Here is a 57,671-nt window from a genome sequence, read left to right as displayed (position 1 = left end):
TCTTCGGTGAGTGACAGACTCATATTAAGAATGTCGATTTTATTGACGATTGCCCAATCAATGGCCTCCAGTAAATCCTGGAGATTTCCATTTCCCTTAGAATCCATCGCCTTGACAGCATATATCTCTGTATTTGGAGCAACACCGACCAAACCTGCCCCATTTTTCTTAGATGCTATGATGCCAGCCACATGTGTTCCATGGCCATTATCATCAAAATAGGAGTTGGTATAATTTACGGTGGAGATTCCTCCAGCAATCTTTAATTCAGCGTGAGGGGCAATACCGGAATCTATTACGGCAACCTTCACACCTCTGCCTGTATAGCCGCGGCTCCAGGCGGAAGAAGCTTTAACAGCCTGCAAATTCCATTGAGACTCTTCCCTTGGAACCCCATAAGAGGCTGCTTTTGACTTCACCTGCTCTTCAGATAATAGACGGATTGAATCCTCCAGAGCTGAAAACGTAATATTTTCTTCAACATATGCAATATCCGGATTATCCTCCAGTTGATCTATATCCTTATTTTCTATCGTTACAGCAAGCGCTGGGACGGATTTAAATTGATGGTCAACCTGATTGCTGAGATCAAGCGCATCTCCTTTTCCCTCCTGATTCTTGTATACAACAATAACTTCTGTTTCCTTTTGGCTTTCAGCATTCACAGGCGGAGTAACATTAAACATTCCTAGACTAAGGGATAGAGCGGCAACAAGGAACTTACTTCCTTTAGTTGTAAAATGCATCTTGACGCAATCCTTCTTTCTAAAAGTTTTCATATCTCCTGACAAACTAATTTTCTCTTCTATTCTATTAGTATCGTATTAATAATAATAAATTTGATAGATTAGAGTTAGGTAATATATGGAATATTTTGATGTTTTTTCTATTTATTGAAACAAAATATGTCGAATTCAAGAACATGGGGTCATTTCCTTTATCTTGTAACACAACTGTAATCTTACTGTGATGGAATTGTTATGCTTTTCTATTATATTAGGTTTAGCAAAACGCACCTGGGGGGTAAACAACTATGTTAAAGAAAATTATCGCAGCTCTATCAATTGCAGCCATTTTCAGCACTGTTGCACCAACAATGGGTGAGGCAGCTGCGTCACCACAAACAAAAGCAATTTCAGCCGCTAAAACTCAACTTGGAGTTCCGTATAGATGGGGTGGCATGACTTCTAAAGGATTCGATTGTTCAGGTCTTGTAAAATACTCATATAGCAAAGCAGGAAAAACTCTGCCTCGCACAGCAGCAGAAATGTATAAAAAAGGCACACGCGTAAGCAATTTGTCACCTGGAGATTTAATGTTTTTCGCACCAAACAAGGCAGCAAGGCCAACCCACGTTTCTATTTATATGGGAAGCGGAAAAATGATTCATGCAGCTTCTTCTAAAGGTGTTTCTATCGCCAGCACTAGCAATACCTATTGGAAACCAAAATATATCGGTGCAAAGCGTATATAATAAGAAAACTGGAAGCGCCCTGTTAAAAGGAAAAACGGCTTACATCACCACGTCCTGTGTATCGAGGGGCGCTGGAGTTAGACATCTGTAATTTTCAACAAAGTTAAAATTCTTATCTTACCCAAAAATAGAAAGCCGCTGCGGCTTTCTATTTTTTTATGCTATTATAATCAGCTTCCGCAACTTTTTTAACTTGTTCAACAAAAGTAACGACTACTTTATCATTTGCCAGCAATAAAAACACTTTTACAAACCACTTTAAAGCTTTGTTTGTAGCTGTATATGTAAAAAGGGTCCGATCATCACCAATGCGCGCTAATTCATAATAGGCAGTGATCTCAAACATTTTTGCAAGTGTAAAACCAATCTTTAATTTTTTCTGATCTGGTGAATCCAGATATTCCAATGTCTCTACATCGTACTCCTCTATTCGCTTTCCTTCTTTATATTTCTGCCGATAAATGCTGCCAACTTTCTCCTCAGTCACTTTAATTGGTTTATGTTCCACTATGTTCGGCATGATTTTTTGCATATTTTCTTCACTATTAAACAATTTCCACACCTGTTCAATTGGAGCGTTTATTTCAATCTCTTTCCTCCATTGTTTCACGACAGAACCTCCTATTAATTATGTCCCTTGCGTTTTATTTCTCTAACGCAGATGAAAAAACCTTTTTAATAGTTTTAATACATTATTAAGGAATGTATCCATCTGCCCCGGAATATAAATAGATGATAGCTATTACTATTCTTAAAAAATCAGCAAAGAAGGCGATGCTCCATGTATCCTGTATATGAATACTACGGAAAAGAAAAAAAGTGTAAGGCTATACCCGTTGCTTTTCCGCCACAGCATCAAGACCGGCATCCAGGACTTGAATATTTAATGGTACCGCGGCCCATTTCTGAAAATCCAGATTATAGGGGAAGCGGCAAACTTATAGATAAGACTGCCATCGTAACGGGGGGTGACAGTGGAATCGGACGTGCAGTCGCTTATGCATTCGCGAAGGAGGGCGCTGATGTTGCCATTGTCTATCTTAATGAACACGAAGATGCTAACGAAACAAAGCATAGGGTTGAACAATTAGGACGGCGATGCCTGCTGATTCCCGGCGATCTTCAAAATGAAGCAATGTCATACGAGGCTATAAAACAAACAATCCAGCACTTTGGCAAAATCGATATCCTTGTCAATAACCATGCCGTGCAGTACGTTCAAAAAAGCATCCTTGATATTACCGCTGAACAGCTGGATATAACATTCCGCACCAATATCTATGCATTCTTCTATATGACAAAAGCTGCCCTACCCTATTTAAAAAGAGGCAGTTCGATCATTAATACAACATCCGTTACTGCATATGAAGGAAATAAAGAACTGATCGACTATTCAGCAACGAAGGGTGCCATCTTAACCTTCACCCGTTCACTCTCCCTTTCACTCATCACTAAAGGAATCAGGGTAAACGGTGTAGCTCCAGGACCTATTTGGACCCCTTTAATTCCTTCCTCCTTCTCGGCTAGCAACATAAAAACGTTTGGAACGTTCACTCCTGCTGTTCCGATGAATCGTGCCGGTCAGCCGTTTGAAGTTGCCACCAGCTATGTTTTCCTGGCTTCAGATGACTCCAGCTACATATCCGGTCAGATCTTGCATCCCAATGGCGGGGTTATGTCAGGCAGCTGAATAGGATTATGCCCAGAAACACTTATTAAGACCACCCATAAAAAAGCGGGTGGTCTTTCTTTGCGGGGGCACGGAAATGTTTACCTTCATTTTTGGCACTATATTCAATTCTAGGGATAAATGCAGAAATTATGGGTATAGTTCAAGTGATTCTACATTTAGGAGGCTGATTATGAAGGCTGTAACATTTCAAGGCTCAAAGGATATACAGGTAAAACAGGTGGAAGATCCAACAATCAAACATAATGAAGATATTATTGTACGCATCACTTCAACAGCCATTTGCGGTTCCGACCTTCACATTTATCAGGGCGCTCTCCCTACCCACAAAGATTACGTTATAGGGCACGAACCAATGGGAATCGTAGAGGAAGTTGGACCTGAAGTTACAAAGGTTAAAAAAGGAGACAGAGTAGTTCTGCCATTCAATATTTCTTGCGGCCAATGTTTTTACTGTCAGCATGAAATGGAAAGCCAATGTGATAATTCCAATCCTAATAAAGAAATTGCAGATACTGGCGGATATTTTGGATTTACCGAACGATACGGGAACCATCCGGGAGGTCAAGCAGAATTCTTGCATGTACCGTACGGTAACTTTATGCCATTTGTGATTCCTGAAACATGTGAACTTGAGGACGAAGCTCTTCTCTTTATGTCGGATGTCTTACCGACCGCCTACTGGAGTGTAGACAACTCAGGCGTAAAAACGGGGGATACTGTAGTAGTTCTTGGCTGCGGCCCTGTAGGTTTAATGACACAAAAGTTTGCCTGGATGAAAGGTGCCAAACGGGTTATTGCCGTTGATAATCTGCCATACAGGCTGAATCATGCAAAGAAAATGAATAATGTGGAAACGGTAAACTTTGAGGACTATGATAATGCGGGCGAATATATTAAACATTTGACACAAGGCGGTGCCGATGTTGTCATTGACTGCGTCGGTATGGACGGAAAAAAATCTGTGGTTGAGGCTGTTGAACAGAAACTGAAGCTTCAAGGCGGAACATTGAGTGCAATCGAAATCGCGTTAAATGCTGTAAGGAAATTCGGGACTATTCAGTTGACCGGAGTATATGGATCAATGTACAACATGTTTCCGCTCGGGAATATCTTTGAACGTAATGTATCCCTGAAAATGGGGCAGGCGCCGGTCATCCACTATATGCCGATGCTATTTGATAAAATTACAAAGGGTGAATTCGACCCGACCGAAATCATTACGCACCGAGTACCATTGGAACAGGCAAGTGAAGCATACAAAACATTTAATGATCATGAAGATGAATGCATTAAGGTTGTATTAAAACCATAACCCGCATTATACAAAAACAGACAGTCCGTACCGCTATGAATAGTGGTACGGTCCGTTTTTTTAGAGACTTAAGCATCTTTTAATAGCATCTTTGTCCTCCATAAGATTCCAAAAGAGTTGTTTTATTTCTCGACAGTTCGCGCAACAATAGCACCGAATACCAAGGCCCATACAGGAGCACTGATATGAAAAAAAGATACATTTGATATGGATACGATAAAGGCCGTAAGCGCACTTAAAGGGTACTGATTTCCCGAAAATCCCTTCTGCAGGCTGGAATGCAGAACGCTAATCAAGGCAAAGCCCCCTAACAGGGAAACGAATGCCTGCGGCAGTGATTGGATGAACGGGACAACCTTCCAGGCAAATACGCCAAATATTAATAATACCACCCCAGACACGAAGGATCCCATATACCGCTTTTCCCTTGGGCCCGAATCCTGTCCAGCACAAATAGCGGTCATCATTCCGGCAATATTGGCGCATTGCCCTCCAAAGAAACTGGTGGTAACTGAAAAAACTCCGCTGATCGAGACAATCTTACGAATGGGAGGATTGAAATCAGAGCTTTCTAATGCGCCTACCCCGGGAGCAACATCGTTACTCAAGACAAGCATAGCAAGCGGGATCCCCAAAGTCAGCATCCCCATCCATGTGAATTCAGGCATTTGCAAGGATGGGAAGATAAAAGGTATTCCCCCAGATGAAATATCTAAGTTCCGCGAAAATAGCAAAGTGAGAAAAGCGACTGTTACAGCTGCCATTACAGCCGGTATCCGTTTACTATATCTTGTCACCAGGAAAAAACTGATCAGGGCCAAGCCCCCAACTAACGGCATTTCCTTAATGGCCGGGACCAGCTTTACCACGTACCCGGTAACCAAACCCGCTAGCATTGAAGCAATAACCTCTTTAGGCACCCATTTAATGATTTTAGTAAATACTCCTGTCAAACCAACCAGTAATATAAATATCCCTGACATTACATACCCGCCAATAAGCTGGGAGTATGAAAACTGGGACGTCATGGTTGCCAAAAATGCTACACCCGAAATAGAATGCCCGCCCGTAATCGGGATCTTAAACCACAGCGCCATTAGAATACCGAAGAGGCCGCCAAAAAAATATACTGCAAACATCCAATTAATCGTTTGCTCTGTTGTAAAATGGCCCGACGCTGCTGCCTCCAAAACGATGAGCGCTGGTCCAGTCAGGATAAGAGTGCTGGCAATCAGCCCGGAGGAAAGATTTTTTCCCGTAATATCTCGTAAAGGATTACTCCTATTGAACTTCCTTTTTGTCATAAATCCAGTTTTATTCTCTTGGTATTTATGCTGATATTCCATTTGACCCATTTCTGCCTTCCTCCCTATAACGAATACTTTAATAATTGGGACAAGAAAGACAATTTGTCAATAATATTCAGTTAATTTTATAGATTTGATATCGATTTAGAGATTGTATACTGGGAAAGTTTTTCTTGAAGAACAGGGGGATTAGCAGAGAAAAGCACTCTCCTTTAGTAAAATAATAAAGCGAGAGTATGCTGGAGAAAGAAATATAAAGATGATAAGGGGAAATTGAAAATACAAAAATGAGTTGAATCGCGACAATAATGATTTTCTACTAAAACCAAGAATTTTTAAAATCAAATTTGTAAATGTATTACCTATTAGCTGGCCATGTTCTGTAAGCCGGCTTTCATATTGAGCAAAGCATCGAGCTCCTGGCTTAATTTGATAGTAATTGGTGCAGATAGACCGTAAGTGACCCCGGCTTCAATCATTTTAATTCTATGCAGTTCAATTATGTCATTCAGCATTTTGATTGACATTTGAAAGACCCCTTTCTGACACTTGTAATAATTATAATTTTACAAGGTCATTTTAGGTAATTATACCCTAATTATCTGCAAATTGTTACAGAAATGTTACAATTTGCATGATTATCATCTCAGTAAACCAATTACTGATAACGCTTTGCTTCCACAATTAAAAGTACTACCATAACACCCTTTTCCGCTGATAAAAGGCATCTAATCATCAATATTGAGCCTTTCTCCGAGCTTCAGCTGAAAGCAGGTTCCCCACATCCGCTGAAACTCCCATCACTATATTTCGCTTCATGATGAACTCTCCCTTTTTACCCATACAATTGCGTTCATTGTGTATATCGCACAATAATTAATCTTTCATTATAAGCAGCCAAATTTTTCAAAAAATGATAAGAAGCATTATATCACTAAAGTCGGGTATAACACTATTAATTATGTATTTATCTGTTAATTAAAGACTTAAATTTTCAACTATATATGTTGAATTTAAAAGGTTCCTCTCTTTCTGTCGAGGGTATAAGTTAGAAAACCCTGCTGGAGAGGATGAGATTTATGACTCAATCTGAAGAAGCCATGAAAGTCCTAGACGCCTTGAAGGCAACTGATGACCGACGCATGTTTGAACGGTATCAGGTAATCCATTTACAATTGATGGGGTACAACCAAAAAGATATTTGCTCAATTGTAGCGCGTTCCAACAAGACTGTATCTTCCTATATTAAGTCCTATCGGGAGAACGGCCTGAAAGGCCTGGATATGGGCAAGTCTCCTGGTGCGCCACGAAAACTTACTGAAAATCAGGAACATGAACTCGTTCAGATTGTCGCTTATAAGACGCCGCATGAGGCTGGTTTTGAAAACCACTATAACTGGACACTTTCTATCATTTCCGATTTCATTCAGCGTGAATGGAAACAAACCTATACTTTGCGCGGTGTTTCAAGGCTCCTTGAGGACCTTGGGTTAAGTTACACAAGACCTACTTATATCCTTAAAAAGGCTGACCTGATAAAGCAAACTGAATTCAAGAATGAAACATTTCCTGCTTTAAAAAAAAGCTTTTGAATGGGGACATTGACCATATCCTCTTCGAGGATGAATCCATGATTAGGGATTATCAGGCAATTCAATGTTCCTGGTTTCTGAAAGGAAAACAGAGGCTCATCCCTACCTACGGCCAACACAGGGGAGCGAAGCTCCTTGGCACGCTCAATTATGAGACTGGTGAGGTCTTTGTTGCCGAAGCCCACCGCTATGATGCAAAAGTCTTCTTGGAATTTCTTAAACTTGTCCTGCTCAAGTATCCGGATGGTAAGATTGTCATGATACTAGATAACGCAAGGATTCATCACGCAAAATTAATACAGCCATTTCTGGAAGAAAACAAGGCACGTCTTCAACTTGTTTTCTTACCACCATACAGTCCGGAGCTTAATCTGGTAGAGGGTTTCTGGAAATGGATGAAGGAAACCGTGATCAATAACGTTTTCTATGCAAAGGTCCAGGACATCCTGCTAAATGTCAGGAAGTTTGTAGTGGATATCGGCAGGAACCCAGATACAGTAATAAACAGGCTTTGTCTTAGAATGTAATTCTTTAATTCAACTTATATAGGAGGAAATTTCATGAAATGGAGAGGAAGAAGAGCAAGCTCAAATGTGGAAGACAGAAGAGGAATGGGAGGTAAAACGATTGTTGGAGGCGGGATTGGCGGAATCGTCATCCTTCTTATCGTAACCTTGCTTGGCGGCGATCCAGGAGACTTGCTCAATAACATGGCGGGTACTGGCTCGGATCCGGCCGCTCCCTATGAAGAAACGGAGCAGGAACAGGAGCTCTCTGAATTTGTCTCTGTAGTCCTTGCCGATACTGAAGAAGTATGGTCCCAGATCTTCAAGGAGGAGGGCATGGTTTATAAAGAACCGACTTTGGTCTTGTACACGGATAGCGTGCAAACCGCCTGTGGAGGAGCGTCATCATCAGTAGGGCCATTTTATTGTCCGGGCGATCAAAAGCTTTACATCGACCTAAGCTTTTATGAAGAGCTTCAGCGTGATTTCAAGGCCCCAGGCGACTTTGCAATGGCATATGTGGTCGCACATGAAGTTGGGCACCATGTCCAAACCCTATTAGGAACGACTGAGAAACTTGGACCTCTCCGCCAAAAGCTGAGTCAGGAGGAATATAATAAATATCAGGTCCGTTTTGAATTGCAGGCTGACTATTTGGCCGGTGTTTGGGCACACCACGCTCAGGGAATGAACTTGCTGGAAGAAGGGGATGTTGATGAAGCCCTGACTGCAGCAAGCGCTGTTGGTGATGATACCATTCAAAAACGGGCTCAAGGGCATGTTGTCCCCGAAAGCTTTACACATGGAACATCCGAGCAGCGGAAGCGCTGGTTTTATAAAGGCCTGCAATCAGGCAGCCTTGATGAGGGAGATACCTTTAAAGCAAAGAATCTGTAGAGGCAGTTACCTTTTTATTAGTCTTTGAATCAAATTTTGTATAAATTTGCAGCCATTTCCTCAAGATAATCAAGAACTATTTTTAACTACAAGGAGGAAATGACAGGTGCAAAACGAAAATAAGGACCATATGATCAACTCTAATGCGGTACGTGAACAGCTTAATCAGCTAGAGCAAGAGACCAATGAGAAAAACAAAAAAGGCAGTACCAATGAGATCCAGCCCATAGCTACCGATGATGGTTTGACACAATAATGGATGAAATTAACCTCACTAGTGAAATACGGTGGGGTTCTTGTTTTTATTTTTATAAGGAATTATCTAGCCAGGCAGATCGGTATAAATTACTGGTTAGGTTCAAACTAAACACAATAGTTTGCTAATGGTATTTTACATGTTAACTATACGATTAAAGAGTAATTCTGCAGTAAAATACAATTGGACAAATGGATGAAGAAACTATGACAAAAAGACAATAGTTTACGGAAATTTCAAGAGAAAAAAAGGTATAAGACAAGAAAGCCATAGGCTTTTGTCTTATACCGTCTCTAGCAGCAATGTCCTGTATTGCCTAATAACACAATCCCTTTTCCGTCTCCACTAAGATCTAACGTAAGGCCTTCCGTAGCTGCTTCAATCATCGGATCAATTGCTACTTCTATTTCATTTATGGTCACAATTTTATCATTATTTTCCGGCTCATCCAGAGCCAGTCCTACTTGTGGCTGCCCTCAGCCATAGCCAGCAAAAAATATACGAATGTTGTTGGCATTCTGTTCTTGAAACATTTGCTTTAATGTATCACGAGCTTGATCTGTGATATTCATTTCCCTGCCCCTTTCATTTGAATATGTTTACTCACTTATACTACTTCTTTTGTCTATGATATGTCGATTATAATCTTTTGACAAATCATTCCGGAGGTTTTTGAAGAAATATAAAGATATCCACTAGCCCGCCTCAACATCCCATCTCCTCGGATCCTGGATAAGCAAAACCCCTAGCTCATGGTGCTCGCCTTCAAACAAGGCCCGTTGCACAAATCTGATTTGACCATTTGTGTCGAGCACCTCCAGCTTGCAGTGGGCAGCGTTTTTTTGAAGGGCTTCATAAAGTTCCTTTTCGTCACGAATATAGACTCCGTTCACTTTTGTGATGATTTCACCAATCTGCAGTGCCATTTTATAGGCTGGAGATTTAGGGATGATCCCTAAAATCATGACCCCATGCTGGCGGCGGGAAAAATAGAACGGCAGTCTATCTTCTGAAAGCTTTTGATAATAATGGAGAACTTCCCGGCCGATTAGGGCAGCTGAAACAGCTGCAATAGAGGCGATTGGATACCAATGGCCAATGATTGCACAGGCAGTGATCAACAAGCCCAGCCATAACACCCTTCGGCCATTTAACTGAATCGATTCCTTTGGAAGCTGTCCATGGACTCGCTGTGAAAAACCGATTAGAAAAGGAACCATAAGCGGGGTTACATGCATTTCCCCCAAGGTAAACACTGGCCACCACTCAGCTGGAGCAGGCAAATGACCGCCTGGAACAAGAATAAAAGCCGGTACCAGCCAAAGCCTTTTTGAAATATGCGCACCAACGGTAAGGCCTCGTTTAGACCTCATCAAAGCAGGTGATGTGCGGACATATCCATTCCGGCTGATTAACAGGCCTTCCGTTATTAAAAGAAGACCGAGGAGGATTGCCACAGAGGGATAGATCGCCTGGTCAAGCTCGTCCAGTGCCCCCTGGAAAAACGGAATACTGATGTCTCTTCCTTCCAGGAACGTCAGCAGAAAAAAGGTTCCTCCAATAACATAAGCAGGCGATAAAAGCCGCACTTTTAGAGTCAGTGATAATAAAACGGTAATTGCTGCACTTGCCAGCAATGCAGCAAAAGGAATAACCAGTCCTGCCCCAAGAATGAGGAGAGACAAAACAAGTCCAATAAATAATCCACCTGGGAGCAGAAATCTCAATTCCTGATATCCATCATAAGTACGGATATGAAAATCCTGTCTTTCGCGTTTTACTCGGAGATACCCCATAACCAGGCAGAGAAATATAGAATAATAAAATATCGGATGGACAAAGAACTTTCCTAATCCAACTAAACCATGAAACAGCCATTGTTGTGCCACTTTTCCACATCCTTTACTACCAAGGCTATCTACTAATATATGTATACTTGCTTCTATTGTATCAAAACCGGACTTTCCTGCCTATGACCGTTCACCGTATAAGCGAAAATAAAAAAGTATGCGCAGATTATTCGCATACTCCTAAATTATTTTACTTTGCTAAATATTTTAATGCTATTTTAAGCTGAATATCATTCTGTTCATCTTTTATTTTTTCAATAAGCGCTGTTTCAATAGCCCCCGCCGTTTTTTGGTCCAGTTTTCCTGTTACTTCTATGCCATTTTGCTGCTGAAAGGCTTTAACTGCTACTTCCGTTCGCTGATCAAAGTAGCCATCGTCCCGGCTGCTTTCAAAGCCAAGACCGCTGAGCATTTCCTGGGCATGCTTGATCTGTTCGCTATTGTCATCCCGTTTTAATGTCTTGTCGATTGCTAATGGCTGAAGATTGAAGTAATCTGGCTGATGCACCTCTATCGTTGGCTCTATTCCTTTTTTATGAATCCAGTTCCCATCAGGGGACAGCCATTTAAAAAGGGTAAGCTTAATATTGCTGCCGTCGCCCATAGGTACCGGCTGCTGGACTGTCCCCTTTCCAAATGATCTATCACCTATCAATGGGTATCCGCCTGCTTCCTGGAGCGCACTTGCCAAAATTTCCGAGGCCGAGGCGCTCCCCTTGTCCATCAAAACGGCAATTGGATATTCCTTCTTCTCTTTTAAATTTGTAAAATAAGCCCTGGTATCGCCATTTCTTTCTTCTATTTGCAAATAAGGTTTCTTATTGGTGACAAGATTTCCTACAATCTCCTCAACACTGGATAAAAGGCCTCCCGGATTTCCCCTCACATCAATAATGAGGCCCTGTATATTCTGCTCCTCCAGCTTCTGCAAATGGTTTTTGAAATCTGCCGCTGTATTGACAGAGAAAGTAGTCAGCTCTATGTAGCCCATCTTTTTTCCTTTTTCCTCTTTCACCGCAGAAAACACAGATTCTAATGGAATTTCCGCTCGAACCATTTTTACTATAATTGGATTTGCGACACCATCCCGCTTAATTTCCAATGTCACTGATGTTCCTTTTTTGCCGCGTATTTTCAGCCGTGTTTCGTACAGATTTTTTCCTTCCACACTTTCACCATTTACTTTAAGAATTTGGTCCTTGGGCTTTAAGCCAGCTTTCTCAGCCGGTGAGTTTTTGTATGGGGAAATGATGATGATCTTACCCTCATCTATTCCAATCTCTGTCCCAATTCCCTCAAAGGAAGAATCCAGTGTTTCTTCAAACTGTTTGGCGGTTTCCTTATCCATATAAACGGAATATGGATCATCCAGCGTGGTAAGCATACCTTGGATAGCCCCTTCCACTAGCTGGTCACTTTCGACTTCTTCTACGTAGCTGCTTAAAATTAGGTCGTAAGCCTGTTCAACCTTCCCCAATTCTTTATCGTTCACTGCCGCTTTTTCTTGCTTGTCCACCTCTCCATCCGTCTCCATTTTTCCTATCCACTTTTTTAATGGTCCATCCTCACTGCTGCCAAGATACATGCCGCCTGTAACCCCTGCTGTCAGCGTCACGGCCGCCACTGCTGGAAGCACCCATTTCCTTCTCATTGGAAATCCCCTCTTAAACTGTGATTTTAAAAAAAGACACCACACAATCTGTGCGATGTCTTTTGTCTACTTTCACTATATGAATAGCTTGTACAGAATATTCCTGCCACATGTTACATGTTTCAAAGAGAGAAGAAAAGGTTAAAAGTATAGTACTGTTAGACTATTAGAAATTGATATAGCTTAATTGAAATAGTTTAATGGATTTACTGCATTGGATTTTGAAGGATTCCAAGCTCCTTTATGCAATTCAAAATGCAAGTGCTGGCCAAACGAACGGCCTGTGTTACCCATGTACCCGATTTGCTGGCCTTTTGCGACTACCTGCCCATTGCCGACACTCTTGGATTCCAGGTGGGCATATACGCTTGTATATAGCTGCCCTCCGATGGAATGGGAAATCATTACACAGTTCCCGTAGCTGGAAGAATAATAGGAGCGCATAACAACACCGTCTGCCACCGATACAACAGGAACAGTTCCCGGTTTTGCTATATCGATCCCGGCATGGAATTTATTCCAGCGTTTGCCCATGCGGGAAGTAACGACACCAGCTGACGGCCTAGTAAAAGTGCCCGAAGAAACCGCAGGAGCCGGGCTGTAATCATCTGATGAGGATGATCCTCCGCCATTATTGGAAGCCGCTCTTCTTTCTCTAGCAGCTCTCGCTTTTGCTGCTTCTTCAGCTGCAAGCTTTCTGGCAGCTTCCAGCTCAGCAAGACGGTTTTTCTCTAATTCGATAGCCTTCTGAATTGCTGCCTGCTGGCCTGCAAGGATTTCTGCTTCTTCCTGCAAGCTGAATTTTAAATGTTCTGTTTCTTCTTCCTTCAATTTCAGCTGTGCCATGAGCTTATCTTTTTCACGCTTCTGGCCAGTCAGCTTCGTTTTCATCTCAGTAAACTCAACAAGCATGCTTTCCAGAGATAGAAGCTTTTGTTCAACAGCAGCCTGCTTTTCTTCAAGGCTCTTTTTATCCTCTTCATGCTGCCTTAAAATATCCTGGTCGGCTTCCACAATGGTTGCTACTGCATTTACCCTGTCGACAAAATTGCTGAAGCTGGATGATCCCAGGATTACCTCAAGATAGTTCACATCCCCGCCGCTTTGCTGGAAAGAACGAGCCCGTTCCTTTAACACTTCATTGCGTTTTGCAATTCGTTCCTTTAATACTGAAATCTCTTGTTCCAGGACATCGATTTCTGCTTCCGTATCCTCGATTTGTGCCTGCTTTTCACGAATCTTTTGATTGGTTTCCCCGATAGCTAAGTCAAGAGCCTTGATTTGCTCATCCAATCTTGCCTGCTGCGCCTGTAGCCTGTTAATTTGCTGGTCAGCTTTATTGATTCCGGATTGAACATTAGAGCGCTTTTCCTGTATGTGTTGTTTCTTTGTTTCCATATCATGTATAGTTGCTGCACTTGCCGCCGGAGCAGAGAATAAACTTCCCACTCCTATCATAATTGTTGCATTTAAAGCTAGTACTTTTCTTTTCAAAACACTTTCCCCTTTCTTTCTCTTCCCGTCAGACGAAATAACCGATGGACAGTAATCATATTTTTCTGCAATCGAAATTAAAAGAATTGGTGCAAAGCCCGCTTGGCTTATATCTTCAAAAATTTTCTGACAGACATTAAGCTTCCCCAGACCCCTATTAGCGCACCCAGCAGAAGCATAATGCTGGATATTTGATAAATGAATGGTGTAAATGGAAGGAGCTCAACAAATTTAATATCAATCTTAGGTGCTGCTAATCTATAGAAATAGTGGTAGGAAACTCCAATCAAGATAATCGGGAGAACAGCACCCAGTACCCCCAGCCACATGCCTTCAAGGAAAAATGGCCAGCGGATAAAGGAATTGGTTGCCCCTACCAGCCTCATAATCTCAATTTCATTACGCCTTGCCATAATCGTTATTTTAATGGTGTTGGAAATCAGGAACATAGCTGTAAAAAGAAGGCCTAATATCAGCACAACACCTATATTTCTTGCTGTTTCAACAACATCAAACAGTTTCTCTACATAGCCTTGGCCATATTTAACCTGCTGGATATAATTGAATGTTTCTATTTTTTTTGCTGTCTTAATAACGTCCTTTGGCGTCTTTGTTTTAATGATATAAACATCGTTCAGCGGATTGTCCTGTTCAAATGGCCTAAACGCCTGTCCATCCTCACCAAGGTCTTTTATTAAATTGGTAAGTTCCTTTTCCTTTGGAGAAAAAACTACCGTATCAACCTCAGGCATCTGCTTAATTTCGGTTTCCATCAACTCTATATCCTGCTGGCTTGCTGCCGGATCAAGATGTGCCCGTATTTCGACATCCTTCTCAATATTACTGGCGAAGTTGTTCAAATTCATCATAATCACGAAGAAAACCCCAACAAGCAAGAGCGTAACGGTTACCGCACTTATGGATGCAAAAGTCATCCAGCCATTTCGGCTCAGGTTTTTTCCGCTTTCACGAAAATGACGGCCGAGCGTTCTAATATTCATAGCCGTAATCACCCCGCTGTTCATCGCGGACAATTTTTCCATTTTCAATGGCAATAACACGATGTGTCAAGTTATTAACAATATCTTTATTATGAGTGGCCATAACCACTGTAGTGCCGCGGTTATGGATTTCTTCGAAAATGTTCATAATTTCCCAAGATGTTTCAGGATCAAGATTTCCTGTCGGTTCATCTGCAATCACAACTTTCGGCGAATTCACAATGGACCTGGCAATCGACACCCGCTGCTGTTCGCCTCCCGACAATTCAGTAGGAAGCATCCTTGCTTTATGCTTAAGTCCTACAAGTTCGAGAACTTCCATCACCCTGCGCTTAATTTCCTTTGGATGTGTTTCAATCACTTCCATTGCAAATGCTACGTTTTCGAACACGGTCAAATTTGGAAGAAGTTTAAAATCCTGAAACACAACTCCCATATTCCTGCGAAAAATCGGTACTTTAGAGTTTCGAAGCTTCGGGAGGCTGATTCCATTAACCAGGATGTTACCCTTAGTTGGCTTCTCTTCCCGGTACATCATTTTTATGAATGTTGACTTACCCGCTCCACTAGGCCCAACAACATATACAAATTCGCCTTGCTTAATCTTGACGTTTATATTACTAACCGCCACTACCCCATTTGGGTAGGTTTTGGATACTTCAGACATTTCAATCATATAAAACCACCTAAATCAGCTTTGTTAAAGAATGTACAATCTATGAGGCTATCAACTTGATGAGCCTGTACCCAAGCTGTTTTTTGACAAAAAGCGCGAAAAAATAACAGGATAGCCCTGTTTTCATCACAGACCCATTATAACATCAAAATTTGTCAAAATCGGATAAATTATATTACAGTTTCATTTCAATTACTATGGAATATTCTGAACCTTCAAGGGACTAAAGTGGGATTTCTTACTAGAATTTCGGGGATTAATAGGAATTAGGGCATAAATATGAGGAGGATGGGTCTATTATATAACAATCCTTATTTATAATTCCATCTAATTATGACAAATTTAAGTATTTTTAGGATTTTGTCGAACTACAGCACGTTACTGAAGAGAAACAAAGCAAGAGGCTGATGAAGCGGTTAGAAGACTACCAATATATTATTGAAATATTTGGCAGTATCCCTTAGTATAATCTAAAAGTTTGTATAAGGGGCGTAATCGAATGATTCGGAAACTTAAGATGGAAGATAATGAAAAGGTTATGGCTTTTCTTGGTGAGGAACCTTCTATTAATCTTTTTATCATCGGAGATATTGAAGCATTTGGCTACGAAGCCGGATTTCAGCAGCTTTGGGCACAATTCGATGATAATGGTGAAATCCTCGCGGTACTGTTAAATTTCTATAACTCTTTTATTCCATATGCAAAAAACGATTTTGATGTAGATGGATTTGCAGATATCATCCGCTCATTCGGGGATTCAGCTGCCCTGTCAGGAAAAGAAGAGCTAGTAGAAAAGTTTGAAGGACTTGAAGGTCTGAACCTTGGGAAAAAGCAGATAACATTCTTTGCAGAGTGCCGGACAGCAGAGCATCTTGGAAACGATGATTTAGAGGTCAAAAAAGCGGACATAAGCGACATCGACAGAATTATTGCCATTCGAGAAACAATTGAAGAATTCCCAGCCCGGCCGGATTCACGTGATATGCTTTTAAAAGCCATGGAAACCAACACGGGCAGGACATATTACATAGAAGAAAATGGAGAAATGATTGCAATCGCTTCGACCACAGCGGAAAATTCAATATCAGCCATGATCGTCGGCGTCTGCTCCCGGGCAGAATACCGTAAAAAAGGGCTTGCAACAGCCGTTACACAAAAGCTTGTCAGTGATGTACTTAAAGAAGGGAAAACCCTTTGCCTGTTTTATGACAACCCCGGAGCGGGACGTATTTATAAGCGGCTTGGCTTTCAGGACATTGGAATGTGGACGATGTACCGATAAAAGCGTAAGCGCCCTTGAAAAAAGGAACGTTAACTAAGGTCTGGCACGTCCTCACAAAGCTAAACGCTTTGTTACGTGCGTTGTATCGCTGCCGTAGCGTTCCTTATCCTGTGTGTCGGGGCTTTATTTTCCTACGGAAAAAAAGTTGCTGGGCGCCGGAGCTAGACATCTGTACGTGTTAAGGAAGTTATATAGTATTCTCTTTTCAAAAAAAGCTGGCAGCAAGATCTTTCTTGCTGCCAGGTGCTTTTGCAGTGTACATTGCTTTTCGCATTTCTTCTGTCGGTTTTGTTACTGTATCACTTCTGAAATCAACTATCATAATACAACCCTCTCATTCTTCTCCATTTCACCGCTATAGCAGCGACAAGATACTAAATGATCATTTACCATGCCTGTTGCCTGCATAAAGGCATAACAAATCGTGGAGCCGACAAACTTAAAGCCGCGTTTTTTCAAATCCTTACTCATCCTGTCACTAATGGCTGTAGTGGCAGGTACTTCGTCAGGTGTCCTAAATTGGTTATGAATTGGTTGGCCATCTACAAATGACCATATATATGTACTAAAACCCCCAAATTCCTCCGCTACTCTGAAATAGGCCTGAGCGTTTGAAATCACCGCATTAATCTTAAGCCTGTTTCTTACAATCCCTGTATTTTGCATCAATTCCTCTATCTTCTTTTGATCGTATGACATTATTTTTTCAGGATCAAATCGATCAAAAGCTTCACGGTAATTCTCCCTTTTTTTCAGAATCGTATACCAGCTGAGCCCGGCTTGTGCACCCTCAAGATTGAGATATTCAAAAAGCAGCCGGTCATCATATACAGGCCTTCCCCACTCCTCGTCATGATAAGAAATGTAAAGCGGATCCTGATTAACCCATCCACAGCGCTCCATTGAAAAGCCCCCTTTCTTCATTCTATCTTTATTCAGCCTAGCATAATAAAAAGGTACAAAAAAGCCCCTTTTCCACCTTGAAGGAAGCCGAGGGGGAATATAACTTTCTAACTCGGGAAAACCAAAAAACCTTGCCTGCAGTTCACAGCGACAAGGTTTTTCCTGTTTTCACCCTAGCCAACCTTAAGTCGGCGTAGTTTATAATATTATTTCTTCGCAGCTAACCATTCAGCTACAGCTGAAGCTTCTTCGCCTTCAATCAATCCAGGAGGCATTGCCCCTTTACCTTCAGCAATGATTTTTTCGATATCTTCCTTAGCAAGACGACTTCCCGCATCCGCTAATTTCGGTCCAACTCCGCCTTCCAGGTTCATACCATGGCAGCTGGCACATTTGTTTTCATAGATTTTTGCCTCATTGCCATCCCCAGCATCGGCAGTTTCAGTAGTTGTTTCACTACCATTGTCTTCTGCAGGCTCTTTATCGGCACTGTCATCCCCGCCGCAAGCTGCAAGCACTAGTGAAGTTCCCATTAATAAAGCTAGTAGCTTCTTTTTCACTTTGTTATCCCCCTATAGCAAAATTAACAAATACATCAATATTATACCATTGTTAAGGCCGTTTAAAACCCTCCCCAAGAACCTCTGATGCATCCATTACAACAACAAAAGCTTTTGGATCAATACTTTTCACTACTTGTTTCAATTTTGTGAATTCAGTCTGGTCTACTACGCACATTAAAATAGGTCTTTCGTCATCAGTATAGCCGCCATGGCCGGACAGCCGTGTTACACCACGATCAATTTCGGTTAAAATAGCCTGTTTGACGTCGAGCACATCATTTGTGATGATCATCGCCATTTTTGAGCGCCCAAACCCAACCTGTACAAGATCAATTGTTTTACTGGTAACGTAAAGCCCGATCAAGGCATACAGTCCACGTTCGATATCAAAAACGATGGCTGCACTTAAGACAATCAGTCCGTCGATTAATACGACACAAGTTCCGAGAGACAGATTGGTATATTTGTGGATAACCTGGGCACCGAGGTCCGTTCCTCCTGTGGAAGCCTTCCCTCTAAACACAATTCCCAGTCCAAGCCCCACGCCGATGCCTCCGCATATCGCTCCTAACAAAGCATCATTTGTCCATGCGTCCCATTCATTTGTCAAAAATACCACAAAGGGGAGAAATATTGTCCCTACAAGCGTCTTGGCCCCGAACTGCATTCCAAGTAAAATTAAGCCCATTATAAATAACGGAATGTTAAAAGCCCACTGTACATACGCTGGCTCGAGGTTAAATACTGCATCGAGAATCGTACTAATTCCGCTTACCCCGCCGGAAGCTATCCTGTTCGGAAGCAGGAACACGTTAAACGCAATAGCCACAATACCAGATCCGACCAGCACAGATCCATACTCTATCACCTTATCCAAAATCGGATGTTTAAGCTCCCGGTATCTCTTTTTCATCTCACAACCTCCACGATTTCTTTAAAACTATCTATCAATTTTTTTATTAGCATTTCACTATTATCAATATCTATCCTGTTTGACCGAAATGTAGTATAGCATCCGGATACAGCGCTGTAAACGCCAGTAAGATAACGCAGTAAAGCGTTATTTCACAACATTTCATACCAAGAATAAATATATAAAGTTAGATGGGTAATGTGTTGGTCCTCATTAAGACATTTCAAGGCATAAAAAAACGCAATGGAGATTTCTTGTGAATCTCCTTGCGTTTTTATGTTATTTTATTGTTTGCACGTCTTGGTGGTTTACCCTTTTTGATAGTAAGCCTCCATTATATCTTTTGGAACCATGCTGCCGCCGGTTGCCCAAACAATATGGTATCCATTTTCCGCCACATGCTGCAGTTTGTTTTTTTGCAGGTAGTCTTGTCCTGCAGGCTGTCTAAATAATTGGACCGGGCCATAGAAACCTGCAACAGCTGATGGTTCAAGAAAAATATTTCCGTTATCTGCTGCATCCCGCAGCAGTGAATAGAGCCGCTCGTCTTCAATGGTATAGCAGCCGCTGAGCATATGCCCGATTGTTTTACCTACAAAGCCTGATGCCCTTCCGACGGCAAGTCCATCGGCATCTGTCCGGTTGTCGAGCCCAAGGTCCTGGACCGAAATCTGATCTTGCAAGCCCGTAGCCTGCCCAATCAGAAAGCACGGTGAATGCGTCGGCTCAGCAAAGAAGCAATGAACATTCTCCCCAAATTCCTTTTTAAGGCCAAAAGTGATGCCGCCCGGTCCTCCGCCAACACCGCAGGGAAGATAGACAAATAGCGGATGCTCCGCATCAACGATTATTCCCATTTCATCCAGCTGCTGTTTCAGTCGTGAGCCTGCCACAGCATAGCCTAAAAAAAGATCCTTTGAGTTTTCATCATCAATAAAATGGCAATTCGGATATTCGCCCGCCTGTTTTCGTCCTTCTTCGACAGCCTTACTGTAATCAGACTCATATTCAATGACCGTGACTCCTTTTTCCCGAAGCAGTTCCTTTTTCCATGTCTTCGCATCAGCAGACATATGAACTGTAGCCTTGAATCCAAGCTGGGCGCTCATGATTCCAATGCTCAAGCCTAAATTTCCGGTCGAACCAACGGCAATAGAATATTGCGAGAAAAACGATTTGAATGTATCACTATCCAGAATGGTATAGTCATCGGTATAAGCTAACATTCCAGCTTGAATAGCCAGTTCCTCTGCATGCTTTAACACCTCGTAAATTCCTCCCCTGGCTTTTATCGAGCCCGAGATCGGAAGGTGACTGTCACATTTCAATAGAAGGCTGCCCTTTATTTCCACCTCATACTTCTTCTCTAAATGTCTCTGCATCGAGGGTATTTTAATCAAGGGAGATTCTATGATACCGTTTGTTTCAGCCGTTTCAGGAAAAACCTCTGCAATATACGGCGCAAAACGAACAAGCCGTTCAGCGGCCTCCGTTATATTCTCAGCTTTCAATAGAATTGGGTTTGCCTTTTCCCCGTAATGCGGATTTGCCCAAAATACCTCATTTATATCAGCGACCTCCTGAAGGACAGGATAATCACTCTTCCATTGTTCTATTGTTTTTTCTTGAATAAGCTTTGTTGCCATTTGCTCTCTCCTTCCCCCAATTTTAATCAGTATCCTCGCCCTAACACTTATCTTTCCACAAATGTATTCTAGATGTTGTTTGTAGATCCCTTTATTAATTGAGGACTTCTACTTTTGGCACTTGAATGCTGATAGGTAGAGTGGCAATGCTTGAAACTTTTTTCCACCACACCTCATAGCCGATTATTTTGTCATATTCAGCAAACGGCACTTACTAGTAGTATTTTTTTCACATAATCTAAACACAGTTTTATAGATCAATGTAACTAAATGATAGATTGTGGTTAAAGACAAATGATAAAATAAGGAAAAAAGCGGTTACTAAAAAAGGAACTCCAAAGACTATGAATAATTTGAAAAAACGAATAAATAACCAATTGGGTTTAACTTTGATTGAACTTTTGGCTGTCATTGTCATTTTGGGCATAATTGCTGGAATTGCAGTACCGAGTATCGGCAGCATTATCCAGAAATCCAAGGAAGATGCTGTTAAAGCCGATGCATTACAAACGCTATTAGCCGCACGTCTTTATAGTGCAGCGACTGAAACCGCTTCAAACACCATATCTTCAGATGACTTGTCTTCTTATATAGAAAATGTCAAATTGGGCGTTTACACTGTTTTAACCGATTCTGCAAACTATGCATTGATAACTTCTGATGTTCCGGCAGGAAATGCAACTATAACTTTTGCATGCGCTACAAAAGAAGAAATCAGCGCTGATAATGGGAAAGAGACTCGAATTATAGGGAGTTGTGGAGACCACGGAACGGAACTAGACCCTAATACCGATATCCCTGAAGCAGAACCGGACCCTAATACAGAGACACCTGATACAGAGCCAGACCCTGACACAGAGCTAGATCCGGAACCTGGCGAAGACAGTGGAGAGCAAGATAGACGATGGTGGACACATTTGTGGGATTACATAAAACGTTGGTTAGAAAAATTTGGACAATGGAGGAATTGACTGAATCAATGGAAATAAAAAAATAGTAATAGCTTTTTAACCAGCTGTTTTAGAGCTGGTTTTTTGTTTTGGAATAAGATTCGTTTTTAAGCACGACTGTATAGTAGTAATAAAGTTAATGTCTAAAAAGGCTGGCTATTTAAAATAATTGTTTATACTCCTGACAAAGAAGTACCTTCTAACAACTTAACCAGCAATAGCGATCGTTGTGCTTTACCATAAAAAAGCGACAGGATTAATCCCATCGCCTTGAATATTTTAATAAAATTATTGCAGTCTTGAACGCAAATAGGCATCAATAAACTGGTCGATTTCCCCGTCCATGACGGCCTGCACATTCCCTGATTCCGTTGCAGTTCTGTGATCTTTAACCATTGAATATGGATGGAATACATAAGAGCGGATTTGACTGCCCCAGCCGATTTCCTTCTGCTCACCGCGGATTTCATCAAGCTGGGCCTGCTGCTCGTCAATTTCACGCTGATAAAGCTTCGCTTTAAGCATTGTCATTGCCTGGGCGCGGTTTTTAATTTGCGAACGTTCGGATTGGCAGGTTACCACAACACCTGTCGGAATGTGGGTAATCCGGACCGCTGAGTCAGTTGTGTTAATATGCTGTCCACCGGCTCCGCTTGCCCGATACGTATCAATTTTTAAATCCTCTGTTCTGATTTCAATTTCAATATCATCGTTAAATTCCGGCATAACCTCACACGACACAAAGGACGTATGGCGGCGGCCTGAAGAATCGAATGGAGAAATACGGACAAGGCGGTGTACCCCTTTTTCAGCCTTCAAGTAACCGTAGGCGTTATGACCCTTAAATAGCAGGGTCACACTTTTAATTCCAGCCTCATCGCCAGGAAGGTAATCAAGCGTTTCAACCTTGAAGCCTTTTTTCTCTCCCCATCTTGTGTACATACGGAGCAGCATCGATCCCCAGTCCTGGGATTCGGTTCCGCCAGCACCCGGGTGCAATTCAAGAATCGCATTATTGCTGTCATATTCGCCGCTTAGCAGCATTTGAAGCTCAAAATCAGCAAGCTGCTTCGTAAGGTTCGCCAGCTCCTCTTCCAATTCAGCCTGCAGCTCAGCGTCACTTTCCTCTTTTACAAGTTCATAAGTGACTTCAAGATTTTCAAAGGAATCATTCATCTCTTTAAACTGATTTACCTGATCCTTTATTGCATTCGCTTCATTGATGATTGTCTGCGCCTTCTGCTGGTCATTCCAAAAATCAGGTTCAGTCATAATTTCATCAAATTCCGCAATCCGGGCTTCCTTCTCTTCTAAGTCAAAGAGACCCCCTAAAATTCGCCAACGTCTTGGCGGTTTTCTCAAGCTCATTTCTGATTTCTGCTAATTCCATCTATCATCACTCCATACTTTATTTCACTGCCCAACCTTGCTAAACAGGAAAAGAGGCGGCATACTAGCCGGACCTCTTTTACATCATCATACTCTTTTAAAAGTAAAAATTTCCTTCGGCCAAATTAATTCCAAAACGGTGAAACTATCGGCGAAATATCTGTGCCAGGGAACTTACACTCTGCCTTTTAAGATATAATACGGAACAAAATATCAGCTTTTACCCAATCACGAAACTGCCATCAATTAAAACTCAGTAGAAATATCTTAAATAACCGCCCTATCCTAGGGTAAATTAGTCAATTGATACTCGAAAACCGCCGCTTTTCTATTCTAACGCACCATGGCAGTTTTTATATTTCTTGCCGCTTCCGCATGGGCATGGAGCATTCCGCCCAGCCGTTTCTTTTTTGCGTGCAGGCTTTTTCTTCACTGTTTCTCCATCTTCCTTTGGATTCACAGCTTGGCCCTGCGCTACTTCCTGACGTTCCAGATTGTTGCGGATTTCGGCTTTCATGATATACTTCGCAACTTCTTCTTCGATACTCAAAATCATATCTTCAAACATTGCGAAGCCTTCCTGCTGATATTCACGAAGCGGATCGATCTGGCCATATGCCCGAAGGTGGATTCCCTGACGGAGCTGGTCCATGGCATCGATATGGTCCATCCACTTGCTGTCAACAGCGCGAAGAACAATAACCTTTTCAAACTCACGCATTTGTTCCGGAGAAAGCTGCTCTTCTTTTTCATCATAGCGCGCCTTCACCTTTGCAAGAATCAGTTCCGACATTTCTTCTGGATCTTTTCCGGAAAGGTCTGCTTCCGTAATATCGCCTTCATTAAGCAGATTGCCGTTTATGAAATCGACAAGTCCATTCAGGTTCCAGCTGTCCCTCTCCTCATGAAGCGGAGCAAATGCTGCTACATTTCGTTCAACCGTTGAAGCGATCATTCTTTCAACGATGTCACGAAGGTTTTCACTATCCAGAACTTCAAAACGCTGTTTATAAATGATTTCACGCTGCTGGCGTAAAACATCATCATACTGAAGCAGCTGTTTACGGGCATCAAAGTTATTCCCTTCAACACGTTTTTGCGCAGACTCTACAGCTCTTGTTACAATTTTGCTCTGAATTGGCTGGGAATCATCCATACCAAGGCGAGTCATCATATTTTTCATATTATCCGAGCCAAAACGGCGCATCAATTCATCTTCCATGGAAAGATAAAATTGGGTTACCCCTGGATCTCCCTGACGTCCGGAACGTCCGCGAAGCTGGTTATCAATCCGTCGGCTTTCATGGCGCTCTGTACCAATAACAGCTAGACCGCCAAGGTCCTTAACTCCGTCGCCAAGCTTAATGTCGGTACCGCGGCCGGCCATGTTTGTTGCAATCGTTACGGCACCCGGTTTACCGGCATCCGCGATAATTTCAGCCTCACTGGCATGCTGTTTTGCATTCAGCACATTATGGCGGATTCCCTTTCTTGTAAGCAGCTGGGAAATCAATTCAGATGTTTCAATCGCCACTGTACCTACAAGAATAGGCTGGCCCTTGGCATGTCTTTCAGCAATATCTTCTGCAACAGCCTGGAATTTTCCGTTCATGCTTGCATAAATTAAATCCGGTCTGTCGTCACGGGCAATTTCCCGGTTTGTAGGAATCGCAATAACATTCATATTGTAAATGTTGCGGAATTCCTCTTCTTCCGTTTTCGCTGTACCGGTCATTCCGGACAGCTTTTCATACATCCGGAAGTAGTTCTGGAATGTAATCGTTGCAAGCGTCATGCTTTCATTCTGGATTTCAACGCCTTCTTTAGCCTCAATCGCCTGGTGAAGGCCATCGCTGTAGCGGCGCCCTTTCATCAGGCGGCCAGTAAATTGGTCAACGATTACAATCTCGCCATCCTGGACAACATAGTCCACATCAAGATGCATCGTAACATGCGCCTTCAGTGCCTGATTAATATGGTGGTTCAGAGCTACATGGGTGATATCGAACAGGTTATCAATGCCAAAAGCCCGTTCCGCTTTATTCATCCCTTCTTCAGTCAGCTGAACGCCCTTTGTTTTTTCATCATACGTATAGTCATCGTCTTTCCTTAACGTCCGGACAAATGCATTTGCCTGGATATAAAGCTGAGTTGATTTTTGGGCAGAACCGGAAATGATCAGCGGTGTACGCGCCTCATCAATCAAAATGGAGTCAACTTCATCGATAACCGCATAATGAAGCGGGCGCTGAACCATTTGTTCCTTATACAGCACCATGTTGTCCCGCAAATAGTCAAATCCGAACTCGTTGTTGGTGCCATATGTGATATCAGCATTATAGGCTTCCTGTTTTTCTTCCTTAGTCAGGCCATTCAAGTTCAAGCCGACAGTCAAGCCAAGGAATTCAAACAGCTTGCCCATTTCCGCTGCGTCACGGCTCGCCAGGTATTCGTTTACAGTAATGACATGGACACCCTTACCAGTTATGGCGTTCAAATAAACCGGCATAGTCGAAGTCAGCGTTTTACCTTCCCCTGTTTTCATCTCGGAGATGTTGCCATCATGAAGGGAAATACCCCCCATTAGCTGTACATAAAACGGAAACATGCCAAGAGCGCGTTTCGCAGCTTCACGTACGACCGCGAACGCTTCAGGCAGCATGCTGTCAAGCGACTCCCCGCCTTGATACCTTTTCCTGAACTCGTCTGTCTTTTCGCGAAGGCCCTCATCCGAAAGCTTCTCCATTTGCGGCGCCAATGCTTCTACCTGGTCAGCAAGCTTCTGCAGTCGCTTAAGCTCCCGTTTATTTGGGTCAAACACTTTATTTAAAATATTAAGCATTGCTAACGCTCCTCTTTTTAAAAAGAATCATGTTATCTATCAATAAAAACTCTCTAACAAATCCATAGAGAGTCATAGTACTTTTATATAAAATTACACAATATTAATTTTACCACTTATATGGTATGGGTACAACTTAGCATTACCCCCAGGGCATCAATCCCCATTATCTAACACCATGTTTACAAACCTTTACCGCCGGATAAAATTTAACAAAGATTCCTTTGTAAGGATGTGGCATTCCCATGATAGGCGATCGTATTAAAAAACGAAGGCTGGAAAAGAACATGTCCATCAGCCAGCTTGCCAACAAAACCGGCATCGTTAAATCTTACTTAAGCTCCCTGGAAAGAAGCCTGCAAAAGAACCCCTCCATTCAAATCCTTGAGAAAATATCCCATGTGCTGGAAATCCCTCTCGATAGTTTATTGCACGATAAAGCTTCTGACAGCAGGAGCAGCAGTGGCAGCATTGACGACGAATGGCTGTGTCTAGTCCGCGAAGCAACCAATTCCGGCATTACAAAGGAGCAGTTCCAGGCATTTATTGACAGCAAAAGCAACGAAAAGCGGAAGCGCCCTGTTGAAAGGAAGGACGGCTAAGCCCGTCACGTCCTCACAAAGCTGCCGCTTTGTTTCGTGCGATGAATCGGTGCCGAAGCATTCCTTGTCCTGCGGCGACGCCGGCACTAGCACAACGTGCATCGGGGCTTATTTCTTATGGAAAAAAAGTTGCTGGCGTTGGAGCTAGACATCTGTACTTTTTGAAAAAGTTAATAAGTTGTTAATCTAAAGAAGCTGCCGATTCCTCAGCAGCCTCCTTCTCATTTTTGATTTTTCATAAACTCCAGGACTTAAAGGTCGAAGGTCGATAAATCCGTCCTTCTGCTCCCGCTCCTCAAAATTTTCGGTATGGATATACGTTGACAAAGCTTTAGACAACGCAGCGTCATCAGAAGTTGAGCCTTTGTAATAATTTAATCATGTTAAATGTGTTAAATGTTATTTTCCCTACTCCCCATTAACCTAAAAATATTGCTCCATACACAAGCGCCCCCGCTATTACATAAGCCGGATGCACTTTCACCTTTTCCATCAAAACAAAGCTGATTAACCCGATTACAAGCGTCTGCAGCCAGCCAATCTCTTTATAGGATGAAAAAAGAAAATCATAAGTCATAATGCCAAGCAACACCGCAATCACAGGTCTAACGTACGTGGTCATCCGTTTTACCCTCGGTGACTCCTTATATTTCATCAGCAGGCTCAGCAAAGCAATCATCAGGATAAGCGAAGGAGCGACCGTTGCAAAGGTTGCGACCAGCGCCCCAAGGATCCCAGCCTGTTCAAATCCTATGTACCCGGCCATTTTCGTGGCGATTGGCCCTGGCAGCGTATTGCCCAGGGCAAGCACCTCACTGAACTCATGTACAGTCAGCCAGCCATAACGATCAACCACTTCATTTTCGATAAGCGGTATCGATGCCGGGCCGCCGCCATAACCCAGGATACCCGGCAGAAAGAAGGCCCAGAATATTTGAAAATAGATCATGAGCTTCCCTTCCCCTTCTCCTGTGACACGGAATTTTTCTTCAAAAGAGCTGCCAATAAAAGCGCAAAAATAATAACGGCCGGATGGATATGTAGGAATTCCATCAGCAGCAGGCTGACGGCCACAAACAATAAGGTCCAGCCCCAGCCGAGCTGGGAACCTGTTGATTTTTTGATGAAATCCCAGGTCATGACAGCAAGCATCACCGCTACAACAGGCACCACGGCGGCAGACATCCCTTTTACCCATGACTGATCCTTATAGGCGTTCAAGAACTTCAATAATAGAATCATCATAATTATCGTAGGTACCATCGTCGCAATAAGGGCATTTACCATTCCAAAGATCCCGCCCACTCTGTAGCCAATATATCCTGCCATTTTGGTTGCAATTGGTCCCGGCAGCGCATTCCCAAGGGCTAATATGTCCCCGAATTCTTCAGAATCCATCCATTTATATTTTTCTACAGCTTCTTTATGGACAAGCGGAATAGAGGATGGCCCGCCTCCATAACCGAGAATGCCCACTCTAAAAAAGGCCATAAAAATATCCAGAAACTTCATGTGTTCTTCACCTTTTTCATTTTACCTGCATTCATCCGCGTTCCACCTTTTTAAACAAGTGAGTTTGTGATTTTCCCAGCTTACTAGTCTGAATGCATCCGTATTTTTGTCACATGCGCATCCTTACCATGCGGCAATGGAGCCGTCTGTACGCGGCTCTGTTCCGCCCATCAGTACACCTGTTTCCGGATCACGCCAAATAATCTGGCCTCTTCCGAATGATCCTCTATCAAGCGCGACCTCAATCTGATGGCCTTTCCTGCTGAGCTCCTTGGCAATGTGGTTAGGAAAATCAGGCTCAACTTGTACCTTTTTTCCTTCTATCCACTGCCATCTGGGAGCATCCAGTGCCGCCTGAGGATTTAATTGAAAATCAATTGTATTCATTATAACCTGCATATGCCCCTGCGGCTGCATATAACCTCCCATTACTCCAAACGGGCCCACCGGCACATCTCCTTTTGTCAAAAAGCCGGGAATAATCGTATGGTATGTCTTTTTTCCAGGTTTTAAAGCGTTAGGATGCTCTGGATTCAATGAAAAATCATGGCCCCTGTTCTGAAAGGAAATGCCTGTTCCCGGAACAACGATCCCTGAGCCGAATCCCATATAGTTGCTTTGAATAAAAGACACCATATTTCCTTCCCCATCTGCCGCGGCCAAATAAACAGTACCGCCTTTAGGAGGCTGATAGGCGGCAGGCTCCAATGCATATTCGGATATTTCATCCCTGCGTGACTCCCCATACTCCTCAGACAATAATTGCTCTACGGCAACCGTCATATCACTTGGCTCCGTGATAAATGCCTTTCCATCTGTATATGCAAGCTTCATCGCTTCAATTTGTTTATGATATGTATCTACTGTATCTTTAGCTGGAAATGTGAAACCTTTGGCGATATGCAACGCCATGAGCGCAACCAGCCCTTGTCCATTCGGCGGAATCTCCCACACGTCATATCCGCGGTAATTCACTCTGATCGGGTCCACCCATTCTGCTTTATATGCAGCCAAATCCTCTTTAGAAAGAAAACCATTATATTTTTTGAAGAAAGCAGCAATCTTATCAGCGAGCTCGCCTTTGTAAAAACTTTCCCCGTCTGTTTCAGCAATCGATTGCAGCGTCGCAGCGTGACCCGCAGAACGCCAGACCTCGCCTATCTTCGGTGCCCGTCCAGCAGGTGCAAACGTTTCAAACCATCCCTGAAACTCTTCATCAGTCAGGATTTCCTTGTATCGATTATAGGCAATAGCCCAGTTTTTTCCCAAAACCGGTGTTAGCGGATATCCCTTTTCAGCATAGTCAATAGCCGGCTGCAGCACTTCTTTTAAAGGTAATTTTCCAAACCGCTTTGACAGCTCCACCCATGCAGAAGGCGCACCCGGAACAGTAACAGGAATCAGCCCGAGAGCCGGCATCGTGGAATAGCCCATGCCCTTTACCGCATCAATGGATATAGACTTTGGAGCCGGACCGCTTGCATTCAATCCATGCAGCTTCCCTTTTGTCCACACAAGAGCAAAGGCATCACTGCCGATTCCGTTTGAGGTCGGCTCCACAACCGTCAAAGCTGCAGCAGTCGCAATCGCTGCATCAATGGCGTTGCCGCCTTTTTTTAACATATCAAGCCCCGCCTGTGCAGCAAGCGGCTGTGACGTCGCCACCATACCGTTTCTTGCCATGACAGTTGTTCGTTCGGATGGATAAGGATGAAACTGAAAATCAAACTTCATTAAAGCCAACTCCGTTCAATCAGATTTTCCTTTATTATAGTAAATTTACTATATTTTCAGATATTTTTAAAGGACATAGAAAAGAGTCAACCCTTTTACAATTAAGATTGCTCCCGGTATATTTCAAAACTCTATTATGTCCTCAAAAAAAATCTTCACATAATAAACATATTAATGAGGCATGATTACTAGACTATAAAAAAAGGAATTTTAGTAGTGTTTATATATTAAACAATTACTCGAGGTGTTTTAATGAAAAGAATCCATATAACAGAAGCAGAAACGGGAAATAAATTAGGCTTGCATATATATGGACATACAGGAAAAGTGCTGCTCGCTAAAGGAACCAGATTGACCGGTCCTTATATATCGTCGCTGCGAAAGAAGGGTGTTGAATACATCTTTATAGAAACCCGCAGCACCCATGGCATTAATCCAAAACCGCTGATAAGTCCCACTGTCCGGCAGCAAGCCGTCAAAAAGGTATATGAAACGATGACATCATTCCTTGATAAGAAATCATTGCTTCAAACCTCATCCTCACAGGACCTTGGCAAAGAATACCAAAAGGTTTTCAAGGAAATACTGGACCACTTGCTGGCAAATGATAACATAATGGTTAACCTTTCGGACCTTGTCCTTGCACAGGGTCACTTTTTCCACCATTCGGTAAATGTCGCCACCCTGGCTGGAGTTATTGGAATCGCCAAAGGATATAACTCTGAACAGCTGCTAGACTTAGGAGTTGGCGCACTGCTTTTTGATATTGGGATGACACAGGTGCCAAGCAGGCTATGGGAAAAACAGGGCTTCATGACCAAGGAAGAACGAAATATCATGAATAGCCATACAGTATTGGGATTCGAACTTTTACGGAAGCAGCGGAATATCTCCTTGCTGTCAGCACACTGTGCCCTGCAGCATCACGAACGATTTGATGGCAGCGGCTATCCAAGACAGCTTAAAGGGACCAATATTCATGAATACGCCCGGATTGTAGCCATAGCGGACGTATACGCTGCCCTGACATCCTCAAGGAATTACCGGAAACGGCATTCTCCGCAAGAAGCAGCTGAATTTCTGTCTGCAGCCGGAAATATTCTATTTGATCACTCCATTATAAAAGACTTTTTAGCCTATATTGCGATATTCCCAGTTTCTTCAAGGGTAGTCTTAAATACAGGATATGAAGCAGTAGTTGCCAAAAATTACTCCGATCTGCCACTCCGCCCTGTAGTAAGGGTAATAAAAGACCCTAAAGGAGATGAATTAAAATCACCGCACGAGCTGGATTTGCGAAAAGAGATTAATATTACAATAGTTAAAGCAGTATAGCTGCAAAAAACCCGCTACCTTGTACAGGTGGCGGGTTTGTTTAAGCTATTAACCTATTTTTACCAATTATCGCTCCGCTCAGTTCGGTTCGATTAGACCGTAACGGCCGTCTTTACGGCGGTAAACGACATTGGTACTATTGGTATCAGCGTTTGTGTAAACAAAGAAATTATGGCCCAGCATGTTCATTTGCAGGATGGCCTCTTCGCTGTCCATAGGCTTTAGGTCAAAGCGCTTATTACGGACAACTTCCAAATCTTCCATTTCATCTTCTTCTACAGGCGGTGCTTCCGGCTCCGCAACAGCGACAAACATATCTGCCGTGCTGCCATTCGTACGGAATTTTCGGTTGACCTTCGTCTTATGTTTACGAATTTGACGCTCTAATTTATCAGTAATGGTATCAATTCCTGCATACATATCTTCTTTTCTCTCTTCAGCGCGAAGAACCAGATTGGACATCGGGATAGTCACTTCCACCTTGGACGTCTTATCGCTGTACACCTTCAAATTTACATGTGCATTGGCATCCGGTGTATTAGCAAAATATCTTTCCAACTTGCCAATTTTCTTCTCCACATAATCACGAAGAGCTGGAGTTACCTCAATATTCTCACCACGAATGTTGTAATTCATAAAACGAGTCCTCCTTTAGATAAGACTATGTTAATAATATTCTATCATTCCCTTTATAATTCCTTCATAAACACTTAATAATGTTTGTCGAAAATGTGGAAATTATGAAGAATTACTGTCGTACATTGCGACGATACACATTTAGAATAAACATAGAAAAAACCTTCAGACATTTACATCTGAAGGCAGGTATTTATTATTATTGAATCGTTTGAACCGGAACCCGGATTTGTCCGACTAATGTTGTGCCTTTATAGGCAAGAAAAGTGCCTTCCTTTTCTAAAGTAAGATTATCAATTTCATAGTTTCCTTTTTCCAATGCGAAAAAATCCTGTCCACGGGGGATTAAATCATAATCAACGTCTCCATCAGGTGCCTTAAAGCGTACAACGACTCTAGTAATTTCGCCACAATTGTCATTAATGAATGTACGCATAAAGAATTCCCCACTCGTTTTTTCAATCGCCGCTGAAGAGAATACCAGACTTGATTGGGAGCAGCTAGGACCCGATATACCACATGTGATTTCATTTAGAATTAATTGATAAACAGCTCCAATATCAGTATTCTTCTGGGCATGAAAATATTTACCGCCCGTTTCGGAGGCCATTCTTTGCAATAACTCTTCATTTAGCTGCTTTTTATCCCCGAGGCCAATTGTAAAAATCCTAATATTTTTCTCTCCAGCCTCTTGAATCATTTGATTAATTTTTGTCTCGCTTGAGCGTCCGTCCGTAATCAGAATCGCAGCCTTTGGAGTGGAAGTGGATGTAAATCGGCTAAATGCCTCCTCTAATCCATCCCCAATATTCGTACCTCCTGATTGGAAGACATCGTTTAATGACTGCCTTACCACTGGTATGGAATCCGGTCCGCTAAGGTACATTCCGTTTCCATTAAAATGTGATGCAATATTTGTATTTGCATTTAATTCGGTAATTAACTCCTTTGACTTTATAACCCTTAATCTCTCGGGATCATTACGCAGCATACTTCCAGAAGAATCAATGATGAATGCAACTTCCGTATCTCCAATTGGGCATGAATTATTCAGACCAGGATCATACATAACTTCTGTACTATGGCTCTGATTTAGAAGCGGTGCGACAATATCTCTATAACGGGAATCTGATTGAACAATTTCCGCAAAAATCTGATCTGTGATTGGCTGAGAAGATCGGATAGATGTCAAGGTTGTACTTGCCACCCCATTAGAAAAGCGAACTTCCTGGGAACTTAAAGACGCGCCATAAGCGGAACGAAAGCGTACTCGTCCATTAAAACCTGTGATGGTCTGCCCGCCAGGCCGAACGATAGTGGCAGAAATTCTGGCAGTCTCAACACCGTCTGCAGAGAGTGTGTTATTTGTCTCCTTATCCGTATCCGTCTCTATCTCTAGTCGAAGCTCCGCCTTTGGTTCATACTGCAACGGAACGGTTACAGGATTTCGGTAGCAAGACATATTTCTATTTTCACTATAGGAATCTACTTTAAACGAAAGCGTATCTTTTTGAGCTCTGCTTGATTTCGGTGCGGTTACCGCTACAGTCAGTTCGGGACCATCTGTATTCGTCCAAGTTGATAATGCCTGTACCTGTGCTCCCTCAAAAGAACTCGGGCCCTTGCCTTCCCAGTCTCCTTCAATGCTCGCACCCACTTTCGAAGTTACTTGAAAAGAAAGAGACTCATCATTCGAAATAGGATTCCCATAACAGTCTTTCAACATTAGTGTGATAAAGGATGAGTCAACACCATTGGCAATCAATGTCTCTTTTTCAATATCCAGATCTGCCAGACGGGAATCGATAGCAGACTGCGGCTGAGGTACCACCGGAGGACTTTCCGGTGCAGGGAAATAAACTGTTTCATCTCCCATAAAATGTAATGGCAATGGAGTGTACAAGTCATTATCGCTTCCATCAGCGGGTCCGCTTAGGCCGCTGAAGCTGCAGGAAATACTCTTGGACAGACGGTCTAAAAACACAGCTGCTTCAGCACGTGTTAAATACTTCGTAACACCATAATCCTTATAATCTTTCTTTCCTGTCATACCACTTGATAAATTTTCCATATACATATACTGCACAGCATATGGTTCGGTTAAATCCTTACCATCAATAGCAGCCACAATCCGCGCAACCTGGCCGCGGCTTATAGCACTATCACGAATAGTATTATTGAAATAACCTCGCAATGGAATGTTTTTCTCTGAAAAGTAACGATAATTGCCGGAAGCCCAATGCTCACCTGGCCTTGCAGATAAGCTCCCTTTATAAGGACTGCAATCATAGCGGATAAGCATGGCAATAAACTCTGCTTCGGTTAACACCTTTTGAGGTCCGTAGGTACCATTTTTATAACCATTCACCAGCCCCTTATTGGCAGCCCATTCAATAGATGGATATGCCCAATGGTCTGCCTTGACATCCTTAAATTGATTGGCGCTGGCCTGGCTGGTAAAAGTGGAAAACAGTATTAGAAATAATAGAGTCCATACGAGTTTTTTGTTTTTAATAACGGTCATATTAATCATCCTCTACTCTAGAAAAACTCAGTTTAAACTTTTACATATAAAGAAAGCCCCGGATAAGGGGGCCTTACATTTATTCAAAAAACAACATATCATCACGGTAATTTTGCTGTAGGTCTTTTTCAAGGAAATTAAGGTAACGGATAATCAGTAAAGATGCCTCGGCTCTTGACATCGTCTGGTTGGGGTTGAAACGGCCTTTTGTATCGCCGTAAATTAAACCAATCTCCGTACCGACATACACGCTGTCCTTTGCCCAATTTGGGATTCTGCTGTTATCTGTATAGCTCGTTTTATATCCCGGTGTAGGTGCCCGATGCTCCAGCCCTAAAGCCCGGATAAGAATGGTAACAGCCTGGGCCCTGGTTAAATAACCTTTAGGCATAAACTTAGTGGCAGTAACCCCTTTTGTAATTCCTTTTTGTACAGCACTTTCTATATAAAGATAGTCAGGATCCTTAACATCCAGATCTGAATAAACCGGTTTTCTCGGAGCACGCGTATTTTTCGGCGGTTCCAGCACCCGCACATCAGCACCCTTTAAAACTCCCACTGTAAACTGATAACGGTTCATCGGTGTATTAGGAGAAAAGAAATTACTTTTTTCATCAAAAACACCTAACGAATATAGCTTTTCAATATCGTCCTTTGCCCAGTGCTTAGCAAGGTCACGGAATTTCGGTACAATTAGACGCTCAATTTTCGGAACCATCTCCTGGCCAACATTCGCTTTTCCAGTTCCGCTTCCATAAGGAATATCATAGGTATATTCCCCAATCATATTCCGCTGGCTAATGACAGCATGGCCGCCGGTAAAACTGGATAAGGAAGGATCATGCGGTTCGTATTTCATTGTTTTTGTTTTGCTGTCAGAAACTGTACTTGTGATTAAAGCTGTTCCTCGGTCTGAGACCATCTCATAGTCAATGATTTGGGTTTCAGTGGCTCCCCAAAAGTTTTCATAGCCTACATTCCGGCCGCTGAAATGTACTGTAATCGTATCATTATCTGTTTTGTAAATCTTTCTGCCAACCAGATTGCCAGAATAATAGTCTGAAGCTGGCCGGTTGTCACTTACTATACCGTGTGACAGCTGATAATCCACTAAAGTAAAAGTCTCTTTATCAAAATTAATTTTTTCACTATACGTTTTTACTGTCGTTTGAGTGGTTGTCTGTCCTTTGTCCAGCCGTTCCTTCACATCTGTTACATAGCTTACAGAACGGGTAAGTTTATCCTTTTCTCCTGGGCCTGTCAAAGTAAAACGGTATGTTGTTGTCTTTTTGTCTTTTTGTTCACTTTCCGTCTTGGTAACTTTTCCGCTGAATCGTTCTGGCTTTCCTCTCAGAAATACCTGCTCTTCATAGGTATATTCGTTATTGACTCCCCCGTTTAAATCTGGAGGTGTCGCCCCAGCTGATGATACCTTGCATAAAAGAGTGAGAAGCAAAGCTATAAAAAGTAAATAAAGTTTTTTGGATAAGGATGAAAAAGGTCTAGTCATTTTCGTTTCCTTTCGTCTTGTGTTTTTCCTAAAATCGTTCAGGAAACTGGCAATTACATAAATTTATAAAGCAAAATTAAATCTAATTAACTAATAGAACACGGCCTTTTACCAATGATTCATGAAGAATGTATACCCGTTCACCCGGTTTCAGATCATCAGCAGTAATAACTTTCCCTTCACGAATGATCGTGGCCTGCTCAATATCCATTCTTGAGATATACGGAGCTTCAACCCAAGTGCCATTGCTCCATTGGCTTACATTCCGGACTTTCATCACATGCACATTTTCAATAGCCTTGGTCACCGAATCAATCCGGCCGACAGATACAAGCTGTGCCCGCGTGCTGCTTGTTCCGATGATATGGGCTCCTACTACTTTGTTATTGGTCACATAGAAGTAACCATAGCCCCCAATCTGGTTATCCATTTCATTTTTCGCAACCAATGTTAAATAAGAACTTCTAAAATCCTTAACAGCCACAGTATCATTACTGAATGCAAATGTGGCTGCTGCAGAATCCTGCCAAAAATTCTTATTCGTTAGCTTCTTCAAATTTTTTACCGTAACCTGGTAGTCATTGGCCCGGCTAATTTGCCCAAAATAAATGGTATGATTGGTTAAGTTCGGGCTTTGGAACCCATCGTTTGTCACATGAATAATATTGGCATACTGGCTTTTCTGAACTCCGCCCGTTACAACGAAGGCAGTGCCATAAGCTGCTAAAGTCTTTGAGTCTATCAGTCTGCCGTTTCGGATAAGAATCGTTCCATTATGATATGGAATCGAACCGCTTTTCCATAAACCCAATAATCTTGACTGCAAATTAACAGAACGCATCGGTTCATAATAGGAACGCTCAAAATTAGTTTTAACAATCATACGTTCAATCACTTGCTTGCCGTATTGGCTGACGGTCGCAAAATAAACCTCATTGTTAGCGTAGAAACGCATCCGGTCCCGGCTAATCAGCTTATTCCCTACATATACCGGTGTTTTGGCTGAGTAAGCATACGAAGCGGTGCTGCTTTTGTTTTGCCATCTCCAGTCCCGAAACACCTTTTCATTCTTCACCATAAGCGTGTTCCGGACGGGATCAATTCGGAAAATCTTTGCCCTATGTAAATTTTCTACCTTAACACCCTGCGCGATAACCTCAATGGAGCTTACATAGCTCGTATCATATTCTGAAAAAGAAAGCTTAACCCGGTCTCCCTCAAATAACACACTCAGATCTACAAAAGTAGTCCCTTTAAAAACCTCTGTTCCACCATCAATACTATATGTATCCGATTTTCCATTATCCTGTTTGACAGTCAAAAACCTGCCATTTGGATCCATCTCGGTCACTATCCCAGTTACAACTTCCTCTCCATCCGAAAGCTCCCCTGGATACTCGCCTGACAACCCGCTCAGCGCCTTCACCCGACGCAAATTCACAACTGCCTCAACTTCCATTCCACTCTTAAACGCATCAATCGTCGTCGGAATCGTATCGACAGTAAAGCTCGCATTCACATCAATTGGCAAAGTAGTCGTCCGCCCCTCGGAATTCTTAATCGTAATCGACTTTAACCTTTTCTCCGTCGTTTCATCATCAATACGAACTTCCTCGTATGTTGCGTCTACGAATGTGCCTTTCATGACGGAATTTGCTGAAGCAGGATATGCATGGAAAAAGCCTAACCCGATAAGCAAAAAGAACAAAAAAGAAAATATGCGGTATTTCAATGGTTATAGCGCCTCCTTTATTCAGCCACACATTTATTAAAAGTTCCTAAAAATTGGTTTATAGGTGTTATATCGTCAATGTTGTTGATTATTTTAGTCATTCTTGTCGAATCGCTGGGAATATTGCTGTAGTAACAACGGTGAGTTTTATCCAAAAAAAAAAACAGATCCTATGATCTGCGTAAATTTATGTGTATATATTAATGAGCAATCCCTTTATCTCTCCAACTATACCTAAGATATCGAGTCCTTTCTTCTCTTTAGCAAGTACTTCATTCGTTAAATCAATGAGCTTTTTGTCTACTTCCTTGACTAATTTATATATTTTTGAGGAACCCCTTTGGTTAAATCCTCGTCGCTCTTGAAGATTCAGACCATTTTTAATGGCATCGTCCAAAAAGTCTTTAACCATCTTTTTATATTTACGAAGGTTTTCCACTGTGTTGGACTCAACCAGCTTTTTGCCTTGTTCTTCAATCTCGTTCATTTTCTTTGTTAAGCGTTCATATGTGATGTCATTACGGCCCTTATCCATCACAGCTTGAAAGTGGATGGAACTCTTGGCTAATTCTTCCGCGGAATTTAGTTTTGAGATAGATGTTTTGGATATTCGCTGAACTTCCATTTAATTACCACCTGTTTGTTTTTCAAAATAAAAGGAGAGGATATCCCTCTCCTTATATATAGCATAATTACTTTAATAATTGTAGTACACCTTGTGGCAATTGGTTTGCCTGGGCTAACATGGCTTGTGCAGCTTGGTTCAAGATATTATTTTTAGTAAATTTTGTCATTTCCTCAGCCATGTCTAAATCACGGATACGGGACTCAGACGCTGTCAGGTTTTCGTTCATGTATTTTAGGTTATCAACCGTATACTCCAGACGGTTTTGCAGAGCTCCCATACGTGAACGCTCCTCGGATACACGTTGAATGGCATCGTCTGCTGCAATGATCGCAGCTTGTGCTTTTTCGTTAGTAGAAATATCAAGTGCATATTGAGTAGAATTGTTAGAGACACCATCATTAACCCCAGCAATCTCAGTGAACCATACTGTTTGCGAACTTCCGTTCAATAGTGTTAATGTTTGCTCTCCTCCGCCAGCGAGATCAGTTGATATTTGCAGTGCTTTAGCGCGCATATCCTTAAGTTCAAGAGACACAGTCTGGCCAGCATTAGCACCGATTTGCATAGTGGCAGAGTTATCTTGAGCTACGTTTTCAATTTCAAAAAGAGCTGAATCTGATACACTAGTTGAATTGCTAGTCTGTACATTAATGCCGGTAGCACCCAGGGAGACTAGGTCTCCTTTATTAAATGACTGTGCATTAACAACGGTTGATTCAAATAATCCATCTCCGTCTGTATCCTCCTTTAATGTCATTTTAAAGTCATTAGGAGTGATATCATCTACATTGAATCCAATTGTTCCATTGGCAATGGTTGATGGATCAAAGTTTAATTTTAGCCCAGTGCCAGTAATTTCAGTACTGCCTGTATTATCTAAAACAAACATTCCAGTAACCGAATTATTGGAACTATCCTTAACCTGAACCGTACGTTCCACATTATTTGTTACATTAAAATCCATTGATACTGTCTCGTTATCAGCCATAGAATTGAGACCTGCCGCAGCTAAATCTACGAATACTCCATCTGAAGCCAAACCAAGCTGGATATTTGTTAAGTTTAATGGTGTAGCTAAATTTGATTCTAACAATGTTTTTGAAGATCCGATAGGATTGTTAGCTGAATCATACAATCCGATAGTATATACATCATTAAATACAATATTAGTAGTTGTTGGTGCTATTCCACGAGCAAATGGATTGCCGACAGTATCTTCTGCATCCAGAGTAAGCTGTCCGCTGCCTCCATCAGTACTAAAATCAAATGCTAGAGGAGTGGTTGTTGCACCTGGAGCAAGAGGTTGGGTTACCTTTGCACCTGTAGCGGTTTGTTCAACAGTTACCTGGTTGCCAATAGTTAATTCCAAAACATTATTGTGGTGAACTGAATTTAATGTAGCATCGTCAAAGTTACTTGATCTTAGTTGCGCTAAATCTACATCAAAACTAATATCACCCAATTGAATGGTTGTAGCTCCAGAGTCGGTCGTAATATCCACGCTAGTGGCAATCGGAGTGGAACCTGGTAATGTGTCCAGGGTAAATGTCCATTTGTCTGTGCTATCAGCTGCGGGTGTACCCTGAGTCAAAGTAATTTGATAATTTCCACTATCTTGCAAATTAGAGTTATTTGTAATACGAACACCTGTAATAACTCTATCGGCTACTAGTGTATTCCCAGCAGCATCAGCCATAGATACAGTTGCACCGGTTGTGATTGTATATGCTCCTTCTGGTGCCGTTCCTGCACTCAAATTACTGATTCCACCGATTGCCGGTGAAGGAGAAGCTATTGTTTCATTAGTTACCTTATCAACTTGTACATAGTAACCGGTACCATTCAAAGTGGATCCGGCATCAACCGTAATTGGCTTATTGGAAGCAGCTGTCTGGAATACACTTGTTCCTGCTAATGACTGTCCGCTTAAAGTATTTCCGACATTTGCTGTGTTCTTTGCAGAGCTGCTTGCTACAACAGCTGTGTATGAACCCTGAGCTAAACCAATATCTGAACCATCTGTTGTTTGGGCGAGTGTAGCATTTGTTGTAGTATCCGTTTGACTTGCCAAATTTTGAATATTTGTACCTGGTACAGTCGCATCGGTAATTTCCACGCTGTACTTTCCGGCTACTCCATTAGCGCCTAACGATACTTGATTACCTAATGATCCACTTGTGGACCCAGCCTTAATCTGAGCAGGACCGCCAATAACCTGTAAATCACCATTCAATAATTTTTTCTTATTAAACTCAGTGGTATTACCAATCCGGTTAATTTCATTCGTGAGCTGATTAACCTCTTTTTGGATTGCTTCACGATCTACATCTGTGTTGGAATCATTAGCAGCTTGAACAGCAAGTTCGCGGATCCGCTGTAAGATAGCGTGAGTAGAAGAAAGTGCACCTTCTGCTGTTTGGACGAACGAGATACCATCCAGCACGTTTCTTTCTGCCATATCCAGGCCTCGGATTTGAGATCGCATCTTTTCAGAAATAGCAAGACCTGCTGCATCATCAGCTGCACGGTTGATGCGCAATCCGGATGAAAGCTTTTCAAGACTTTTTGAAGTATTTGAGTTATTCACGGAAAGATTTCGATATGCATTTAATGCAGATATATTATGGTTAATTCTCATTGTCAATCTCCTCTAATTAAGATTAATAGGTTGTTCTCATTATGGCAGATTCATAAGCTGCCACTTTTTTATTTATTTTAGGCTGTACTGTTGCAGGGTTCTGTTTTAAAACAGTATTCCAAGCACCGGAAATTTGCTGTACTAAGTTAAGAATCCTTCTTATTTTCGTCGAGTCTTTTTTTACGTTAGCAACTACTAATTCATTTGCCATAAAGTTATACAATGTATCTAATTGCTCCGCTATGGGACCAGCTTCATATTTCAGGCCGACACCTAACCTATGGAAGATGTCATTTGCCTTTTGAATTTTATAATTAGCTTCTAAAAAGTTTTTCTCATCTATTAAAACAATCGCAGCCTCAAGATGATCCATAACTCCTTCATAAAGAAAGGAAGTTAATTCCTGGGGCGATTTGTTATAAATGACATCTTTCGTAAGTACCTCCAAATCGGCACCTCCATTATCATGTAACGTTTTCATTATTAATATCGGAATCAGTTGCTGCGTTTTAATAGCTTCTTTCTAATTCTTCCAGTAAAATTAAAATTTCTGCAATAGCAGCGTAAAGCTGCGGAGGAATGGAATCACCTAAATCTATGTCTAGTAGATGGTTTACTAATGACTCATCCTCTTGCATTTGAATATTGTTTTGTTTTGCCAGTTCCATGATTTTTTGCGCAACTTGACCGCTGCCATGGGCAACGACTTTAGGAACAGCACCTGGTTTCTCATCATATTTAATAACAGCTGCAGTCGGACCGTTAAGCTGTCTTCGTTTGTTTTGATTGAAGTAAGCAGAATTCATCATATCGTAAAATCATAACCTTTCTCGCTAAAAGCTGGTGTCAATCTGCTTCCACCATTACTCTCGGTCTTATCGTTTAAATTACTTTCTTTTTCTCCTGCCAATTTCTTTACACCAAGCGAAGTTAAGTGATATCCAATCTCTTGAAATCTCTCTTTTGTTATCTCGGTGAATGAATCGACCTTTTTATCAAGCTCGGTTTTATTGCTCTTAAACGTGATGCTTAGATTTCTATCTGTGGAGTTTAAGAGAACACCTATATCCCCCATCTTTTTTGTTTCAAGCACAAAATATAAACTGCAGTTCTCCCAATCTACTTTTTCTCCTTCTTTTCTTGAATTCACAAAGATTTTTACGTTTTCTATTTGTTTATCAATCAAATAAGGAAGTTGGAAAAATAAATTTTGCATTCCTGCAGGATCTTGTTTATTAAGCAGCTGCTGTCCTGTAATATTATTGACTGCCTGTTCAACTTGCTGATGGACGGCTGGCTTCAGTTCTTCATTTTTCATCATTTTAAGTAGAACAGACTTCAGGTTTTCTTGCTCCTGAAAATCATCGAAATTTCCCTGCTTTGAAATAAAAGCATGTGCTGAATCATTTTCATGGGTTAAGCCCAATTTACGGACCATCTCATACATATGTCTCGCTGAAGGCTCTTGATCAGGAAACGGGCGTACGGTCTGATCGAGCAGATTAGAAATTTGCTTAGGACTAAAGGGCTCCAAAAAACTTTGGTCTGAAATAAAGTGCTTCACTTTCACATCAGAAGGCTTAAAAATGATTTTTTCCAAATTCGCCTTTACATCTTTCACCAGCTGGTTCGCTTCTGTTACATTACCTTTTTCCAGAAGTTTTCTTGCCTCAGTAAGCTGAGAGCTTGCTGTAAGCAATTTCTTCTCAGTTACCATATCTGTATAAAGAAGAAAGTCACTTTTTAAAATCGCTGTTTGAAGCTTATGAATCGTCGAGTCAAGTACTTGCTTGATATTAGCCGGAGGAATATTTTTTTGATTCTCAATCATCCTTGAGACGTTATCTAGGTTTTTGGTAATGTCTTGTTTAATCTTTTTAAAATCAATGGCCATTTGTGATAGTTTTTTAGTGATTTCTGTCACTATCACATCTTTAGAGTTCAGGTTAAGACCTTGCAGCGCCTCATTGATCAGGTACTGTTCTAGTTCTGAAACTTTAGTTTCTGCTGTGTTTGACTGCTGATTAGGAGTAACATCATCAATTTTCGAAATAGCATTTGATACTTCCCTTCTAGCAGCTAGTTCTCTTCCCTGTTGGTTTAATTGACCAGCTTTATCGTGAGCATTTTTAAGTTCGTCTATATGCTGATTTAGTGGATTCTTTGATATCAATTCATTCATCTTCTCAAGAACTTTATTAAAGGATGGTTCTTTCTGAACATCTTTTAATAAGTCTTTCACTAAATGACTAAAACCTGATTCATCGTTCTGTTTATGAAGGCCCATATTCTCCGAAGCCTGGGTTGATTGTCCTTCTGTTTGCATTGGTTTAATAGAAGCAAATCGTGAATCTTCAGCTTGGTTACCCGGCTCAACTTGATTTAATACATCTGTGAGATGAGTTCTCGCCTGGGCTGTTTGGCTGATTTGCTGTAGCTGGACCGCTTCTCGGTTTGCACGCTCTACCTTCTCCACTGCTTTTGGAGTCAGGTCTGAAGATTTCAATAGTTCATTTACCTGATCAATGGCCTTTGACAGGATTGGTTCCTGGCTTACTTTTTCCTTGGCTGCCCGGATGGCTTCTGATGGTCTTGCAGTTGGGAGTTCTTCTGACTGCAAGTCTTGTTCGACTTGGGTCAACGCTTCAGTCAGCTGCGTTCTCGCTTGGGCTGTCCGGCCTACCTGTTGTAATTGGACCGTTTCTCGATTTGCCCGTTCCACCTTTTCCACCGCTTTTTGTGGCAGGTTTTGTGTGTTGACCATTTCTTTTACCTGATCAATGGCCTTTGACAGGATAGGTTCCTGGCTTACTTTTTCCTTCACTGAACGGATGTCTTCTGATGGTCTTGCAGCTGGAAGCGGTTCTTCTGCCTGCACGTCTTGTTCGACTTGGGTCAACACTTCAGTCAGCTGCGTTCTCGCTTGGGCTGTCCGGCCTACCTGTTGTAATTGGACCGCTTCTCGGATTGCCTGTTCCACCTTTTCCACCGCTTTTTGTGGCAGGTCTAATGCTTTAACCGTTTCTTTTACCTGATCAATTGCCTTTGACAGGATAGGTTCCTGGCTTACTTTTTCCTTCACTGCACGGATGGCTTCTGATGGTCTTGCAGCTGGAAGCGGTTCTTCTCCCTGCACGTCTTGTTCGACTTGGGTCAACGCTTCAGTGAGCTGCGTTCTTGCTTGGGCTGTCCGGCCTACCTGCTGAAGCTGGACTGCTTCTCGGATTGCCCGTTCCACTTTTTCCACTGTTTTTTGCGGCAGGTTTTGTGTGTTGACCGTTTCTTTTACCTGATCAATTGCCTTTGACAGGATTGGTTCCTGGCTTACTTTTTCCTTCACTGCACGGATGGCTTCTGATGGTCTTGCAGCAGGAAGTGGTTCTTCTGCCTGCAAGTCTTGTTCGACTTGGGTCAACGCTTCAGTCAGCTTAGTTCTTGCTTGGGGTGTTCGGCCTACCTGTTGAAGCTGGACCGCTTCTCGGATTGCACGCTCTATTTTCTCTACTGCTCGTTGCGGCAGGTCAGGTATTTTGGTTGCTTCTTTCACTTGAATAATTGCTTTCGACAGGTTCGGTTCTTGGACTGCTTTTTCTTTTAACACACGAAAATCTTCCACCACTTTCATGGTGTTTATTGTATTTTTCGCTGTTGAGCTTTCTTTGTTAAGTGACTCAACTGTTACATCCAATCCCTTTGCAATTTTTTTTAAGGAACTAGACAATGGCTCTCCGTTTAAAGCCTCATGGACAGCTTTTATATTCGTACTTGTTACTTCAATATTTTTTTGAGCAATGATTTTTAATGTTTCAATCTTTTGTTCCACAGAGCCTGATCCTGTTTTAATATAATTTTGTATTGTATTTATGGCTTCTTTTGATAGAGGAATATCTCTGGAGACAAAAGGGGCAACACCTTGCTTCAATTCATTATTCAACGAATCTATGTTTGGTTTTGAAACTGTATCTCCTGCTGAGTTCGAAACCACACCGGTCGCAACTTGTTTTACATAAACAGGCCCTTCCTTTGGTTGTTGAGTGATTTCCACTAGTACTTTGTCACTGGACGGAACGCTTCCTTCAAAGCGAACGGTTGCTTCTACACCCCTTAAATTTGCAACTGCTTCTCCATTGTTGATTCTTTCTTTTATAGTTATAGAAATAATGTCACCCACTGTGGGCTTCAACTTATCTTCGGTAGTCTGAATTTGTTTTATTAAACCATTATTGATTATTTGCATTTTTTTCACGCCCCGTTTAATCAACCTAATTATAGTATCGGTTTGAATTTACTAATTTTAATTAGAAGTGGTGACTGTTTTACAAAGACACAAAAAGGACCGACATCAATTCAACACATTTTGTGCACAATTGAATCGGCCCTTTTTATTAATAACAATAAAGCGGTTGAAATTTATTCCTTATTTTTTTTTATCATAAAAAAATCCATCAGTAGAAATATTATTGTAAGAATTCATGTATTTGTTGTTATATGTTTTCTTTTTTCTGATTGCCTGTAATTCTTCACCGATTTGGTGTCTAATGGTCGTCAGCTTTTCATTAAGGTTTTTTTCTTCTTCTAGCAATTTTTTACTCAGTTGTTTCTCTTCTTCTGAATTAGGCGCAATTATATGCTTCAATAATAACTGCCTATCCTCCAGGATTGCTTCAATTTGAACAATAGATTGATCCTGATCTTTTGATTTTTCCCAGGTCTCAGCCAACTGAACCAACTTTCTGGTCAGCCTGTAGTAATCCTCCAAACTGCTCATTATACAGAGCCACCCTCAGAATATTTCTTCTGTCGGTTTAACTGGATAACCTGTTTCCATGTATTCCTAAAATCCGTTATAAACTCTTCTACCTCGGTAAGAATGGCCGGATCATTTTTAATATTTGCTTCCATTAACTGGCGATTGCAGTAGTCATAAAGCGACATCATATTTTTAGAAACTTCGAGATCCATATTAAGGGTAACCATCAATTCCTGGACAATTTTCTGCGCCTTTTGTATATTAGTATTCCTTTCTTCAATGGACCCTTCCTGAATAGCCTTTTTAGCCTGAAAGATAAATTTTAAACATCCATTATAAAGCATGAGTGTCAATTCTCCGGGAGATGCGGTATTCACTGAATTTTGTTTATAGGTTTGATATGGATTGCCTACAGCCATATTTGAAACACTTCCTTTTTATTATGCTCCGCTGAATTGCTGCGTTAGATAATTCATCTGTTCATTAGAACGTTGGATCGCCTTTTCCATTGCGGTAAATTGCCTCCAATAGCGGTCTTCAACCTGCTTCAGCCTGTCCTCAAATCTGTTAATACTGGAATCAACATTATCAAGTTCAAGGCCCAGTGAGAACTGCTTGTTTGTCGACAAAGTGTTTCCTGCCGTTTTCTTTAACGTGTCGATACTGTCTGTAACCGTGTCATATAACCTCTGAACGATTCCCTTCTGGCTGCTTGTTCCCTCTGAAGCATTAAACAGTTTCTCGACTGAAAGCGGATCGGTTTCAATCGCCTTTTTCAATTCAGCCTCATTAATCTCCAGTTTCCCGCCATCCTGATAGTTTGAAGTTGTTTTAATTCCGATATTGGTTAACTGTTTGAAAGCCGAGCTGACCTCATCATTAATTACCGGGGTATAAAAGTCCGATCGCATTTTTAAAAGAACGCTTGATAAATTAGAATCATTCCGGAGCAAACCGCTCTTTGCTTTTTCTTCCCATTGCTCCTGCTGTTTATCTGATAGTTGCTCACGCTGTTCATCCGTAAGTGGAGTATAGCTACGATAACGTTCTTCGCTAGTTTTCTTTTTAATGTTATCAATTAATTCATTGTATTTAGTAACAAAATTTTTGATATTTTCAAAGACTTTATTATTGTCATTGTTAATAGCAACCGTCACAGCAGCGTCAGAAAAAGTCTTCTTTAATGTGAAAGAAACCCCATTCATTTCAAATGTATTAGAACTTCTTTCAGTGGTTAACCCATTAATCGTAAATCGGGAATTCTCTCCGCCCGTTTCAACAGCATCCTGGAATTTTAAAACATTATTTATAAATTCCCCTTGCGTGATAATTTCCTCTCCAGCTGTATTGAAGTTCCCAGTCTCTTTCCGCGTCAAGGTAACCTTGTCCGAAAACGAATCATACATCATAGATACTCCGACTGACGAGTTAGTTACTTTGTTCATGACAGAGTTGAAAGACTCGTTACCTTGAATTAAGAAGTTCTCTTTAATCGTTCCCTTTGAGGTAGATGTCTGCAAGTCAAAATTGAAATAATTCTGTGTATATTCAATGTCGATTTTAGAATTCTGCGGCAACGGAGACACCCAGCTTATTTTTCCTGTAGTGAAATCTATTGTACCAATTTTTCCGCTTGCGTTACTTATATCTCTTACGGAAGGCTTGCTAGGGTCAGGAGCCGTAGCGGATATATTTAAGGTTGTTCCATTTAACTTAAGTGAAGATACACTATTAATTGATTGTTTTGACAGCTGGGTAGTTGACGATGCTGCACCTAGAGTAATACTCTCTACCTTTTTATCAGCGGTGAAATCCACCTTGATTGTAGAGTCTTTCGCAATTGATTTACTAAATGTGAGTGTCCCATCCGGCTTGATCGCTACTTGGTTTTTAAGAGGGTCCAGTGCGGGAACTGGATCATTGTTAGATAGAACAGGTATAACTTCATATAATTCACCATTCACTCTAACATTTATACGCTCCCCAGTAACAACTTGAGCCCCTCCATCCAATTTCAGTTTTAGTGGTGAACCATCTCCCGTGACAGCAACAGTCTGGGTTTCGACACTCCCAGTTTTCCAATTAAAATTGTTTGCAGCAAATTTTGCTGCATTTTCGAAAAGACCTGCTTTAGGATCAATTTTATCAGTAGTTGACAGCGAAACTGTACCCTGGTTAATTTTGGAAGATGTAGACGCTAATCTTTCTACACTTGAAATATTATAAGAAGATTGAGCAGCAGCGCTGGTAGCAGTTGAGGAAACCTTTGTTTCATCAGTAGAAGTAGTTGTCTTTGCTCGATAATTTGTACTTAATTTCATCTGAGTAAGTTCAGAACGAAAGTTAAACAGCAATGTATTTATTGAACGATAGTCATCGCGCTTCCATTCAAGGATTTGCTTCTTTTGCTTCATTTTGTCCAGCGGGATCCTCTCGGCCTTCATTAAGTCTCCAACAAGGCTATCGATGTCCATTCCGCTGGCCAATCCGCCAATACGAACCATTTATTTCACACCAACTTTATATTTTTTTATCCACCATGATTCCAACAAAATCAGTCATTGCCGCATAAAAGTCCAACAACTTTTTTGAAGGTATTTCACGAACAATCTCTTGGGTTGCATCATCTACAACCGATACGTAATATTCATTCAATTTCTCATGAAGCTGAAATTTCAATGAAGTGTGTGTAGGCTGCAGGAATCTATTCATGCTTTCAATAACTTCTGCTACTCGTTGTTTTGTATTCTGTTCTTCAGCTAGTTCTTTCACGTTTCCTTGAACATTTGAAAAATCGGTTTCTTTTTCGAGTTTATTGCTGCGTTCCAATCCATCATTGCTAGCAAGTCTCGGGTGAGAGGAAATTACGCTTGTCGACACGCGATCAATCATCTATGGTTCCCCCTGAAAAAAATTATGTCATTACTTATATCGGAGAAGAGAACTTATTTTAAAGAGTTTTAAGTAAGGAGAAAAGAAAAAACCACAGAGACAGTTTTGTGAACTTACACTGCTACTGTTTCTTTTTAACCCACCTGACAAGAAGAGCATCTCTGTGGCCAGTCCTCAAAACAGCTTAAAAAAACAACTATCTTCACCATTTACCTAATAGTTAACCCTCTCTGCTATTTGCAAAGAGGGTTAAGGAAATTATCACTTTTGCACTTTAACAGTCGTTTGACCGACTACTAAATAACCGTCAAGATAGCCGCGGAACTCAACCGTCACCTCAGATGGTGTCCAGGTAAAATCGGATCGTTCAAATTTGAACTGCCCGTTCTTCGCTTGATTATAATATCCATGGTTGCTCATTAGGGCGTTTACTCCGTTTAGTTTAGCTGTGTTTAGATCAAAGCCTTGGGTATTGTAGCCATTTGGAATATCCACACGAACGGTAAATACACCATTATTGCCTTTAATAACCTTTGGTGTTACTTCGATTGTTGCCGGGATGTATACTACAAATTGCTTTTCAATAGTGGTTGTTAGGCCTGCACCATTTGTGGCAATGATAGTAACATTATAAACGCCCGGCTTATCCAGTGAAAGAGAAGTGCCATTGGCTACTACTTTTCCAGCGGTTTCGTTTGGACCGGTAACGATCATTTGTTCAGAGACGACACCCGACAAATCATCGTTAGCCGAATAAAGCAACGACAAGCTCGATCCTAGTTTGTATTCCTCGTTCGAATTCATACTGACAACCGGAGCTGTCTTGTCGATTTTTACTTCGACTGTTTGTGCTCTTTCAGTATTGCCTGCCTTGTCAACTGAATAGAACGACACCTCGTTGACTCCTTCATTTTCCACAGAGAAAACTGAACCTTCCACATAAGCTGAACCATTTATAGAATAGAGGGTTTTATGAACCCCGCTATGCTCATCAGCTGCCGTCAACTTTACCGTTACATTATCTTTGCTCCATGTGTTAGGGGCATCAGAGATTGTAACTGGAACCGTTTTGTCAATTTTCACTTTCATTGTTTGTGCTTGCTCAATGTTTCCTGCCTCATCAATCGAATAGAACGACACTTCATTTAGTCCTTCTTTATCTAATGTGAAGGATGTTCCTTCCATATAACTTGAACCATTAATAGAATAGTAGGTTTTTGCGACTCCACTTTCTTTATCAGTTGGTGAGAACTTCACCATCACGTTTTCGTTGCTCCACCTTTCCGAGACATCAGAAGTAGTGATAGGGGCCGTCTTATCGATTTTCACTTCAATTGTTTGTTCTTGTTCAACGTTGCCCGCTTGGTCAACCGAATAGTAAGAAACCTGGTTGACCCCTTCTTTGTCTACTGTAAAGGATGTGCCTTCCACATATTCCGAACCATTCATAGAGTAGTAGGTTTTGGCAACTCCACTTTCTTTATCAGTTGCTGACAATGTCACATTTACATTTTCTTTGCTCCACCTTTCAGAGATATCAGAGGCGGTGACTGGGGCCGTTTTATCGATTTTCACTTCAATCGTTTGTGCTTGTTCAACGTTGCCCGCTTGGTCAACCGAATAGTAAGAAACCTGGTTGGCTCCTTCTTTGTCTACTGTAAGGGTTGTGCCTTCAACAAATTGTGAACCGTTAATAGAATAGAAGGTCTTAGAAACCCCACTATGAGCATCCTTTGAATTCAGTTTCAATATAACTGGTTGAGTGAATACAGACGGAATCTCACTTGTTTCGGTCACTGGTGCCGTTTGATCCACCTTAATATTGATCGTTTTGATTGATTCCTTGTTCCCTACTTTATCTGCTGAATAGAAGGATACTTTGTGCACGCCTTCTCCTTCAGCTGTAAAGGATGTTCCTTCCACAAAATCACTATCGTTCAGAGAGTAGTATGTGTGTGCCACTCCGGTCTCATTATCAGTCGCCGTTAATGTAACAAGCGGGTTTTGGTTCATCCAGTCTGTTGAAACGTTTGTTGTTGTAACTGGTGCTTCCGTGTCAACGATCAGTTTCGCGAGAACAGTGTTGGATGGTTCTGATTCTCCAAACGAATTACTATATGAAGTTACAACATATTCGTGATTCGCATATGATAGGTTCGAAACTGTATAAGATAGGTTATTTACCTTTTCCGCCAATAGAATCTGCTTGCCATCAATAATTTCATATACATTGTAGCCATTTGCGTAGGTAACAAAGTCCCAATAAATGCTGGCACTTGTATCACTTAACAGCTTCAAGACTGCTACCGGTGGCTGCATTACCGGGTAAACAATTTTCTCGGTTACTGGATTTGACGGCTTCGATTCTCCAAAACGAGTATTGTATGCTGTTACCTCGAAAGAATGTGTATCCTCCGTTAAATTGTAGATCTTCTGGCTTAATGCAGTTCCCTTATAAATTTGCTGTCTGTTCCCATTTGTTATTTTATAGACCCGGTACTCATTTGCCCAAGGTACTGTTTTCCAAGATAGAGTTATGTTGTTAGCGTTAAAAACAGTCCCTGTTAGCGCTGGTGGTTCTATAACCGGCCAAACCAATGTAAAGTCCAGCGCACTTCCGTTCGTTGACTCACCGAAGCGGTTACTAAAAGATTGAATCTCGTATTTATAATCCCTTTCTGGCATATTAGTGAACGTGACGGCTGTACCACTTAATGTTTTTTGTAAGACCCGCTGACCATCAATGATTTGGTAAACTTTGTATGCTGTTGCATACGTGGCAGAATTCCATCTCAACGTAAAGTCATTTCCGTTTGTGATGCTATATGTTGGATTGGCCGGTGCTTGCATGGTCGGAAACACCATGGAAAGGTTAATTTGGCTTCCATCCTGTGATTCGCCAAAGCGGCTGCTAACAGCGTGCACCTCGTATTTATAATCCCCCTCAGGAATATTCGTAAAGGATACAGATGTGCCAGTCAATGTTTTCTGCAGTACAAGTTGCCCATTTATAATCTGATACAATTTGTATGCTGTTGCATATAAGGCAGTGTCCCATTTTAACGTTAGGTCATTTCCGTTTGTGATGCTATACGTCGAATTAGCCGGTGCTTGCATCATTGGAAAAACCATCTTAAAGGAAACCTGACTTCCCTCAGGTGATTCACCGTAGCGGGTGCTGACTGCATGAACAACATAAGTGTGATCATCAGCCGATACGTTAGTTAAAGTTGCAGACAAACCCGTTACCGTAGTCTTCAGCACTTTTTCTTGTTCAATAAGTTCATATACTTTGTAGCTGTTTGCATACTGTACCGCTCCCCAAGTAAATACCACATCATTGCCATTTTGGATTTTATAAGTTAAGTTGTCTGGAGCCTGTATATTATATTCGTTCATTGTAAAGGAAACTTTGCTTCCGTCAGCTGCTTCACCGAAACGGGAGCTGACTGCATGAACAACATAAGTTCGCTCACCAGCCAGTACATTGATAAGTGTTGCAGACAAACCCGTTACTGTTGTTTTCAACACTTTTTCACCATCAATAAGCTCATACACATTGTAGCTGTTTGCATATTCTACTGCTTCCCAGTTCAACACTACATCATTGCCGTTTTGAATTTTATATGTTAGATTTCCAGGTGCTTGTAAAACCGGAAAGACCACATTAAAAGAAATCTTACTGCCATCAGGTGATTCACCAAATCTGGTACTTACAGAATGAACAACATAGTTATGTTCACCTGCTGGCACTTTCGTAATTGTTGTAGACAAAGAAGATACCGTAGTCTTCAATACTTTTTCGCCATTAACAAGCTCATATACTTTGTAGCTGTTGGCGAACTCTGCTACTCCCCAGGTCAATACCACATCATTGCCATTTTGTACCTTGTATGCGAAATTTCCTGGTGGCTGCAAAGTAGGAACTACTAACGCAATTGCCACTTCTGCTCCTTCCGCTGACTCACCGTAAAGCGATGAGACCGAATGGACAACGTACTTGTAATTTCCGGCAGGTAAGTTGCTAAAGGTGATGGTCGTACCCGTTACCGTGTTTTTCAGAACCTTTTGGTCATCGATAACTTGATAGATTTTATAACCTGTACCGTACTGGGCAGCTGACCATGTTAAGGTAATATCATTTCCATTTTTCACGGTATACGACAGATCGGTCGGTGATTCCATCGTTTTTCCGCTTAAAGTAAATGTCAGTTGAGCTCCCTCGACTGATTCTCCAAATCGGGAGGAGTACGAATGGACAACGTAGCTATATTCACCCGAAGCCATGTTAGTGTACGTAACAGTTGTACCAGTCACCGTGCTTTTCAAGGTTTTTTTGCCTTCAATAACCTGATAAATCCGATAATTCGTTGCGTAGGAAGAGGTTTCCCAATTCAAAACAAACTCAGTATCACTGTTAACCTTCTGGACTAAATTGGTCGGAGGCTTCATAGTTGGATGAGCGAGCGAGAAGGAAACTTGATTTCCTTCTTTAGATTCACCAAAGCGGGAAGAGAAGGAATAGACTTCATACTTGTACTCACCCGCTGGCATATTAGCATATGTAACAATTGTTCCTGCGACCGTGCTTTTCAATACTTTTTGGCCATTGACGATTTGATACACTTTATAGTTGGTTGCATTTTCTGCACTTTCCCAACTTAAGACGATGTCATTGCCGTTTTGAATTTTATAAGCGAAGTTGCTCGGTGCTGTCATCGTTATAGCTTCGATTGTAATAGACACTTTGCTTCCCTCTGACGATTCGCCAAAACGGTCACTAAAAGAGAATACTTCGTAAACATAGTCGCCGGCCGGCATGTTTGTGTACGTTACACTTGTTCCTGTCACCGTACTCTTCAATACTTTTTGGCCATCAATAATTTGATACACTTTATAACTGGTGGCGTTTGATACACTACCCCAGCTAAGAGCTGTATCATTGAGGTTTTGAATAGTGTACGTAAAATTAGCCGGTGCATCCATTGCTACACCTTCTATATTCACAGAGACTTTTCCGCCCTCAGCTGACTCACCAAAACGATCGCTATAGGAATATACCTCGTAAATGTGATTACCGGCCGGAACTTTTGTGTACGTAACGCTTGTTCCCGTAACCGTACTCTTTAATACTTTTTCACCATCAGCGATTTGATAAATTTTGTAGCTTGTTGCATATGGTACGCTTCCCCAGGTCAAGACAATATCATTAGTATTTTGGATTTTATATGCAAAATTGCTTGGGGTTGCCATTGTTATACTACTCACAGTGACATTGAGTTTTGCAGCCTCTACCGACTCACCGTAACGATCACTATTAGATCGAATTTCATAAACATAATCACCGGCTGGCAAGTTCGTAAATTTTACTGTGTTACCAGTTATCGTGTTTTTCAAGACTGGTTGTCCGTCAATAATTTGATAGATTTTATAATTAGTAGTATAAGGCACAGTATCCCATTTTAACGTGACATCATTACCATTCGCCACAGTATAAGTAAAGTTGGCTGGGGCTATCATCATTGGATAAATGACCTCGACTTCTACAGGAGTCGAGAGCGAAGATTCACCATACGTGGAGTTTACCGCCGAAATGGAGTATGTATGCTTCCCTTCAGAAGCGTTGCTCACCGTATATGTACGTGATGTTACCGAAGTAAGGACTGTCTTCTCGCCGCCTGCTGAGATTTCATAAATTTTGTAGCTTTGAGCATACTGGGAGGCTCCCCAGTTCAAAACAATGTCATTGCCATTTTGCATAGTATACGTCAAAGTAGCTGGAGCGGCCATGTCTGGATAAACAATATCTACTGTAATCGGTGCACAAGGACCCGATTCACCTTCCACACTTAATGTAGACACAACATACCGATAAGACCCTTCTGCAAGGTTATTCAGATTATAACTGGTCGTTGTAGCCTTACCAAGGAGGAGGAGTTGACCCTCCTTAATTTCATATACATTGTAACCAGTTGCTCCATAAACTGAGCTCCACGTCAGTTTTACGTCATCTGGTGTTACCTGCTGAGCAGCCAAATTACTTGGAGGTAAAATACTGCTGTTAGTTGCTGCCATTGTGCTTGCTATAGGAATAAATAATTGAAGCACAAGAAGGAGCAGCGCCAGATAGGAAGTTTTACTAATTATTACTTTGTTCATACTATTGGCTCACCTTTCCTTAAAAAAGCCCAAATGAAAATGAACCTTAAACAACAAGGTTCATAGATTAGGAGACTATGGTCCCTTGTGGTAACCGGCTGCCATCCATGCTTAAGATTACACGGTTCAGGCCCTTGGCTTTGCGTCCCATGGTTTCCCATAGTTTGCCTTTTTCACTTGGTTTTTTCATGATTTAAGTCTATTATAATGTGTCTTAATTACTATTTTAAATAGGTCTAAATACCCTTACCGTGAAATAATTCCCTGCTCAGGAATATTAACCCGAGATAGAACGCTATTTTATGTGTAATTACATATTTATTTATATAGGGGTTAAAAAAAGGAACCCTAGCAATGCTAGAGTCCTTTCATTTAGTCTAAGACATTAACGAAGTAATTGAAGCATGCCTTGTGGCTGTTGATCTGCTTGAGCCAGTATAGCTAGAGCAGCTTGAGAAAGAATAGATTTCTTAGTTTGATCCATCATCTCTTTCGCCATGTCAACATCACGGATACGAGATTCAGCTTGAGTAAGGTTTTCTTCAGAAATAGCCGAAACAGCCATGGCTTTTTCCAAACGGTTTTGATAAGCTCCTAGGCGGGAACGTTCAGAAGATACATAGGCAATCGCTCCATCAAAGATGGATATGTTATCATCTGTTTTATTTAAGATGTTAATATTATCGATACCTAAAGACTTGCTCGTTACATTGACCAGTTCAATGTTAATCCCTGGTCCAGCTCGCATGGCTGTGGGTCCCGTGCTAAAGGTTGGCCACTTCTCCACAAACGCTGTTAACGGATTTAGTAAATCTGTATTGATGGTATCAGGAACCGTGGTGTTGTCATCACCACCGCCAATTGCTCCTGTATCAGTATCACCCAAAGTAATATTGGAGTTGGCTAGAGTCGCATTAGCCTTAAAGTCGGCGAGGAAAGCCGTCGCTCCGCCAGTTGTTCCCAATAGATCATTTAACGCCTGATCGAGAGTCTTTGCCGCTCCACCTACTTTAATTTCATCAAATAATGATTTAATTCCTCCCGCTAACTTTGCATTTAAGTATTTTACTGCGGCATAAGCGGCTGAATAATCTGCACTTGTACTGTCCCAAGAATCAATTTCGTTCTTTAGTGCAGCAAAAATTGCTCCGTTATTAGAGTCTCCTGCTAGACGTTCGTCAGCACCTGCAATGAACTCAGCCGTTCCTTCTATGAACCATGTAGGAAGGTCTCGCATATTAGTCGTCCTGCCCATGATGGCATGTGTCATTTCATGGGCAATTATCCGATCATTTGAAATCCATGATCCACCACCATTAGGCATAGAAACAGGAGAGAAATCGCTCATATCTAACACTAATTTTTGATTGATATATCTTCCATCCGTGCCTGTCGTATAGTAAGAACCCTGTACCCATGCTACTCTTCCGTCGCCTGAGTTCTGGATGAACTGGATGTCTAGGGGGGCATCGTCAGTCGTTGCCTGCAGGCCGTAATGGGCGAGCACCAAATCTTCGCTGTTTTTCAGCCAGTGCTTCTGTAATGCTTCGACAGCCTTCTGTTGTTCTGCATTATCCGCAGAAGATGTAACGTTTAATACTTTAATAGTATTAAATTCAGTGCTGTTCGCAATACGGTCCACTTCTCTAACAATTTGATCAACTTCTCCCTGTATGGATTTGCGGTCATTGTCTGTCAGCGTGTCATTTTTCGCTTGAACCGATATCTCCCTGCCTCTTTGCAGCAAGGCATGAATTTCCTCCATGCCGCCTTCTGCGGTTTGAAGCATTGAAATACTATCTTGCATATTTCTTTGTTCTTGTCCCAATCCTCTAATCTGAGCACGCATTTTTTCAGAAATGGCAAGACCCGCTGCATCATCACCCGCTCGGTTAATGCGTAATCCTGATGATAATTTCCCCATTGAATCATTAGTTTTTAAACTATTTGTAGATAATTGGCGGTGAGTGTTTAAAGCACTAATATTGTGATTAATCCTCACTTCGCATCCTCCTCTCTGTTACCAAGACGTGCGTTACTTCGAAATCTATAAAAAGGGACCTCAGTTTCCTAAGGTCCCCTTTAAGAAATATAACTAAGCTGTTGTGACATGCGAGAATCGTACCTTTGTACCTTTTCTCCCAACACACTGACAATAAATCTAAATTATTGTTACTGTCACATATGCTGTTTTTCCACCATTTTTCACTGCAATGGTTGTTTTATAATTCTTTGGAGCATTCGCTGGAGTACTAATCAAACCATTGGCATTTACCGTTGCCACGTTCGAATAACTGCTTGCATACGTTGTACCTGTACTTCCCAGAGTTACGTCCTTCGTGCTTCCATCCCCCATCGTCGCCGTGATGGCCAATTGATGAGTTCTGCCCGGAGACAGGGTCACTGCAGTCTGGTCAGGTGCAATACTTGCCAGTGTATCTGCTGGATTTGATCCAACGGTCACGGTCACATACGTTTTCTTGCCGCCCTGTTCTACCGTAATCGTACTTTTATAGTTTAACGGCGCATTGCTTGGAACCGTAATCACTCCATCTGTCCCTACCGTCGCTACATTTGTCGCACTGCTTGTATACTTCGTACCTGTACTTCCCAGTGTTACGTCCTTCGTGCTTCCATCCCCAATGGTCGCCGTGATGGCCAATTGATGAGTTCTGCCCGGAGACAAGGTCATTGCCGTCAGGTCAGGTGCAATACTTGCCAGTGTATCTGCTGGATTCGATCCCACGGTCACTGTCACATACGTTTTCTTGCCGCCCTGTTCTACCGTAATCGTACTCTTATAATTTAACGGCGCATTGCTT

The 57,671-nt window shown here is 41.7% G+C and carries 45 protein-coding genes, 2 pseudogenes and 1 riboswitch (1 of these 48 running past the window's edge); of the genes and pseudogenes, 10 read left to right on the top strand and 37 right to left on the bottom strand.

From position 1 onward, the window contains the following. Positions 1–779, bottom strand: partial view of a S8 family peptidase gene (locus tag D0469_RS09860; protein WP_142919182.1) — the 5' end (the start) only. 1,573 nt of this gene lie to the left of the window's left edge; 779 of the gene's 2,352 nt are visible here — the first part of the coding sequence; its start codon is at positions 777–779; the stop codon falls past the left edge of the window. A gap of 254 nt (positions 780–1,033) precedes the next feature. Here D0469_RS09860 and D0469_RS09855 point away from each other — a divergent pair, with 254 nt between their 5' ends. Then, the gene (locus D0469_RS09855) at positions 1,034–1,474 is read left to right on the top strand and encodes a C40 family peptidase (RefSeq protein WP_117326573.1); all 441 of its coding nucleotides are present in this window, start codon (positions 1,034–1,036) and stop codon (positions 1,472–1,474) included. 148 nt (positions 1,475–1,622) lie between these two features. Here D0469_RS09855 and D0469_RS09850 read toward each other — a convergent pair whose 3' ends face one another. Then, positions 1,623–2,084: an SRPBCC family protein gene (locus D0469_RS09850; RefSeq protein WP_117326572.1), complete on the bottom strand. Its 462-nt coding sequence runs from the start codon at positions 2,082–2,084 to the stop codon at positions 1,623–1,625. A 171-nt stretch (positions 2,085–2,255) separates the two neighbouring features. Between D0469_RS09850 and D0469_RS09845 the strand changes: the two genes are divergently transcribed. After that, positions 2,256–3,164, top strand: a complete 909-nt coding sequence (locus D0469_RS09845; RefSeq protein WP_117326571.1) for an SDR family oxidoreductase — start codon at positions 2,256–2,258, stop codon at positions 3,162–3,164. A gap of 172 nt (positions 3,165–3,336) precedes the next feature. Continuing rightward, on the top strand, positions 3,337–4,479 hold the full coding sequence (locus D0469_RS09840; RefSeq protein WP_117326570.1) for a zinc-dependent alcohol dehydrogenase: 1,143 nt from the start codon (positions 3,337–3,339) through the stop codon (positions 4,477–4,479). A gap of 122 nt (positions 4,480–4,601) precedes the next feature. On the opposite strand, the gene D0469_RS09835 is transcribed toward D0469_RS09840, so the two are convergent. After that, complete coding sequence (locus D0469_RS09835) at positions 4,602–5,834, bottom strand: benzoate/H(+) symporter BenE family transporter (protein ID WP_233523011.1); 1,233 nt, start codon at positions 5,832–5,834, stop codon at positions 4,602–4,604. Between the two features lie 317 nt (positions 5,835–6,151). Beyond that, positions 6,152–6,313 (bottom strand): aspartyl-phosphate phosphatase Spo0E family protein, encoded by a 162-nt coding sequence (locus D0469_RS09830; RefSeq protein WP_233523010.1) that lies wholly within the window; start codon positions 6,311–6,313, stop codon positions 6,152–6,154. Positions 6,314–6,865: 552 nt separating this feature from the next. On the opposite strand from D0469_RS09830, the gene D0469_RS09825 reads away from it, so the two are divergent. The 3 genes from D0469_RS09825 (at position 6,866) to D0469_RS21085 (ending at position 9,037) form a co-directional block, all read left to right on the top strand. Further along, a protein-coding gene (locus D0469_RS09825; RefSeq protein ID WP_267897299.1) for an IS630 family transposase occupies positions 6,866–7,905 on the top strand; the annotation gives its coding sequence in 2 pieces (ribosomal slippage) (positions 6,866–7,363 and positions 7,366–7,905; 1,038 coding nt in all). Positions 7,906–7,938: 33 nt separating this feature from the next. After that, on the top strand, positions 7,939–8,781 hold the full coding sequence (gene ypfJ, locus D0469_RS09820; RefSeq protein ID WP_117326569.1) for a KPN_02809 family neutral zinc metallopeptidase: 843 nt from the start codon (positions 7,939–7,941) through the stop codon (positions 8,779–8,781). 106 nt (positions 8,782–8,887) lie between these two features. Beyond that, positions 8,888–9,037, top strand: coding sequence for a hypothetical protein (locus D0469_RS21085; protein ID WP_158553411.1), 150 nt, complete (start codon positions 8,888–8,890; stop codon positions 9,035–9,037). 293 nt (positions 9,038–9,330) lie between these two features. Here the strand turns inward: D0469_RS21085 and D0469_RS21875 are convergent, their stop codons facing one another. From D0469_RS21875 to ftsE, 6 genes are all read right to left on the bottom strand, one after another. Beyond that, entirely contained in the window at positions 9,331–9,459 is a 129-nt protein-coding gene (locus D0469_RS21875; protein ID WP_267897298.1) for a hypothetical protein, read from the bottom strand. A 273-nt stretch (positions 9,460–9,732) separates the two neighbouring features. Next, on the bottom strand, positions 9,733–10,926 hold the full coding sequence (locus tag D0469_RS09815; protein ID WP_117326568.1) for a PDZ domain-containing protein: 1,194 nt from the start codon (positions 10,924–10,926) through the stop codon (positions 9,733–9,735). Positions 10,927–11,077: 151 nt separating this feature from the next. Beyond that, entirely contained in the window at positions 11,078–12,538 is a 1,461-nt protein-coding gene (locus D0469_RS09810; protein ID WP_117326567.1) for a S41 family peptidase, read from the bottom strand. Between the two features lie 183 nt (positions 12,539–12,721). Next, complete coding sequence (locus tag D0469_RS09805) at positions 12,722–14,032, bottom strand: murein hydrolase activator EnvC family protein (RefSeq protein WP_233523009.1); 1,311 nt, start codon at positions 14,030–14,032, stop codon at positions 12,722–12,724. Between the two features lie 107 nt (positions 14,033–14,139). Beyond that, positions 14,140–15,033, bottom strand: coding sequence for a permease-like cell division protein FtsX (ftsX, locus tag D0469_RS09800; RefSeq protein WP_117326566.1), 894 nt, complete (start codon positions 15,031–15,033; stop codon positions 14,140–14,142). After that, complete coding sequence (gene ftsE, locus D0469_RS09795) at positions 15,023–15,709, bottom strand: cell division ATP-binding protein FtsE (RefSeq protein WP_117326565.1); 687 nt, start codon at positions 15,707–15,709, stop codon at positions 15,023–15,025. The genes ftsX and ftsE overlap by 11 nt, the downstream gene beginning before the upstream one ends. A gap of 499 nt (positions 15,710–16,208) precedes the next feature. Here ftsE and D0469_RS09790 point away from each other — a divergent pair, with 499 nt between their 5' ends. Next, entirely contained in the window at positions 16,209–16,991 is a 783-nt protein-coding gene (locus D0469_RS09790; RefSeq protein WP_117326564.1) for a GNAT family N-acetyltransferase, read from the top strand. A gap of 205 nt (positions 16,992–17,196) precedes the next feature. Here D0469_RS09790 and D0469_RS21355 read toward each other — a convergent pair whose 3' ends face one another. From D0469_RS21355 to D0469_RS09765, 5 genes are all read right to left on the bottom strand, one after another. Beyond that, positions 17,197–17,313 carry a beta-eliminating lyase-related protein gene (locus D0469_RS21355; RefSeq protein ID WP_199478455.1) on the bottom strand — a complete coding sequence of 39 codons (117 nt, stop codon included), beginning with the start codon at positions 17,311–17,313 and terminating at the stop codon, positions 17,197–17,199. Continuing rightward, on the bottom strand, positions 17,310–17,894 hold the full coding sequence (locus D0469_RS09780) for a DNA-3-methyladenine glycosylase I (RefSeq protein WP_117326563.1): 585 nt from the start codon (positions 17,892–17,894) through the stop codon (positions 17,310–17,312). The genes D0469_RS21355 and D0469_RS09780 overlap by 4 nt, the downstream gene beginning before the upstream one ends. A 206-nt stretch (positions 17,895–18,100) precedes the next feature. Further along, complete coding sequence (gene cccB / locus D0469_RS09775; protein WP_117326562.1) at positions 18,101–18,454, bottom strand: cytochrome c551; 354 nt, start codon at positions 18,452–18,454, stop codon at positions 18,101–18,103. Between the two features lie 52 nt (positions 18,455–18,506). After that, complete coding sequence (locus D0469_RS09770) at positions 18,507–19,370, bottom strand: YitT family protein (RefSeq protein WP_117326561.1); 864 nt, start codon at positions 19,368–19,370, stop codon at positions 18,507–18,509. A 308-nt stretch (positions 19,371–19,678) separates the two neighbouring features. Further along, the gene (locus tag D0469_RS09765) at positions 19,679–21,016 is read right to left on the bottom strand and encodes a D-serine ammonia-lyase (protein WP_117326560.1); all 1,338 of its coding nucleotides are present in this window, start codon (positions 21,014–21,016) and stop codon (positions 19,679–19,681) included. A gap of 344 nt (positions 21,017–21,360) precedes the next feature. Between D0469_RS09765 and D0469_RS09760 the strand changes: the two genes are divergently transcribed. Next, a complete protein-coding gene (locus D0469_RS09760; RefSeq protein WP_117326559.1) occupies positions 21,361–21,987 on the top strand; it encodes a type IV pilin protein in 627 nt (208 codons plus the stop codon). Between the two features lie 267 nt (positions 21,988–22,254). Here D0469_RS09760 and prfB read toward each other — a convergent pair. Both prfB and secA read right to left on the bottom strand, forming a co-directional pair. After that, positions 22,255–23,356, bottom strand: a protein-coding gene (gene prfB, locus D0469_RS09755; protein WP_117326558.1) for a peptide chain release factor 2 whose coding sequence is annotated in 2 segments (ribosomal slippage) — positions 22,255–23,283 and positions 23,285–23,356 — 1,101 coding nt in all. Because the reading frame shifts where the segments join, the coding sequence is not laid out codon by codon here. A gap of 327 nt (positions 23,357–23,683) precedes the next feature. Then, positions 23,684–26,197: a preprotein translocase subunit SecA gene (gene secA / locus D0469_RS09750; RefSeq protein ID WP_117326557.1), complete on the bottom strand. Its 2,514-nt coding sequence runs from the start codon at positions 26,195–26,197 to the stop codon at positions 23,684–23,686. Between the two features lie 245 nt (positions 26,198–26,442). On the opposite strand from secA, the gene D0469_RS09745 reads away from it, so the two are divergent. Then, positions 26,443–26,799, top strand: coding sequence for a helix-turn-helix domain-containing protein (locus tag D0469_RS09745; RefSeq protein ID WP_117326556.1), 357 nt, complete (start codon positions 26,443–26,445; stop codon positions 26,797–26,799). A 186-nt stretch (positions 26,800–26,985) separates the two neighbouring features. On the opposite strand, the pseudogene D0469_RS09740 reads toward D0469_RS09745, so the two are convergent. The 4 genes and pseudogenes from D0469_RS09740 to D0469_RS09725 form a co-directional block, all read right to left on the bottom strand. Further along, positions 26,986–27,159: pseudogene (locus D0469_RS09740) on the bottom strand (putative peptidoglycan binding domain-containing protein); the annotation flags it as partial. 58 nt (positions 27,160–27,217) lie between these two features. Further along, positions 27,218–27,748 (bottom strand): chromate transporter, encoded by a 531-nt coding sequence (locus D0469_RS09735; RefSeq protein ID WP_117326555.1) that lies wholly within the window; start codon positions 27,746–27,748, stop codon positions 27,218–27,220. Beyond that, positions 27,745–28,311 carry a chromate transporter gene (locus D0469_RS09730; RefSeq protein WP_117326554.1) on the bottom strand — a complete coding sequence of 189 codons (567 nt, stop codon included), beginning with the start codon at positions 28,309–28,311 and terminating at the stop codon, positions 27,745–27,747. Before D0469_RS09730 ends, D0469_RS09735 begins: the two co-directional genes overlap by 4 nt. Before the next feature lie 123 nt (positions 28,312–28,434). Further along, positions 28,435–30,045, bottom strand: a complete 1,611-nt coding sequence (locus D0469_RS09725) for a gamma-glutamyltransferase family protein (protein ID WP_117326553.1) — start codon at positions 30,043–30,045, stop codon at positions 28,435–28,437. Between the two features lie 252 nt (positions 30,046–30,297). Between D0469_RS09725 and D0469_RS09720 the strand changes: the two genes are divergently transcribed. Beyond that, positions 30,298–31,380, top strand: a complete 1,083-nt coding sequence (locus D0469_RS09720) for an HD-GYP domain-containing protein (RefSeq protein WP_117326552.1) — start codon at positions 30,298–30,300, stop codon at positions 31,378–31,380. A gap of 78 nt (positions 31,381–31,458) precedes the next feature. Here the strand turns inward: D0469_RS09720 and hpf are convergent, their stop codons facing one another. The 16 genes and pseudogenes from hpf to D0469_RS21080 form a co-directional block, all read right to left on the bottom strand. Then, positions 31,459–32,016, bottom strand: coding sequence for a ribosome hibernation-promoting factor, HPF/YfiA family (hpf, locus tag D0469_RS09715; RefSeq protein ID WP_117326551.1), 558 nt, complete (start codon positions 32,014–32,016; stop codon positions 31,459–31,461). A gap of 199 nt (positions 32,017–32,215) precedes the next feature. Then, positions 32,216–34,540 (bottom strand): VWA domain-containing protein, encoded by a 2,325-nt coding sequence (locus D0469_RS09710; protein WP_158553410.1) that lies wholly within the window; start codon positions 34,538–34,540, stop codon positions 32,216–32,218. A gap of 79 nt (positions 34,541–34,619) precedes the next feature. Then, positions 34,620–36,050: an S-layer homology domain-containing protein gene (locus D0469_RS09705; RefSeq protein ID WP_117326549.1), complete on the bottom strand. Its 1,431-nt coding sequence runs from the start codon at positions 36,048–36,050 to the stop codon at positions 34,620–34,622. Between the two features lie 82 nt (positions 36,051–36,132). Continuing rightward, complete coding sequence (locus D0469_RS09700) at positions 36,133–37,782, bottom strand: hypothetical protein (protein WP_117326548.1); 1,650 nt, start codon at positions 37,780–37,782, stop codon at positions 36,133–36,135. 187 nt (positions 37,783–37,969) lie between these two features. Beyond that, a complete protein-coding gene (locus tag D0469_RS09695; RefSeq protein WP_117326547.1) occupies positions 37,970–38,407 on the bottom strand; it encodes a YaaR family protein in 438 nt (145 codons plus the stop codon). A gap of 67 nt (positions 38,408–38,474) precedes the next feature. Beyond that, a complete protein-coding gene (locus D0469_RS21980) occupies positions 38,475–41,048 on the bottom strand; it encodes a flagellin N-terminal helical domain-containing protein (protein ID WP_325048942.1) in 2,574 nt (857 codons plus the stop codon). Between the two features lie 22 nt (positions 41,049–41,070). Continuing rightward, the gene (gene fliS / locus D0469_RS09680; protein ID WP_117326546.1) at positions 41,071–41,496 is read right to left on the bottom strand and encodes a flagellar export chaperone FliS; all 426 of its coding nucleotides are present in this window, start codon (positions 41,494–41,496) and stop codon (positions 41,071–41,073) included. 61 nt (positions 41,497–41,557) lie between these two features. Continuing rightward, on the bottom strand, positions 41,558–41,854 hold the full coding sequence (locus D0469_RS09675; protein ID WP_117326582.1) for an EscU/YscU/HrcU family type III secretion system export apparatus switch protein: 297 nt from the start codon (positions 41,852–41,854) through the stop codon (positions 41,558–41,560). Next, complete coding sequence (locus D0469_RS09670; protein ID WP_117326545.1) at positions 41,854–45,285, bottom strand: hypothetical protein; 3,432 nt, start codon at positions 45,283–45,285, stop codon at positions 41,854–41,856. Before D0469_RS09670 ends, D0469_RS09675 begins: the two co-directional genes overlap by 1 nt. A 180-nt stretch (positions 45,286–45,465) precedes the next feature. After that, the gene (locus D0469_RS09665) at positions 45,466–45,816 is read right to left on the bottom strand and encodes a flagellar protein FliT (protein ID WP_117326544.1); all 351 of its coding nucleotides are present in this window, start codon (positions 45,814–45,816) and stop codon (positions 45,466–45,468) included. Further along, positions 45,816–46,217 (bottom strand): flagellar export chaperone FliS, encoded by a 402-nt coding sequence (gene fliS, locus D0469_RS09660; protein ID WP_117326543.1) that lies wholly within the window; start codon positions 46,215–46,217, stop codon positions 45,816–45,818. The genes D0469_RS09665 and fliS (D0469_RS09660) overlap by 1 nt, the downstream gene beginning before the upstream one ends. 21 nt (positions 46,218–46,238) lie before the next feature. Beyond that, positions 46,239–48,302, bottom strand: a complete 2,064-nt coding sequence (gene fliD, locus D0469_RS09655) for a flagellar filament capping protein FliD (protein ID WP_117326542.1) — start codon at positions 48,300–48,302, stop codon at positions 46,239–46,241. Positions 48,303–48,318: 16 nt separating this feature from the next. Continuing rightward, a complete protein-coding gene (flaG, locus tag D0469_RS09650; protein WP_117326541.1) occupies positions 48,319–48,690 on the bottom strand; it encodes a flagellar protein FlaG in 372 nt (123 codons plus the stop codon). A gap of 261 nt (positions 48,691–48,951) precedes the next feature. Continuing rightward, on the bottom strand, positions 48,952–54,849 hold the full coding sequence (locus D0469_RS09645; protein ID WP_117326540.1) for an OmpL47-type beta-barrel domain-containing protein: 5,898 nt from the start codon (positions 54,847–54,849) through the stop codon (positions 48,952–48,954). An 86-nt stretch (positions 54,850–54,935) separates the two neighbouring features. Next, positions 54,936–55,028: riboswitch (cyclic di-GMP riboswitch) on the bottom strand. 206 nt (positions 55,029–55,234) lie between these two features. Continuing rightward, positions 55,235–56,851 carry a flagellinolysin gene (locus D0469_RS21605; protein ID WP_117326539.1) on the bottom strand — a complete coding sequence of 539 codons (1,617 nt, stop codon included), beginning with the start codon at positions 56,849–56,851 and terminating at the stop codon, positions 55,235–55,237. A gap of 159 nt (positions 56,852–57,010) precedes the next feature. After that, positions 57,011–57,671: pseudogene (locus D0469_RS21080) on the bottom strand (hypothetical protein); the annotation flags it as partial.

The organism is Peribacillus saganii (assembly GCF_003429095.1).
GTDB classification, from domain to species: domain Bacteria; phylum Bacillota; class Bacilli; order Bacillales; family DSM-1321; genus Peribacillus; species Peribacillus saganii.
This window is presented reverse-complemented; position numbering and strand designations above follow the sequence as displayed.

What these genes read in the sequence shown, in the direction of transcription:
- secA (WP_117326557.1), bottom strand. Translation starts at nt 26,197, where the DNA reads ATGCTTAATATTTTAAATAAAGTGTTTGACCCAAATAAACGGGAGCTT.
- D0469_RS09830 (WP_233523010.1), bottom strand. Translation starts at nt 6,313, where the DNA reads ATGTCAATCAAAATGCTGAATGACATAATTGAACTGCATAGAATTAAA.
- D0469_RS09855 (WP_117326573.1), top strand. Translation starts at nt 1,034, where the DNA reads ATGTTAAAGAAAATTATCGCAGCTCTATCAATTGCAGCCATTTTCAGC.
- D0469_RS09645 (WP_117326540.1), bottom strand. Translation starts at nt 54,849, where the DNA reads ATGAACAAAGTAATAATTAGTAAAACTTCCTATCTGGCGCTGCTCCTT.
- ftsE (WP_117326565.1), bottom strand. Translation starts at nt 15,709, where the DNA reads ATGATTGAAATGTCTGAAGTATCCAAAACCTACCCAAATGGGGTAGTG.
- D0469_RS21355 (WP_199478455.1), bottom strand. Translation starts at nt 17,313, where the DNA reads ATGATAGTTGATTTCAGAAGTGATACAGTAACAAAACCGACAGAAGAA.
- D0469_RS09810 (WP_117326567.1), bottom strand. Translation starts at nt 12,538, where the DNA reads ATGAGAAGGAAATGGGTGCTTCCAGCAGTGGCGGCCGTGACGCTGACA.
- D0469_RS09705 (WP_117326549.1), bottom strand. Translation starts at nt 36,050, where the DNA reads ATGACTAGACCTTTTTCATCCTTATCCAAAAAACTTTATTTACTTTTT.
- fliD (WP_117326542.1), bottom strand. Translation starts at nt 48,302, where the DNA reads ATGGTTCGTATTGGCGGATTGGCCAGCGGAATGGACATCGATAGCCTT.
- flaG (WP_117326541.1), bottom strand. Translation starts at nt 48,690, where the DNA reads ATGATTGATCGCGTGTCGACAAGCGTAATTTCCTCTCACCCGAGACTT.
- D0469_RS09745 (WP_117326556.1), top strand. Translation starts at nt 26,443, where the DNA reads ATGATAGGCGATCGTATTAAAAAACGAAGGCTGGAAAAGAACATGTCC.
- D0469_RS09720 (WP_117326552.1), top strand. Translation starts at nt 30,298, where the DNA reads ATGAAAAGAATCCATATAACAGAAGCAGAAACGGGAAATAAATTAGGC.
- D0469_RS09845 (WP_117326571.1), top strand. Translation starts at nt 2,256, where the DNA reads ATGTATCCTGTATATGAATACTACGGAAAAGAAAAAAAGTGTAAGGCT.
- D0469_RS09760 (WP_117326559.1), top strand. Translation starts at nt 21,361, where the DNA reads ATGAATAATTTGAAAAAACGAATAAATAACCAATTGGGTTTAACTTTG.
- D0469_RS09670 (WP_117326545.1), bottom strand. Translation starts at nt 45,285, where the DNA reads ATGCAAATAATCAATAATGGTTTAATAAAACAAATTCAGACTACCGAA.
- D0469_RS09840 (WP_117326570.1), top strand. Translation starts at nt 3,337, where the DNA reads ATGAAGGCTGTAACATTTCAAGGCTCAAAGGATATACAGGTAAAACAG.
- D0469_RS09790 (WP_117326564.1), top strand. Translation starts at nt 16,209, where the DNA reads ATGATTCGGAAACTTAAGATGGAAGATAATGAAAAGGTTATGGCTTTT.
- D0469_RS09735 (WP_117326555.1), bottom strand. Translation starts at nt 27,748, where the DNA reads ATGATCTATTTTCAAATATTCTGGGCCTTCTTTCTGCCGGGTATCCTG.
- D0469_RS09780 (WP_117326563.1), bottom strand. Translation starts at nt 17,894, where the DNA reads ATGGAGCGCTGTGGATGGGTTAATCAGGATCCGCTTTACATTTCTTAT.
- fliS (WP_117326543.1), bottom strand. Translation starts at nt 46,217, where the DNA reads ATGGCTGTAGGCAATCCATATCAAACCTATAAACAAAATTCAGTGAAT.
- D0469_RS21980 (WP_325048942.1), bottom strand. Translation starts at nt 41,048, where the DNA reads ATGAGAATTAACCATAATATATCTGCATTAAATGCATATCGAAATCTT.
- hpf (WP_117326551.1), bottom strand. Translation starts at nt 32,016, where the DNA reads ATGAATTACAACATTCGTGGTGAGAATATTGAGGTAACTCCAGCTCTT.
- ypfJ (WP_117326569.1), top strand. Translation starts at nt 7,939, where the DNA reads ATGAAATGGAGAGGAAGAAGAGCAAGCTCAAATGTGGAAGACAGAAGA.
- D0469_RS09835 (WP_233523011.1), bottom strand. Translation starts at nt 5,834, where the DNA reads ATGGGTCAAATGGAATATCAGCATAAATACCAAGAGAATAAAACTGGA.
- D0469_RS09730 (WP_117326554.1), bottom strand. Translation starts at nt 28,311, where the DNA reads ATGAAGTTTCTGGATATTTTTATGGCCTTTTTTAGAGTGGGCATTCTC.
- D0469_RS09675 (WP_117326582.1), bottom strand. Translation starts at nt 41,854, where the DNA reads ATGAATTCTGCTTACTTCAATCAAAACAAACGAAGACAGCTTAACGGT.
- D0469_RS09695 (WP_117326547.1), bottom strand. Translation starts at nt 38,407, where the DNA reads ATGGAAGTTCAGCGAATATCCAAAACATCTATCTCAAAACTAAATTCC.
- D0469_RS09710 (WP_158553410.1), bottom strand. Translation starts at nt 34,540, where the DNA reads ATGACCGTTATTAAAAACAAAAAACTCGTATGGACTCTATTATTTCTA.
- D0469_RS09665 (WP_117326544.1), bottom strand. Translation starts at nt 45,816, where the DNA reads ATGAGCAGTTTGGAGGATTACTACAGGCTGACCAGAAAGTTGGTTCAG.
- D0469_RS09725 (WP_117326553.1), bottom strand. Translation starts at nt 30,045, where the DNA reads ATGAAGTTTGATTTTCAGTTTCATCCTTATCCATCCGAACGAACAACT.
- ftsX (WP_117326566.1), bottom strand. Translation starts at nt 15,033, where the DNA reads ATGAATATTAGAACGCTCGGCCGTCATTTTCGTGAAAGCGGAAAAAAC.
- D0469_RS09770 (WP_117326561.1), bottom strand. Translation starts at nt 19,370, where the DNA reads ATGAAAAAGAGATACCGGGAGCTTAAACATCCGATTTTGGATAAGGTG.
- D0469_RS09765 (WP_117326560.1), bottom strand. Translation starts at nt 21,016, where the DNA reads ATGGCAACAAAGCTTATTCAAGAAAAAACAATAGAACAATGGAAGAGT.